Source organism: Pseudomonas sp. YH-1 (genome assembly GCF_051990045.1).
Taxonomy (GTDB): domain Bacteria; phylum Pseudomonadota; class Gammaproteobacteria; order Pseudomonadales; family Pseudomonadaceae; genus Pseudomonas; species Pseudomonas nicosulfuronedens.
On the sequence record NZ_CP178184.1, the window covers coordinates 3,408,571 to 3,464,260 of the forward strand.

Here is a 55,690-nt window from a genome sequence, read left to right on the forward strand (position 1 = left end):
GCTGGAGCGAGCCTTCATTCCCAACGACGCGCACAGCTGGGGCAAGGAGTACCTGAGCGTCGCCCGCGATGGCTACAGCATCGCCGACTACACGCCGATCAGCGCGCCCACCAACGGCAAGTACGTGCTCTTCGCCAATACCTCGATCGGCACCGGCACACTGGGTGCGTACAACAGTACTGCGGTGCCGAGGCTGAGGATCATTACCAGCACCCAGCAGACCCTGGGGACCTACCGAATCTGGGGCTGGGTGTCGCGCGAGTCGGCCCAGGGCACCAACACCCTCACCAGCACCACCAACAGCGACACCACCATCGTCCCGGCCTATGACCTCAACGTGCGTGTGCGGGTCTGTGTGGCGGGTCTGCTGGAAAGCAACTGCACGCAGTACGGCAGCGTCTACAAACCGACCGGCGTGCTGCACGACTACGGCTCGGCGGACAAGATGTACTTCGGCCTGGTAACCGGGACTTACACCAACAACCTGCGTGGTGGCGTGGTACGCAAGGCGGCTTCGTCGTTCAGCAACGAATACAGCAGTACCAACGGACGCTTCCTCACCGACGCCACCACGGGTACCGGTTGCCTGAATGGCCGTTGCTACGTCAACAACAGCGGCATCGTCGCCAACCTCGACCGGCTGGTGTTCTCTACCGGCTGCACCGACTCCAGCGGCTACAACCTCAACCCGCTGACCAACGGCAAGTGTGTCGACTGGGGCAATCCGCTGGGCGAGATGAGCTACGAAACCCTGCGCTACTACGCGGGCAAGGCACCCAACAGCGCCTATGCAGCCGGCACCGCCGACACCAACCTGGGCCTTTCCAGCCTGACCACCTGGAGCAATCCGTACAGTACCTATCCGTCCTGCACCCGGCCGTTCATGACGCTGATGAGCGACGTCAACCCGAGCTACGATTCCGACGTGCCCGGCAGCACCCTGGGCACCGACAGCCGGCCGACCACCGACATCGGCTTCGACTTCGCCAGTATCGGTGCGACCCTGTGGAGCCGCGAAGTCGGTGGCAGTGTTTCGGTGAACGTCGGCCAGTCCGGCGGCACCAACGACTCGGCGCCCACCGCCAAGACCGCGAGCAGCTTCGCCACGATCCGCGGGCTTGCCGAGGAGCCCACGCGCCAGGGCAGCTACGCGACCTCGGCCGTGTCCTACTTTGGCAGCCAGAACGTCCTCACCACTGCCGGTTCGAACAAGGTGCAGAGCTTTTCCATCGCGCTGTCCTCGACCCTGCCGAATATCCGCATCAAGACCAGCAAGGGCACCCTGCGCCTGGTGCCCTTCAGCATGAACGTCAGCCAGGGCGTGGTCAGCCAGATCACCGGGTTCTACATCGATACCTTGAGCCGCGACAGCGCCGGCAACCTCACCTCCATCACCTTCCGCGTGGTCTACGACGACTCCGCCCAGGGCCGTGACTACGACATGGATGCCATCGTGCTCTATACCGTGACGGCGAAGGGCGACGGCACCGTGGACGTGACCAGCCAGACCGAATATTCGGTGGCCGGGGACGAGTCGCACATGGGCTACACCATGGCCGGTACCACCAAGGATGGCGTGTACCTGGAAGTGACCGGCGGCGGCAGCGGCAGTACTCGCTACAAGCTCGACACCCCGGACGGTCGGTCACCCGGCGATTGCTCATCCATCACCTGCGCCCTGCTGCCCGGCCTGAGCGGCAGCAGCGGGGCGCTCAGCGGAAATCGCCCGGCCTATCACACGCGCAACTTCACACCCTCGGCGACCACCGCCGTGACTACCCTGCAGGACCCGCTGTGGTACGCCGCCAAGTACGGCAAGACCGACCTCAACAGCTGGGACCGCGATGGCGACGGTGTGCCGGATAACTACTTCCTGGTCAGCGACCCGAGCCAGCTGGCGGCCCAGCTGAAATCGGCGTTCGACGACATTCTCCAGCTCAACACGTCGGTGGCTGCCGTGGCGGTGGACTCGCAGTCGCTGGACAGCGGCAGCTATACCTACGGCACCAGCTTCGTCACCGGCGACTGGACGGGAGACCTGCTGAAAAAGCAGCGAACCATGACCACCGGCAGCTCCGGCGCGGTCACCACGACCACCACCACGCTGTGGCGGGCGTCGGCGCAACTGGGCACGCCCAGTGCGCGCAACATCCTGTTCGCCAAGGGCGGAGCACTCACCGCCTTCAACTGGAGCAACCTGACCGCTGCCCAACAGACCCAGCTCAACCGCACCGTCACGGGCGTGGTGGACACCCAGGGGCAAGCGCGGGTCGGTTTCCTGCGGGGTGAGAACAACACCTTCCGTACCCGCACGACGCTGCTCGGCGACATGATCAATTCGGCGCCCGTGCTGGTCAGCGGCTCCGATTACCTGGCCTCGCGGGCCGACACCCTGGAGGGCAGCACGACGTATGCGGCGTTCGCCACGGCCCTGGCGGCGAAACCCTCGGTGGTCTACGTCGGTGCCAACGACGGCATGCTGCATGCCTTCAACGCGGCCACCGGCGCCGAGATGTTCGCCTTCATCCCCAGTGCGGTGATCCCCAACCTCAACGCCCTCACCGCACCGGACTATGGCAAGCAGCAGGGCACCGAGCACCGCTATTTCGTCGACGGCACCCCGGTGGTGTCCGACGTCTACTACGGCTCGGCCTGGCACAAGGTCCTGCTGGGCAGCCTCGGCGCTGGCGGCCGCGAGGTGTTCGCCCTCGATGTCACCGATCCCACCGCGCCCACGCTGCTCTGGGAGTTCACCAGCGACAACGACAGCAGCCTCGGCTACACCGCGGCGCGGCCCTCCATCGCGCGCCTGCACAACGGCAAGTGGGTGGCGCTGGTGCCCAACGGCTACGACATCGGCAGCAGCAGCGCCTCGCTGCTGATCATCGATATCCAGACCGGCGCGCTGCTGAAGAAGATCACCGCCAACCCGAGCCTGACCGCCGCCGAGACCGCCTCGCTGGATGCCCTCAACAACGGGCTGTCGCGGCTGTTCGTGGCCGACGCCAACAGTGACGGTATCGCCGACTATGCCTACGGCGGCGACCTGCTGGGCAACCTCTGGCGATTCGATCTGATCGACACCAGCGTGGGCGACCCCCTCAACAGCACGGCCTCGGAGGCGCGCTACGCCGTGTCCTTTGGCGGCAACCCGCTGTACGTTGCGCGCAACGCCAGCGGTACGCGCCAGCCGATCACCGTCGCGCCGTCTCTGGTCGACCACCCCAGCGGGGCCGGCTACATCGTGGCCTTCGGGACGGGGCGCTACCTGCTCACTGCCGACAAGACCTCCACCGCGCAACAGAGCATCTATGGCGTCTGGGACCGCAAGATCGCCGGCGAGGCCACCAGTTCCTCGCTGACGGCGGCGCGCACGCGCAGCAACCTGCAGGCGCAGACGCTCAGTACAGGCACCTTCAACAGCACCCCGATCTACACCCTGAGCAACAACGAAGTGGCCTGGTACGACACCTCCGGCAACACCGCCGATGCCAACGTCAACAAATGGGGCTGGTACTTCGACTTGCCGGTGACCGGCGAGCGGCAGATCTACGACATGACGCTCTATGGCTCCGCTCTCATCTTCAGCAGCTCCACGCCGCAGACCGGCACCTGCGCGGCCGGGCTATCCGGCACCCGCTACGCCATCGATCCCGAGCGCGGCGGACAGACCCCGTACAACGTCTTCGACCTGAACAACGACGGTACCTTCGATGCGCTCTCGGCCTTCATCACCGGGGGCGGCGACATCAGCGTCTCCGGTGGATACACCTACAGCGGCTCCGACAGCGGCACCACCGGCCTGTCGGATGCCATTCGCACCAACTCCGGCACGGTGAGCGGCCGGCGTACCTGGCAGATCCAGCCAGCCAACTGATAGGGAGCAAGCATGAACCAGCGTCGGCGGGAGAGGGGGTTCACCCTGATCGAATTGATGATCGCGGTCGTGGTCGTGGCGATCCTCGCCGCCATTGCGTTCCCCAGTTACCAGCGTTATGTGCTGCGCAGTCATCGGGTCGAAGCCCAGGCCGTGCTCAGCGAAGCGGCGGCCCGGCAGGAGCGCTATTACTCGCAGAACAACGCCTACGCCAGTACCGCTGCGGCGCTGAACATGACCAGCAATGTCAACGCGCTGCAGTACTACAGCTTGGCCATTTCCAACGTCACCGCCACCGCCTACACGCTCACTGCCACTGCCAAGGGTTCCCAGGCCAAGGATGGTCAGTGCCTGACGCTGAGCCTCGACCAGGCCGGCACCCGCAGCAACACCGGTACGGGGACTGGCACCACCTGCTGGCAATGAGTAGGCGCCGAAAGCGTGCGATTGGCGAACACTGCGCCGCAAGTCGAATTGCGCCGGCCGTTACCGGCCCCTAGGGTGAAGCGGATTCGCGGGCCTGCCTGGCATCTGGATTGCCCGCACGACCGTCCATCCCGGCCGATGTCCGTATTCCGGACCACGGCATAGACTGGGCGCACGAGCCGTGACGAAGAGCGCGGCCAAACACAAGAGTGAGTGCCTGTATGCAAAGCCTGCTGAGCGAGCGCAGCCGCGTGTTCGAGCGCGCCGACCCCTATGCGGTGTCCGGCTACGTCAACCAGCATGTGGGCACCCACGACCTGCGCCTGCCGGCCCACGGCCATCCCCAGGCCAGCCTGAACCACCGCCGCTTCGCCAGTCTCGACCTGTGCCGCATCAGCTACGGCGGCGCGGTACGCGTCACCTCTCCTGCGCTGGAGAACATCTTCCACCTGCAAATCCTGCTCAGCGGCCACTGCCTGTGGCGCGGCCAGCGCCAGGAACACTACCTGGCACCCGGCGAGTTGCTGCTGATCAACCCGGACGATCCGGTCGACCTGACCTACTCGGACGATTGCGAGAAATTCATCCTGAAGATTCCGGTGGCCCTGCTCGAAGCCATCTGCGCCGAGCAGCGCTGGAACTCTCCGCGCACCGGTGTGCGCTTCACCGAAAACCGCTACCAGCTGGGCGAGCTGGAAGGCTTCGTCAATCTCCTGTCGATGGTCTGCCAGGAGTCCGAAGCCGGCGAGCGCCTGGCTCGGGTCGACGAGCACTACCAGCAGATAGTCGCCAGCAAGCTGCTGACCCTGCTGAAGACCAACGTCAGCCGCGAGCCCATCGCGGGTGCCAGTGCTTCCTTCGAACGCATCGAGGCCTACATCGAAGACCACCTGCGCGAAGACATCGACGTCGAGGCCCTGGCGCGCCAGGCGTCCATGAGCCTGCGTTCGTTGTACGCGCTGTTCGAGCGCCACGCGGGCACCACGCCGCGCCAGTACATTCGTCGCCTGAAGCTGGAGCGCATCCGCGCCTGCCTGGCGGACCCGGCGTGCAATGTCCGCAGCGTGACCGAGCTGGCGCTGGACTATGGCTTCCTGCACCTGGGGCGGTTTGCCGAAGGGTATCGGCAGCAGTTTGGCGAGTTGCCGTCGGAGACGTTCAGGCGGCGCGGCTGAATCCAGCTCTGTCGTTGGTCCAGAGTGACACCGCCCTGATCGCTCACGCCGATCAGCCCCCTCTCCCTTCAGGGAGAGGGCTGGGGAGAGGGTGCCGGCTGCGCTGATGATGTATTGGTGCGGGCTTTGAACGCCCCCTCCCTAACCCTCCCCCTGAAGGGAGAGGGGACTGTCCTCTGCGCGCGAAAAAATCGGCGATCATCCTGCCGCTATCCATAAGTCGATCGCCCTGCACAAAACGGATAGCACTCTGCACTCAGCGGATATTGCCCCCTCCAACCCAGCCCTAACCTGAGCCTGCCTGAACAATAACAACGGAGGCCCCGGCCATGTCCCTGGGTATCGACTACTTGCGTTCACTGCTTGAGGAAGACCCCGAGAAGGGCGTCTACCGCTGCCGGCGGGAGATGTTCACCGACCCGCGCCTGTTCGACCTGGAGATGAAACACATCTTCGAAGGCAACTGGGTCTACCTCGCCCATGAAAGCCAGATTCCCGAGAAGAATGACTTCCTGACCACGACGATCGGCCGCCAGTCGATCTTCATCGCGCGCAACAAGGATGGCGTGCTCAACGCCTTCCTCAACGCCTGCAGCCACAAGGGCGCCATGCTCTGCCGGCACAAGTCCGGTAACCGTTCCAGCTACACCTGCCCGTTCCACGGCTGGACCTTCAACAACTCCGGCAAGCTGCTCAAGGTCAAGGACCCGGCCGAGGCGGGCTACCCGGAAGGCTTCAACTGCGAAGGCTCCCACGACCTGACCAAAGTGGCGCGCTTCGAGTCGTACCGTGGCTTCCTCTTCGGCAGCCTGAAGGCCGACGTCAAACCGCTGGTGGAGCACCTGGGCGAGTCGGCGAAGATCATCGACATGATCGTCGACCAGTCCCCCGAGGGCCTGGAAGTCCTGCGCGGTTCCTCCAGCTACCTCTACGAAGGCAACTGGAAGCTCACCGCCGAGAACGGCGCCGACGGCTATCACGTCAGCTCCGTGCACTGGAACTACGCCGCGACCCAGAACCAGCGCCAGGCGCGCGAGGCTGGCAGCGAGGTGAAGACCATGAGTGCCGGCGGCTGGGCCAAGCAAGGCGGTGGCTTCTACTCCTTCGACCACGGCCACCTGCTGCTCTGGACCCGCTGGGCCAACCCCGAGGCGCGCCCGGCCTTCGAGCGCCGCGACGAACTGGCCCGCGACCATGGCCAGGCCCGCGCCGACTGGATGATCGAGAACTCGCGCAACCTCTGCCTGTACCCCAACGTCTACCTGATGGACCAGTTCAGCTCGCAGATCCGCGTCGCCCGGCCCATCGACGTCAACCGCACCGAAATCACCATCTACTGCATTGCGCCCAAGGGCGAGAGTGCCGAGGCGCGCGCCCAGCGCATCCGCCAGTACGAGGATTTCTTCAACGTCAGCGGCATGGCCACGCCGGACGACCTGGAGGAATTCCGCTCCTGCCAGCAGGCCTACCAGGGCAGTGCCGGCGGCTGGAATGACATGTCGCGCGGGGCGAAGCACTGGATCGAAGGGGGCGACGACGCAGCGCGGGAAATCGACCTGGCGCCGGCGCTGTCCGGCGTGCGCACCGAGGACGAGGGGCTGTTCGTGCTGCAACACCAGTACTGGCAGCAGACCATGATCGATGTGCTGGCCGCCGAGCAGGCCAACCGCATTGCACTGAAAGAGGAGGGCGTGTGATGAGCCGTTACGAACTCGTCCGCGACTTCCTCTACCGCGAAGCTCGCTACCTCGACGACAAGGACTGGGACGCCTGGCTGGAGTTGTACGCCGCCGACGCCACTTTCTGGATGCCTTCCTGGGACGACCGCGACCAGCTCACCGAAGACCCGCAGCGGGAAATCTCGCTGATCTGGTACGGCAACCGTGGCGGCCTGGAAGACCGAGTCTTCCGCATCAAGACCGAGCGCTCCAGCGCGACCCTGCCGGACACCCGCACCTCGCACAACCTCAGCAACATCGAGGTGCTGGGCGAGGCCGACGGGCAATGCCAGGTGCGCTTCAACTGGCACACCCTGAGCTTCCGCTACAAGACCGTCGACAGCTACTTCGGCACCAGCTTCTACACGCTCGATGTGCGTGGCGAGCAGCCGCTGGTGAAGGCGAAGAAGGTCGTGCTGAAGAACGACTACGTCAGGCAAGTCATCGACATCTACCACATCTGATTCCGCCGTCAGGGCCGTGCGTCGCGCGCGTGGATTCGCCGCGCGCGACGCTGCCTGCGCGGTGCCGAGGTGCACGCCATGAACCACAAGATCGCCCTCAACTTCGAAGACGGCGTTACCCGCTTCATCGACGCCAGCTCCAGCGAAACCGTGGCCGACGCGGCCTATCGCCAGGGCATCAATATTCCGCTGGACTGCCGCGATGGCGCCTGCGGCACCTGCAAGTGCTTCGCCGAAGCCGGCCGCTACGACCTCGGCCAGGAATACATCGAGGACGCGCTGACCGAGGACGAAGCCGAGCAGGGCTACGTGCTCACTTGCCAGATGCGTGCGCAGAGCGATTGCGTGGTGCGCGTACCGGCCTCTTCGCAAGTCTGCAAGACTGCCCAGGCCAGTTTCCAGGCCAGCATCAGCGCGGTGCGCCAGCTCTCCGAAAGCACCATCGCGCTGTCGATCAAGGGCGAGTCGCTGAGCCAGCTGGCTTTCCTGCCGGGGCAGTACGTCAACCTGCAGGTGCCGGGCAGCGAGCAGAGCCGCGCCTACTCCTTCAGCTCGCTGCAGAAGGGCGGTGAGGTCAGCTTCCTGATTCGCAACGTACCGGGCGGCCTGATGAGCAGCTTCCTCACGGGCCTGGCGAAAGACGGTGATGCCATGACCCTGGCCGGCCCGCTGGGCAGCTTCTACCTGCGCGAGATCAGGCGGCCGCTGTTGCTGCTGGCCGGCGGCACCGGGCTGGCGCCCTTCACCGCGATGCTCGAACAGATCGCCGAGCGTGGCAGCGAGCATCCGCTGCACCTGATCTACGGTGTTACCCACGACTTCGACCTGGTGGAAATGGACCGCCTGGAAGCCTTCGCCGCGCGCATTCCCAACTTCACCTTCAGCGCTTGTGTGGCGAGTCCGGAGAGCAGCTACCCGCACAAGGGCTACGTCACCCAGCACATCGAGCCGGCACACCTGAACGACGGCGAGGTGGACCTCTACCTCTGTGGCCCGCCGCCGATGGTCGAGGCGGTGAGCCAGTTCATTCGCGAGCAGGGGATTACGCCAGCGAATTTCTACTACGAGAAGTTTGCCGCGAGCGCGGCCTGAACTCCGATACCTGAATGGTGGGCAGTGCTGCTCTTCGTAGGAGCGAGCTTGCTCGCGAACAGCCTCGCAGCGGGGCCTTGGTTCGCGAGCAAGCTCGCTCCTACAAGGGGTGTCCGCCCGAGGCTATGAGGTCACCATGAAAAGATTCCAAGACAAGACCGCCCTCGTCACCGGCGCCGCCCAGGGCATCGGACGGCGCGTCGCCGAGCGGCTGGTGGAAGAGGGCGCCCGGATCATCGCCGTGGACCGCTCAGAGATCGTCCACGAATTGCAGGACGCCCTTGGCCAGCAGGGCGACGTGCTCACCCTGACCGCTGACCTGGAGCGCTTCGCCGATTGCCAGGGCGTGGTCGACCAGGCGCTCGCGCGTTTCGGTCGCCTCGACATCCTGGTCAACAACGTCGGCGGCACCATCTGGGCGAAACCCTTCGAGCATTACGCCGAAGAGGAGATCGAAGCCGAGGTACGCCGCTCGCTGTTCCCGACCTTGTGGTGCTGCCGCGCGGCACTGGTACCGATGCTGGAACAGGGCGCGGGAGCCATCGTCAATGTCTCGTCCATTGCCACCCGTGGAGTGAACCGCGTGCCCTACGGCGCGGCGAAAGGCGGGGTGAATGCGCTGACCGCGTGCCTGGCGTTCGAGACCGCCGAGCGTGGCGTACGGGTGAATGCCACCGCGCCCGGCGGCACCGAGGCACCGCCCCGGCGCATCCCGCGCAACGCGGCGCAGCAAAGCGGGCAGGAGAAGCTCTGGTACCAGCAGATCGTCGACCAGACCGTCGAGAGCAGCCTGATGAAGCGCTACGGCAGCATCGACGAACAGGTGGGCGCGATCCTCTTTCTCGCTTCCGACGAAGCCAGCTACATCACCGGCGTGACCCTGCCGGTGGGTGGCGGCGACCTGGGCTGAGGCGCCGCGATGATGCGCTTACGGCCGGTTCGCGCCGATCAGTTGCAGGCAGCGTTGCAGGGGTGCACTGACGTCGCCGCGGCGCTGGCTGAGGATGATCGGCGAGACCGCCTCGGCGTCGGTCAGTGTGGCGTAGCCAATGTCGGCGCGGTGCTGCTGTTGCACCGACGCCGGCACCAGCGCCACGCCCAGGCCGGCGGCGACCAAGCCGATGGCGGTCTGCAGTTCGTTGGTCCACTGGGCAACGCGCACGCTCAGGCCGTGGTTGGCGAACAGCGCCAGCACATGGTCGGCATAGCTGGGGCGCGGGTTGGCGGGGTAGAGCACGAAGTCCTCGCCGGCCAGCTTCTCCAGGCTCAGCGGCGCGCCGAGCAGGCGATGCCCGGTGGGCAGCACGGCGACCATCGGTTCCTCGCGCAATACCTGCTGGGTAATCACCGGGTCGTCGATGCGGATGCGCCCGAAGCCGATGTCGATGCGCCCGCTTTTCAGCGCTTCGACCTGTTGCACCGTGGTCATTTCCTGCAGCCCCAGTTCCAGCCCGGCGTCGCCGCGCAGTTCGCGGATCAGCTCGGGCAGTCCGTCATACAGCGTCGACGGTGCGAAGCCGATGCCGAACCACTGGCGCTCGCCGTGGCCAATGCGCCGGGTGCTCTCGCAGATGCTTTCCAGCTGCGAAAGCAGGGTGCCGGTCTGCTCGTGGAAGTAGCGCCCGGCGTCGGTCAGGCGCAGCGGCCGGCCGCGCTCCAGCAAGGGCACGCCGAGCAGTTCCTCGAGCTGCTGGATCTGCCGGCTCAGCGGTGGCTGGGCGATGTGCAGGCGCTCGGCGGCGCGGGTGAAGTTGAGGGTGCCGGCCACTTCGCGGAAGTAGCGCAGGTGTCGCAGCTCCATGATACCTCCAGGGTATGCAACAAGATGGCAACGATATTGGACTGCCTGCAGGCCCCGGCGCAATCCTTCGTCAATTGTGAAAAGACCTTCCGGGTATCGCCGATGTGCGGCCCGGCCTATCCAGAAATCCCAGACCGGAACGCCGTCCATGAGTAGCCCTGTCATCGAACGCATCGAGTCGATCATCGTCGACCTGCCGACCATCCGCCCGCACAAGCTGGCCATGCACACCATGCAGCAGCAGACACTGGTGATCATCCGCCTGCGCTGCTCCGACGGCGTCGAGGGTATCGGCGAAGCCACCACCATTGGCGGGCTGGCCTACGGCAACGAGAGCCCGGAAAGCATCAAGGCCAACATCGATGCGCACTTCGCGCCGCTGCTCAAGGGCCAGGACGCCAGCAACATCAATGCCTGCATGCAGCGCCTGGACAAGTCGATCAAGGGCAACACCTTCGCCCGCTCCGGCATCGAGAGCGCGTTGCTCGACGCCCAGGGCAAGCGCCTGGGCCTGCCGGTCAGCGAACTGCTCGGCGGCCGTGTGCGTGACAGCCTGGAAGTGGCCTGGACCCTGGCCTCCGGCGACACCGCCCGCGATATCGCCGAAGCCGAGCAGATGCTGGACATTCGCCGCCATCGCATCTTCAAGCTGAAGATCGGCGCCAACCCGCTGGAGCATGACCTCAAGCACGTGGTGGCGATCAAGCAGGCCCTGGGCGAGCGCGCCAGCGTGCGTGTGGACGTCAACCAGGGCTGGGACGAATCCCAGGCCATCCGTGGCTGCCAGGTGCTCGGCGAGAACGGCATCGATCTGATCGAGCAGCCCATCTCGCGCATCAACCGCAGCGGCCAGATACGCCTGAACCAGCGCAGCCCGGCACCGATCATGGCCGACGAATCCATCGAGAGCGTGGCCGACGCTTTCAGCCTCGCCGCTGACGGCGCCGCCAGCATCTTCGCCCTGAAGATCGCCAAGAACGGTGGCCCGCGCGCCGTGCTGCGTACCGCGCAGATCGCCGAGGCGGCCGGTATCGCGCTGTACGGCGGGACCATGCTCGAAGGCGCCGTCGGCACCCTGGCCTCGGCCCACGCCTTCCTCACCCTGGAGAAGCTGACCTGGGCCACCGAGCTGTTCGGCCCGCTGCTGCTCACCGAGGAAATCGTCACCGAGGCGCCGGTTTACCGTGACTTCCAGCTGCACGTACCGCGCACGCCCGGCCTGGGCCTGACGCTCGACGAGGAGCGCCTGGCGCGCTTCCGCCGTACCTGACCTGCCACCTTTCCCGACTGCCCGATAGAGGAGAAGACCCGATGCTGTTCCACGTGAAGATGACCGTGAAATTGCCCGTCGACATGGACCCGGCCAAGGCCGCCCAGCTCAAGGCCGACGAGAAGGAATTGGCCCAGCGCCTGCAGCGCGAGGGCAAGTGGCGCCACCTGTGGCGCATCGCCGGGCACTACGCCAACTACAGCGTGTTCGACCTCGCCAGCGTCGAGGAACTGCACGACACCCTGATGCAGCTGCCGCTGTTCCCCTACATGGACATCGAGGTCGACGGGCTCTGCCGCCATCCGTCCTCGATCCATTCCGACGACCGCTGATTTTCGTTCCGTACGACTCGACAAGAACAAGACTTGAGGATCGCACCATGACCGTGAAGATTTCCCAGACTGCCGACATCCAGAAGTTCTTCGAAGAAGCCAGCGGCGCCCTGAACGACCAGGGCAATCCGCGGGTGAAGAACCTCATCTTGCGCATCCTGCAGGACACCGCCAGGCTCATCGAAGACATGAACGTCACCCCTGATGAGTTCTGGAAGGCGGTGGACTACCTCAATCGTCTCGGCGCGCGCCAGGAAGCCGGCCTGGTCGTCGCCGGCCTGGGCATCGAGCACTACCTCGACCTGCTGCTGGACGCCCAGGACGCGGCGGTCGGCATCGAAGGTGGCACTCCGCGCACCATCGAAGGTCCGCTGTATGTGGCCGGCGCACCGCTGTCCGAAGGCGAAACCCGCATGGACGACGGGAAGGACGCCGGCACCGTGATGTTCCTCTCCGGCCGCGTGTTCGACCTCGACGGCAAGCCCCTGGCCGGCGCCGTGGTCGATCTCTGGCACGCCAACACCAACGGCACCTACTCGTACTTCGACAGCAGCCAGTCCGAGTACAACCTGCGCCGGCGCATCGTCACCGACGGCGAAGGCCGCTACAAGGCGCGCAGCATCGTGCCCAGTGGTTATGGCTGCCCGCCGGATGGCCCGACCCAGGAGCTGCTCAACCAGCTCGGCCGCCACGGCCAGCGCCCGGCGCACATCCACTTCTTCATTTCCGCGCCGGGCCATCGCCACCTGACCACGCAGATCAACCTGGCCGGTGACCAGTACCTGTGGGACGACTTCGCCTATGCCACCCGCGACGGCCTGATCGGCGAGGTGCGTTTCGTCGAGGATGCAGCCGCTGCCAAGGCGCACGGTGTCGAAGGGCGCTTCGCCGAGATCGAGTTCGACTTCCAGCTGCAGCAGGCCGTTTCCGCCGACGCCGAAGACCGCAGCAACCGCCCCCGCGCCTTGCAGCAAGCCTGATTTTCCGCCGGCTCCGACCCTGCCGGTAACCCCGCCGTAGGATGGCGTGGAGCGAAGCGATACCCATCGATCCATGTACCGCCAGCATGGGTATCGCTGCGCTCCACCCATCCTACCCAGCGTTCCCTGTTGCTTTGGCGTTCGCGTCCACTCGGATGGCAATCTCCAGCCAGAAGCACAGCCGTTAGCCCCCTAAGAGAAGTGTTCGATATTCGCACCAATAGTCGATTATCGCATTGTTCGCCCATCCCCCCGGCGGTACCTTTTTCCCACCTGCACCACGCCTACAACGAGACCGACCATGGCTGAACTCCTGACTCTCCGCGAAGCGGTCGAGCGCTTCGTCAACGACGGCGACACCGTCGCGCTCGAAGGCTTCACCCACCTGATCCCGACCGCTGCCTCCCACGAGCTGATCCGCCAGGGCAAGAAAGACCTGCACCTGGTGCGCATGACGCCCGACCTGGTCTACGACCTGCTGATCGGCGCCGGCTGCGTGCGCAAGCTGACCTTCTCCTGGGGCGGCAACCCCGGCGTCGGTTCGCTGCATCGCCTGCGTGACGCGGTGGAGAAGGGCTGGCCGCGTGACCTGGAGATCGACGAGCACAGCCACGCCGACCTCGCCAACTCCTACGTCGCCGGCGCCTCGGGCTTACCGTTCGCGGTGCTGCGTGCCTACGCCGGCTCCGACCTGCCGAAGGTCAACCCGAACATCAAGTTCATCAACTGCCCGTTCACCGGCGAGCAACTGGCCGCCGTCCCCTCGGTGCGCCCGGACATCACCGTGATCCACGCGCAGAAGGCCGACCGCAAGGGCAACGTGCTGCTGTGGGGCATCCTCGGTGTGCAGAAGGAAGCCGCCCTGGCCGCCAAGCGCTGCATCGTCACCGTCGAGGAAATCGTCGACGACCTTAACGCACCGATGAACTCCTGCGTACTGCCGACCTGGGCGCTGTCCGCCGTCTGTCTGGTGCCGGGCGGTTCGCACCCGTCCTACGCCCACGGCTACTCCGAGCGCGACAACCGCTTCTACCAGGCCTGGGACCCGATCGCGCGCGACCGTGACACCTTCAACGCCTGGATCGATACCTACATCCGTGGCACGAAAGATTTCAGCGAGTTTCGTAGCAAGCTCGCGGAGGCCAAGTAATGAGCGCCTACAGCACCAATGAAATGATGACCGTGGCCGCCGCCCGCCGCCTGAAGAACGGCGCCGTCTGCTTCGTCGGTATCGGCCTGCCGTCCAAGGCCGCCAACCTGGCGCGCCTGACCGCATCGCCGGACGTGGTCCTGATCTACGAATCCGGCCCCATCGGCGCCAAGCCCAGCGTGCTGCCGCTGTCCATCGGTGACGGCGAACTGGCCGAAACCGCAGACACCGTGGTGCCCACCGGCGAGATCTTCCGCTACTGGCTGCAGGGCGGACGTATCGACGTCGGCTTCCTCGGCGCCGCCCAGGTCGACCGCTTCGGCAACATCAACACCACCGTCATCGGCGACTACAACAAGCCCAAGGTGCGCCTGCCCGGCGCCGGCGGCGCGCCGGAGATCGCCGGTTCCGCCAAGGAAGTGCTGATCATCCTCAAGCAGTCCCACCGTACCTTCGTCGACAAGCTGGCCTTCATCACCTCGGTCGGCTTCGGCGAGGGCGGCGACCACCGCCAGCAACTCGGCCTCCCAGGTAAAGGCCCGGTGGCGATCATCACCGACCTCTGCATCATGGAGCCGGAAGCCGGCAGCAACGAATTCATCGTCACTTCTCTGCATCCGGGCGTGACCCGCGAGCAGGTTGTGGAGGCTACTGGCTGGGCGATCCGCTTCGCCGAGCAGGTAACTGAAACCGTCGCGCCGACCGACGTGGAACTGGAAGCCCTGCGTGCCCTTGAAGCCCGCACCGCCGCCGCCCACGGCCAGCTGGGAGGTGAGGAATGAGCCGCGAGGTCTTCATCTGCGATGCCGTGCGCACACCCATCGGTCGCTTCGGCGGCTCGCTGTCCGGCGTGCGCGCCGACGACCTCGCCGCGGTGCCGGTGAAGGCGCTGGTGGAACGTAACCCGCAAGTCGACTGGGCCGCGCTGGACGAGGTCTACCTCGGCTGCGCCAACCAGGCCGGCGAAGATAACCGCAACGTGGCGCGCATGGCGCTGCTGCTGGCCGGCCTGCCGGAAAGCGTGCCGGGCGTCACCCTCAATCGCCTCTGCGCCTCGGGCCTGGACGCGGTGGGCACTGCCTTCCGCGCCATTGCCAGCGGCGAGGCCGAGCTGGTCATCGCCGGCGGCGTGGAGTCCATGTCCCGCGCACCCTATGTGATGGGCAAGGCCGACAGCGCCTTCGGTCGTGGACAGAAGATCGAGGACACCACCATCGGCTGGCGCTTCATCAACCCGCTGATGAAGGCGCAGTACGGCGTGGATGCCATGCCGCAGACCGCCGACAACGTGGCTGACGACTACCAGGTCAACCGCGCCGACCAGGACGCCTTCTCCCTGCGCAGCCAGCAGCGCGCTGGTGTTGCACAGGCCAACGGCTACTTCGCCGAGGAAATCGTCCCGGTGGTGATCAAGGGCCGCAAGGGCGAGACCGTCGTCGACACCGACGAACACCCGCGCCCGGACACCACCGCCGAAGCGCTGGCCAAGCTCAAGCCGGTCAACGGTGAAGGCAAGACCGTCACCGCCGGCAACGCCTCGGGCGTCAACGACGGCGCTGTGGCGCTGATCCTCGCCAGTGCCGAAGCGGTTAAGAAACACGGTCTCACCCCGCGCGCGAAAGTGCTCGGCATGGCCAGCGCCGGCGTCGCCCCGCGAGTGATGGGCATCGGCCCGGTGCCGGCGGTGCGCAAGCTGCTGGAGCGGCTGAACCTGTCGATGGGGCAGTTCGATGTCATCGAGCTGAATGAAGCCTTCGCCGCGCAGGGGCTGGCCGTGACCCGCGAACTCGGCGTCGCCGATGACGATGCGCGGGTGAACCCCAACGGCGGCGCCATCGCCCTCGGCCATCCGCTGGGTGCCAGTGGTGCGCGTCTGGTGCTGACCGCTGTGCACCAGTTGCAGAAGATGGGCGGCAAGCTGGGACTGTGCACCATGTGCGTGGGCGTAGGGCAGGGCGTGGCGCTGGTGGTCGAGCGCGTATAGCTCTTGTAGGAGCGAGCAAGCTCGCTCCTACAAGGTTCGTCTCTGCGATCATACTGTCCCGACCACGCCCGCCGATCTCCGGAGCCAACCCGTGAGCACCAACCTGCTGTTCGACGCCTACTTCACCCAGCCCGCCATGCGCGCGATCTTCAGCGACCAGGGCCGGGTGCAGGGCATGCTCGACTTCGAGGCCGCACTGGCCCGTGCCGAAGCGCGCGTGGGTGTGATCCCGGCGAGCGCCGTGGCGCCCATCGCCGCCGGCTGCCGTGCCGAACTCTACGATTTCGATGCACTGGCCCAGGCCATCTGCAGCGCTGGCAATTCCGCAATCCCGCTGGTGAAGGCGCTGGGCAAACGCATCGCTGCCGAGGACGCCGAGGCCGAGCGCTACGTGCATCTTGGAGCCACCAGCCAGGACGCCATGGACTCCGGTCTGGTGCTGCAGCTGCGCGCCGCCATCGAGTTGCTGGAGAGCGATCTCGCCCAGCTCGCCGACGCGCTCGCCGTTCAAGCCCAAGCCCACGCTGGCACACCCATGGTCGGCCGAACCTGGCTGCAGCACGCCACGCCCGTCACCCTCGGCATGAAGGTCGCCGGCTGGCTGGGTGCAATGACTCGCCATCGCCAGCGCATGAACGAGCTCAAGCCGCGCCTGCTGTGCCTGCAGTTCGGCGGCGCTTCCGGTAGCCTCGCCGCCCTGGGCGAGCAGGGTTTTGCCGTGGCCGAGGCGCTGGCGGAAGAGTTGGACCTGCAACTGCCCGAGCAACCCTGGCACACCCAGCGCGACCGCCTGGTGGAGTTCGCCAGCCTGCTCGGCCTGATCGCTGGCAGCCTCGGCAAACTGGGCCGCGATCTCAGCCTGCTGATGCAGACCGAGGCCGGTGAAGTCTTCGAACCTTCCGCGCCGGGCAAGGGTGGTTCTTCCACCATGCCGCACAAGCGCAACCCGGTGGGTGCTGCGGTGCTGATCGGCGCGGCGACTCGTGCGCCGGGACTGGTCTCGACGCTGTTTTCCGCCATGCCCCAGGAGCACGAGCGCAGCCTCGGTCTGTGGCACGCCGAATGGGAAAGCCTGCCGGAGCTGTGCTGTCTCGTCTCCGGTTCCTTGCAACAGGCGCTGTCCCTCGTGCCGGGCCTGGAAGTGGATGCCGAGCGCATGCTCGCCAACCTCGACCTGACCCGCGGCCTGGTACTGGCCGAAGCAGTGAGTATCGCCCTGGCCCAGCGTATCGGCCGCGATGCTGCGCATCACCTGGTGGAGCAGTGCTGCAAGCAGGCGGTGAAGGATGGCGCGCACCTTCGTGCGGTGCTTGGTGCCAATGCCGAAGTCGCCGCTCAACTGAATGCCGGGGAGCTGGATCGCCTGCTCGATCCTGCCCATTACCTGGGCCAGGCGCGCCGCTGGGTCGAGCGCGCGCTGGCCGAACATCAAGAACTTTCTTTGCAATAAGAAGCGCGCTAGGAGCCCTTGCATGCCTGCCGTACGTCTCGCCGATGGCGACCTGAACTACCAACTGGAAGGCCCGGCCGGTGCGCCGGTGCTGGTGCTGTCCAACTCCCTGGGCACCGACCTGCACATGTGGGACGCGCAGGTCGCGGCCTTCACCGAACATTTCCGCGTGCTGCGTTATGACACCCGTGGCCATGGCGTTTCGCTGGTCACTCCCGGTCCCTACAGTATCGAGCAGAATGGCCGTGACGTGCTGGCCCTGCTGGACGCACTGGACATCCCTCGCGCGCACTTCTGCGGCCTGTCCATGGGCGGCCTGATCGGCCAGTGGCTGGGCATTCACGCGCCGGAGCGCATCGAGCGTCTGGTGCTGTGCAACACCGCTGCCAAGATCGGCACGCCTGAGGTGTGGAACCCGCGCATCGAAACTGTGCTCAGTGGCGGCGCCGAGGCCATGCGCAACCTGCGCGATGCGTCGATTTCGCGCTGGTTCACGGCAGACTTCGCGGAAGGCCAGCCGGGCAAGGTCGAGCCTATCGTCGACATGCTCGCGCAGACGTCGCCGGAAGGTTATGCGGCCAACTGCGCGGCCGTGCGCGATGCTGACTTCCGCGGCGAAATCGGCGCGATCACGGCGCCGACCCTGGTGGTCTGCGGCGCTGCCGACCCGGTGACCACCACCGAGGACGGCCGCTTCCTGCAGGCGCGTATTCCCGGTGCGGAGCTCGCGGAATTCCGCGCTGCGCACCTGTCCAACGTGCAGGCCGGCGATGCCTTCAGCCAGCGTGTGCTGGACTTCCTGCGCGCTTAACCGCTCTTCGTAGGATGGCGTAGAGCGCAGCGAAACCCATCGGTTCTGTGCGATGACAGCATGGGTATCGCTGCGCTCCACCCATCCTACGGGGATTTGACGGAGTTTGAGATGGACGAGAAAGAACGCTACGAAGCCGGCATGCAGGTCCGCCGCGCGGTGCTCGGCGATGCCCACGTCGACCGCAGCCTGGAGAAGCGCAGCGCCTTCAACGAAGAGTTCCAGGAAATGATCACCCGCCACGCCTGGGGTGATATCTGGACCCGCCCCGGCCTGCCGCGCCACACTCGTAGCCTGATCACCATCGCCATGCTGATCGGCATGAACCGCGAAGGCGAACTCAAGCTGCACCTGCGAGCCGCACGCAACAATGGGGTGACCCGCGAGGAGATCAAGGAAGTGCTGCTGCAGAGCGCAATCTACTGCGGCATTCCGGCGGCCAACGCCACCTTCCACCTCGCCGAGGCGGTGTGGGACGAGTTGGGCACCGAGTCGCTGGACGAGTAGCCCGTTACGGGATTGATGGGTATCGCTTCGCTCCACCCATCCTACACAGCGACCTCCGGACCACGCATCCGGAGGTCTGCCTGCTTATGTATGAGCGTCTCATGTGGCGATCGCAGGCGCATGCCGTGGGTTGGGTTCTCGTAGGATGGGTGGAGCGAAGCGATACCCATGCTGTGCCTCTACCCAACCACCCGTTCAGCTCTCCAACTCCTTGCGATCCCTGAACAACTCCAGCGCCTGCGGGTTGGCCAATGCGTCGGTGTTCTTTACCGGCCGCCCGTGCACCACGTTGCGCACCGCCAGTTCGACGATCTTGCCGCTGGTGGTCCGCGGGATGTCGGTGACCGCGAGGATTTTCGCTGGCACATGGCGCGGGGTAGTGTTGCTGCGGATGGTCTGGCGGATGCGTTCCTGCAGCGTTTCGTCGAGGTCCACGCCGTCGCGCAGGCGCACGAACAGCACCACGCGCACGTCGCCCTGCCAGTCCTGGCCGATGGCGATGGATTCCAGCACCTGCTCGACCTTTTCCACCTGACGGTAGATTTCCGCCGTGCCGATGCGCACGCCGCCGGGGTTGAGTACGGCATCCGAACGGCCGTGGATCACCAGGCCGCCGTGTTCGGTTTCCTCGGCATAGTCGCCGTGGGCCCAGACGCCGGGGAAGGTGGCGAAGTAGGCATCAAGGAACTTCTCGTTGTTCTCGTCGTTCCAGAAGCCCACCGGGATCGACGGGAAATGCCGCACGCAGACCAGCTCGCCTTTTTCGCCGAACACCGCTTTGCCGGCCTCGTCCCAGACCTCCACCGCCATGCCCAGCGCCTTGCACTGAATTTCCCCACGCCACACCGGCGCGGTCGGATTGCCGATGGCGAAGCAGGAAACGATGTCAGTACCGCCGGAGATCGACGACAGGCAGAGGTCGGGTTTCACGTCGCGGTAGACATAGTCGAAGCTCTCGTGGGCCAGCGGCGAGCCGGTGGAGAGGAGCGTCTTCAGTCGCTCCAGGGAGTGGGTCAGGCGCGGGCGCACATTGGCTTTCTCCAGCGCGGCGATGTACTTGGCGCTGGTGCCGAACACACTGATGTGCTCCGCGTCGATCAGGTCCATCAGGCGCTCGGGGCCGGGGTGGAAGGGTGAGCCGTCGTAGAGCACCAGCGTGGCGCCGACGGCGAGGCCCGAGACCAGCCAGTTCCACATCATCCAGCCGCAGGTGGTGTAGTAGAACAGCGTGTCGTCCTGGCCCAGGTCGACGTGCAGGCCGTGTTCCTTCAGGTGCTGCAGCAGCACGCCGCCGGTACCGTGGACGATGCACTTGGGCACGCCCGTGGTGCCGGAGGAGTAGAGGATGTACAGCGGGTGGTCGAAGGGCACCGGCGTGAACACCGGTTCGCCGCCGCTGTGGAAGAAGTCCTGCCAGAGACTGACCCGCGCCGACGTCTGGAAGTCGCTGCGGCGAGCGTGGCCGTTGGCGTAGGGGACGATCACCAGCTGTTCCAGGCTGGGCAGCTGGGCGAGGATTTCGTTGAGCTTGGCGGTGAGGTCCAGCACCTTGCCGGCGTAGCGGTAGCCGGCGCAGGCGATCAGCACCTTGGGCTCGATCTGGCCGAAACGGTCGATCACGCCATGGGTGCCGAAGTCCGGCGAGCAGCTCGACCATGTGGCGCCCAGGCTGGTGGTGGCGAGCATGCCGACCACGGTCTGCCAGGTGTTGGGCATGAAGGCCGCGACGCGGTCGCCGACGCCTACGCCGGCTTCGCGCAGGGCACGTTGCAGCCCGGCAACCTGGGCGGCCAGTTCGGCATGGCTGATGACCTCGCGGCGTTCATCCTCGCTGATGGCGATCAGCGCCGGCTGGTGGTCGCGGCGGCGCAGCAGGTGCTCGGCGAAGTTCAGGGTGGCGCCGGGGAACCAGCGTGCATCGGGCATTTCCGGGCCTTCCTCGAGGACCGCCGTGGGCGCCTCGTGGAACTGCACGCCGAAGGTGTCGACGATGGCCAGCCAGAAGGCCTCGCGTTCGGCGATGCTCCAGGCGTGCAGCGCAGCGTAGTCGGGCAGGTCGACTCCGTGCTGCTGCGCCACCTTGCGACGGAAGGCGTCCATCCGGGTGACGGCGATGCGTTCGGGGGAGGGTGTCCAGAGCAGTGGGTTCATTGACGACGACTCCAGCGAAGGATCGGTGGGCACCGCCGACAGGCGGTACCCATCATCTTGACATGAAGCGTCGCCGGAAGTGCTTCGGTGGGGCTCAGGAATCACTGCGCGACCCAGCCGCCATCCATGTTCCAGGCGGCGCCGCGAACCTGCGCGGCGGCTTCAGAACACAAGAATAGCGCCAGCTCGCCGAGCTGGTCGGCGGTGACGAAATCCAGCGACGGCTGTTTCTCCGCCAGCAGGTCGTGGCGCGCCTGTTCGGGGCTGGCGCCGGCGGCGATGCGCGCGTCGATCTGCTGCTGTACCAGCGGCGTCAGCACCCAGCCGGGGCAGATGGCGTTGCAGGTGATGGCCGTGGTGGCGGTTTCCAGTGCAGTGGTCTTGGTCAGGCCGATCACGCCGTGCTTGGCGGCGACGTAGGCGCTCTTGCCGGCGGAGGCAACCAGGCCGTGGGTCGAGGCGATGTTGAGGATGCGCCCCCAGCCGCGCTGGCGCATGCCCGGCAGTGCCAGGCGGGTGGTGTGGAACACCGAGGAGAGATTGATGGCGATGATCGCGTTCCAGCGCTCCACAGGGAAGTCTTCCAGCGCCGCGACGTGCTGGATGCCGGCGTTGTTGACCAGGATGTCGAGGCTGCCGAACTCGCGCTCGACGTAGGCGATCATCTCGGCGATCTGCTCGGGTTGCGCCATGTCCGCGCCGTGGTGGCCGATGCGCGTGCCATGCACCGACAGCTCGCGCACGGCCGCGTCGATATCGCCAAAGCCATTGACCACCACGTTGGCGCCCGCCTGCGCGAGGCGCGCGGCGATGCCCAGGCCGATGCCGCTGGTGGAGCCGGTGACCAGTGCGGTCTTGCCCTTGAGTGTCATGCAAATCTCCTCTGGAACGGGGCGGTCGCCGCGCGGCGACCGCTTGAAAACAACCGGCTTAAACGATTCCGGTGGCGTAGAAGGTGCCGATCACCACGAACACCGCGAGGGTCTTGATCAGGGTGATGGCGAAGATGTCCTTGTAGGCCTCGCGGTGGGTCAGGCCGGTGACCGCGAGCAGGGTGATGACCGCGCCGTTGTGCGGCAGGGTGTCCATGCCGCCGGAGGCCATGGCCGCTACCCGGTGCAGTACTTCCAGCGGGATGTTGGCGGCATGGGCGGCGGCGATGAACTGTTCGGACATGGCCGCCAGGGCGATGCTCATGCCGCCGGACGCCGAGCCGGTGATGCCGGCCAGGGTGGTGACGGTGATGGCCTCGTTGACCAGCGGATCGGGAATCTTCTTCAGTGCGTCGGCCAGTACCAGGAAGCCCGGCAGCGAGGCGATCACCGCGCCGAAGCCGTATTCCGAAGCCGTGTTCATGGCCGCCAGCAGTGCGCCGGACACGGCGGTCTTGCTGCCCTCGGCGATCTTGCTGCGGATCACTGCGAAGCTCGTCACCAGCACCAGCAGGATGCCCAGCAGCAGCGCCGCCTGCACCGCCCAGATGCCGGTCAACTTGGCTACGTCGCTGGCCACCGGCGCGGCCATGCCGGCCAGTTGCAGGCTGTGGGTCTTGCCGTAGACCTGGGGAATCCAGTGGGTGAACAGCAGGTTGGCAACGCCCACCAGCACCAGCGGCGAGAGCGCCAGCAGCGGGTTGGGCAGTTTCATGTCGTCGGCGGTTTCCGGCTCGTTGCGCAACTCGGTGCCGTAGCCTTCACCGGCGGCGCGCGCCTTGCCGGCCTGGCGACGGAGGAACAGCATACCGACGCTGAACACGAACAGGCTGCCGATCACGCCCAGCCAGGGCGCAGCCCAGCCGGTGGTGTTGAAGAAGGCGGTGGGGATGATGTTCTGGATCTGCGGGGTGCCGGGCAGGGCGTCCATGGTGAAGCTGAAGGCGCCCAGGGCGATGGTCGCCGGGATCAGTCGCTTGGGGATATTGCTCTGGCGGAACATCTCGGCGGCGAACGGATAGACCGCGAACACCACCACGAACAGTGACACGCCGCCGTAGGTGAGCAGGGCGCAGACCAGCACGATCACCAGCATCGCCTGGCTGGTGCCGAGCAGGCGGATGGCCGCGGCGACGATGGAGCGCGAGAAGCCCGACAGCTCGATCAACTTGCCGAACACCGCGCCGAGCAGGAACACCGGGAAGTAGAGTTTGACGAAGCCGACCATCTTCTCCATGAACACCCCGGTGAAGGCCGGGGCGACGGCGGAAGGGTCGGTCAGCAGCACTGCCAGCAGCGCGGCGATGGGGGCGAAGAGGATCACGCTGTAGCCGCGGTAGGCGGCGAGCATCAGCAGGGCGAGGGCCGCGAGGGCGATGACCACGCTCATCGAAGTATCTCCAGTTGTCGCGCGGCCTCGGGCCGCGCGTCGTTCTTGTTGTAGTGGGGGCGAGTGACGATCAGGCGATTACCAGAGCGGCAGCACGTAGCTGAGGATCAGACGGTTTTCGTCGAGGTCGTTGCCGAAGTGGCTGGAGCGAACTGTCGCATTGCGCCACTTCACGCCGACGTTCTTCAGTGGTCCGTTCTGCACCACGTAGCCGATATCGGTATCGCGCTCCCATTCCTTGCCTTCGGGCTTGCCCGCGCCCAGTTCGATGTTGTCGCCGGACAGGTAGCGCGTCATGAAGGTCAGGCCGGGCACGCCGAGGGTGGCAAAGTCGTAGTCGTAGCGCGCCTGCCAGGACTTCTCGTCACGGTTGGCGAAGTCGCCGATCTGCACGAAGTTGACCAGGAAGGCGTCGGTGCCGCCGATGTAGGCGAAGCCGGTGTCGCCGCTCATCTTCTGGTAGCCGGCGCCGAAGCCATGGCCGCCGAGGGTGTAGGTGAGCATCGCGCCGAAGGCGCGGTTGTCGACGTTGCTGTGGCCGTCGTCGTCGGAGCGGGCGTAGCGCAGGTCGGTCTTCAGTGACTGGCCGGCGGCGATGGGCAGCACGTGCACCAGGTTGACGATGTGCTGGTCGTAGAGGCCGTCGAGCTTGGCGTAGCTGTAGCCGGTGGCGAGCTGTGGCGTCCACTTGTAGTTCAGGCCGGCAAAGTCGAACTGGTCGCTGGTGTCGGTGGCGACGATGCCGCGCGCGCTGCCGCTGGTGACGGTCATGTCCTCGCGGTTGGACGAGTCGCGCTGGCTCACCTGGCGCAGGCGGCCGCCGTCGAAGGTGAGGCCGGCGAACTCGGCGGAATTCAGGTGCGCGCCTTCGAAGGTCTGCGGCAGCAGGCGCGAATCATTGGCCAGCACGGTGGGCAGCTTGGGCAGCAGGGTGCCGATCTTCAGGGTGCTTTTCGAGGCGCGCAGCTTGGCGGTCAGGCCCAGCTCGCTGTAGTCGTCCGGTGCGCCGTTGACCTTGTCCTTGTCGCGCGGCAGCAGGCCGGAGCCGGCGCGGTCGGGGCTGGAGTCAAGCTTGACGCCGAGCAGACCGAGGGCATCGACGCCCACGCCGATGGTGCCTTCGGTGTAGCCGGATTCATAGCGCAGCAGGAAGCCCTGCGCCCACTCTTCCTGCTTGGATTGCGCGGCGTTGTCCTGGCGGAAGTCGCGGTTGAAGTAGAAGTTGCGCAGTTCGACGCTGGCCTTGCTGTCGGCAAGGAATTCGGCGAAGGCCTGGGGCGAAAGGGCGAGGGTGGAACCGAGGGCGGTGATGACGGCGGCATGATTGAGCGTGGAGCGGCTCATCGGGTGATCTCCTGGCGCGGCGCCGTGTGCGAAGCGGGACTAGCCGTGGTGTCCGCTGGGGTCTGTTCGCGTTCGGGCAGCGTTGATTGTTGTTATGTCGGCTGTGCGGCGCGAAGGCCGCGAGAGGCGACATAGCCAGGACCGTGCCAGGATTGTAACTATTTGATTTGTAAGTCTTATTTTGAGATTTTCGCGAATAGGGAGAAGCGGTTTGTCTCTAATTGGAGACAAGGCGACGGATTGGATCGCCTGGGGGCCTTAAATCAAGGGTTTTGAGTGATTGTCTCTTTTTTGAGACTTATCTCTTTTTCAGGATTGAAAGCCCAATGCTGCCATCTTCTTGTACAGCGTCGAGCGCCCCAGACCCAGGCGGTGCGCGGTTGCATCGACGTTGCCGGCGTGCTCGGCCAGGGTGTTGGCAATCAGCTCGCGCTCGAAGGCGTCCCGCGCTGCGTAGAAGTCCTGCCCCTCGGCCAGACGGGTTCCCGGTGTCGTCGAGGCGGCGGGCAGTGGCTGCAACTCGCCCAGTGCCGAGCGCAGCGCGGCGGCGTCGATCTGCGGGCGGTCGCCCAGCAGCACAGTGCGCTCCAGCAGGTTGCGCAGTTCGCGCACGTTGCCCGGCCAGGCATGCCGGGCGAGCAGGGCGAGGCCATCGGCGTTCAGTTCGTAAAGCGTCTGGCGGTCGTCGCGCAGGCCGTCGAGGATGGCTTCGCACAGTGCCGGCAAATCCTCCAGGCGCTCGCGCAGCGGCGGGATTTCGATGGGCAGCACGTTGATGCGGTAGAACAGGTCGGCGCGGAAGCGGCCCTCGCGCACGGCGGCGTCGAGGTCGATGGAGGTGGCGGCGATCAGGCGGATGTCGCTGCGCAGGACTTCGTTGGAGCCGACTGGTTCGAACTCCTTCTCCTGTAGCACCCGTAGCAGTTTGCTCTGCAAGGTCAGCGGCATGTCGCCAATCTCGTCGAGGAACAGCGTGCCGCCCTGGGCGATCTGCAGTTTGCCGGCGCGGCCCTTGCGGTCGGCGCCGGTGAAGGCGCCCGGCGCGGTGCCGAAGAATTCGGCCTCCAGCAGGGTTTCGGGAATAGCGGCGGCGTTGAGGCTGACGAAGGGTTTGTCGGCGCGTGGAGAAGCGGCATGAATGGCGTGGGCGAGCAACTCCTTGCCGGTGCCGGTCTCGCCCAGCAGCAGGATCGGCGCTTCGCTGGCGGCACCCCGACGCGCGCGGCGCTTCACTTCCAGGCTGGCGGCGCTGGTGCCGATGAAATGCCCGAAGCTGTATTTCGCCTGGCGCGCCTGCAGCAGCGAGCGGGTCGAGGCCAGCTCGGCCTGCATGCGCTGGTAGCGGGTGAGCAGCGGCGACAGCGCGCGCAGTTCGTCGAACAGGGCGAAGCCGATGCCACCGATGACCTCGCCCGCGTCGTCGCGGATCGGCACGCGCATGACCACCAGCGGGTCCTTGGTCATGTCGAGGATGTCCAGCAGCATCGGCCGGCCGCTGCTGACCACTTCGCGCATCAGGCTGCCGGGGATTACCTGTTCCACCGGGCGGCCGACGGCCTGCTCGGCGCTGTCCAGGCCGAAACGCTGGGCGTAGCGCTGGTTGATCCAGACAATGCGCGCCTCGCGGTCGACGATCACCGTGCCTTCGCTGAACTGCTCGAAGATCTCGAACAGCGAGCGGATCGCCAGTTGGCGGACGCTGGGGTAGTCCTTGAGGCTGTGGGAGTCGGTCATCGGTGGGCCGTGCGCGGAGAGGGCAGAGGGCGCACTGTACCGGGATGTGGCGGCAGGGTCAGCAGGAGGGGCTCTTCGTAGGAGCGAGCTTGCTCGCGAACCGGGCCGGCAGCGGGTTTTGTTCGCGAGCAAGCTCGCTCCTACGAAAAGCGCAGTGTCTCAACGCTTGGACAGTTGCGCCTTGGCCACGCGTGAGCCATTTGGCTTGTCGAGCACCGCGCCGATGCGCTGGCCGGCGTCGATCAGCAGGTCCAGGTCGATGCCGGTGTGAATGCCCAGGCCGTTGAGCAGGTAGAGCACGTCCTCGGTGGCGACGTTGCCGGTGGCGCCCTTGGCGTAGGGGCAGCCGCCGAGACCGGCGACCGAGCTGTCGAACACCGCGATGCCTTCCAGCAGGCTGGCGTAGATGTTCGCCGTGGCCTGGCCGTAGGTGTCGTGGAAGTGCCCGGCCAGTTGCGCGCGCGGCACACGTTGGCCGACGACCTCGAACAGGTGGCGGGTTGCGCCGGCGGTGCCGACGCCGATGGTGTCGCCGAGAGAAACTTCGTAGCAGCCCATGGCGTGCAGTTCCGCGGCGACGGCGGCGACCTGCGCTGCGTCCACTTCACCCTGATAGGGGCAACCGAGCACGCACGAGACGTAGCCGCGCACGCGCACGCCATGCTGGCGTGCCGCTTCCATCACCGGGACGAAGCGCTCCAGGCTCTCCTTGATCGAGCAGTTGATGTTCTTCTGCGAGAAGGCCTCGGAGGCGGCGGCGAACACCGCGACTTCCTTCACCTGGGATTCCAGCGCGGCTTCGAAGCCCCTCAGGTTCGGCGCCAGGGCGGCGTAGGTGACGCCGGCTTTCTGCTGGATGCCGGCGAAGACTTCGGCCGAGCCAGCCATCTGCGGCACCCACTTGGGCGAGACGAAGCTGCCGACCTCGATGTAACCCAGGCCGGCGGCGGTCAGGTCGTCCACCAGGCGTACCTTGTCGGCCACGGCGATGGGTTGCTTCTCGTTCTGCAGGCCGTCGCGCGGGCCGACTTCGACCAGGCGGACGGATTGGGGCAGGGTCATGAAATGTCCTCGTTGGATGGGTGCGAAGGGCGCTATTGCTCTTCGTAGGAGCGAGGGGGACGCCTAGTTCTTGCTCGCGAACGCATTGCACCCGAGGTGATCGGAGTGAAGCGGGTTCGCGAGCAAGCTCGCTCCTACAAAAGCTCGTGTCAGGCGGGCGCTTCTTCCAGTTCGACCAGCGCCGTCCCTTCGGACACCAGCTCGCCTTCGCTGCAATACAGCGATTTCACCACGCCAGCGTGCGGCGCGCGAATGCTGTGTTCCATCTTCATGGCTTCGAGCACCACCAGCGCGGTGCCGGCTTCGACGCTCTGGCCGGGTTCGACCAGGATGCGCACGATGCTGCCATTCATGGGCGCGCCCAGGCCGCCCTGGTGCGAATGCGCGGCTTCGGCCTCGGCGATGGGGTCGAAACGCTGCACGCCGACCAGTTCGCCGTTCCATTCCAGATAGAGACTGTCGCCACGGCGGATCACCTGGTGGCGGCGGCGAATCTCGCCGTCCTTCACGTCCAGGTACTGTCCATCGAGCTGGGCGATGCGCTGGCCGTCGGCATGGCGCAGACGCACCACTTGCGACTCGCCCTTGGCCAGCAGGTGCAGGTCGGTTTCCCCTGGCAGGCCGCTGCGCCAGCCGCTCTGGGCGGACCAGGGCGAGTGGGCGTCGTCACCGCGCACACGGGCGGCTTCGCTCTGCACCCAGGCCTCCGCAGCCAGCTGCCAGAAGCGTTCAGGCAACGCGGTAGGGGCGGGCAGCAAGGCGTCCTGGTAACGGCCGATGAAGCCGGTGTCCAGTTCGCCCTCGGCGAAGGCCGGGTGGGCCAGCACACGACGCAGGAACGCGAGGTTGGTCTTGAAGCCGCCGACGGCGGTTTCGCTGAGCATCGACAGCAGGCGCTGGCGCGCTTCCTCGCGGTTCTCACCCCAGGCGATCAGCTTGGCGAGCATCGGGTCGTAGAACGGCGAGATGTCGTCGCCCTCGCGGATGCCGCTGTCGGTGCGGCGGCCGGGGCCGGCGGCAGGTTCGCGGTACAGCGCGAGGTGGCCGCTGGCGGGCAGGAAGCCGCCCTCGGGGTCTTCGGCATACAGGCGCACTTCGATGGCGTGGCCATTCAGCGGCACCTGTTCCTGGGTGATCGGCAGCGGCTCGCCGCGGGCGACGCGGATCTGCCAGGCCACCAGGTCGAGGCCGGTGATGGCTTCGGTGACCGGGTGCTCCACCTGCAGGCGGGTGTTCATCTCCATGAAGAAGAACTGGCCGCTGCCTTCGTCGTAGAGGAACTCCACGGTGCCGGCGCCGACATAGCCGATGGCCTGGGCAGCGCGCACGGCGGACTCGCCCATGGCGGCGCGCAGCTCGGCGGAGAGACCGGGTGCCGGCGCTTCTTCCACCACCTTCTGGTGGCGGCGCTGGATCGAGCAGTCGCGTTCGTTGAGGTACAGGCAGTGACCGTGCTGGTCGGCGAACACCTGGATTTCCACGTGGCGCGGCTTGGTCAGGTATTTCTCCACCAGCATGCGCGAGTCGCCGAATCCGGACTGCGCTTCGCGCTGGGCGGACTCCAGCGCCTCGGCCAGTTCGCTTTCGCGCTCGACCACCTTCATGCCCTTGCCACCGCCACCGGCGGCGGCCTTGAGCAGCACCGGGTAGCCGATACGCTCGGCTTCGAGCTGGAAGGTGGCGTAGTCCTGGGCCTCGCCGTGGTAGCCGGGTACCAGCGGCACGCCGGCGGTTTCCATCAGGGCCTTGGCCGCGGACTTGCTGCCCATGGCGTCGATGGCGCTGGCCGGCGGGCCGAGGAAGACCAGCCCGGCCTCTTCGCAGGCGCGGGCGAAGCCGGCGTTCTCCGAGAGGAAGCCGTAGCCGGGGTGGATGGCCTGGGCGCCGGCGGCTTTCGCGGCGGCCAGTACGGCGTCCGCGCGCAGGTAGCTTTCAGCCGGCTTGGCGCCGCCCAGGTCGATGGCGATGTCCGCCTCTTCGACGTGGCGAGCGTGGCGGTCGGTGGCGCTGTGCACGGCCACGGTGGTCAGGCCCAGGGCCTTGGCGGTGCGCATCACGCGGCAGGCGATCTCGCCGCGGTTGGCCACCAGCAGGGTATCGATCTTCTTCATCAGACTTGCTCCTGCCAGGCCGGCTTGCGCTTCTCCAGGAAGGCGCGCAGGCCTTCCTGCCCCTCGGGGCTGATGCGGATGCGGGCGATGGCGGCTTCGGTGTAGCGGCGGCGTTCGGGGGTCAGTTCACCGGCGCCGATTTCATGGAACAGCGCCTTGCAGGCCACCAGGGCCGCCGGACTGTTGTTCAGCAGGTTGGCGATCCAGGCCTCGGCCTCGTCGTCCAGTTCGGCCGCCGGGTAGGTTTCGTCCACCAGGCCCAACTCGCGGGCGCGGATGCCACTGAAACGCTCGGCGGTCATGGCGTAGCGGGTGGCGGCGCGCTGGCCGATGGCCTTGCTGACGAACGGGCCGATGGTGGCTGGGATCAGGCCGATGCGCACTTCGGACAGGCAGAACTGCGCGTCCTCGGCGGCCAGCGCCATGTCGCAGCAGGAGACCAGACCCACGCCGCCGCCGAAGGCCGCGCCCTGGACGATGGCCAGGGTCGGCTTTTGCAGTTGGTGCAGGTTGTAGAGCAGTTCGGCGAGCTGCTGGGCATCGTTCAGGTTGCCCTGGTAGTCCAGCTGCACGGATTCCTGCATCCACGACAGGTCGGCGCCGCCGCAGAAGTGGCGGCCACGGCCGCGCAGCACGACGAGGCGCACGCGGTCGTCGCTGGCCACGGAGGCCAGCGCCTGGATCAGCTCGGCGATGGTCTGGGCGTTGAAGGCGTTGTTCTTCTCCGGGCGGTTCAGCCACAGGTTGGCGACGCCGCGCGGGTCGATATCGAGCTCAATATTCTGAAAGGCGATGTTCTGAGAGTCGGTCATGGCAGCGGCCTTACATGCGGAAGACGCCGAAGCGGGTCGCTTCGACAGGCGCGTTGAGCGAGGCGGAGAGGGCGAGGCCGAGTACGTCGCGGGTCTGCGCCGGGTCGATCACGCCGTCGTCCCACAGTCGTGCGCTGGAATAGTAGGGATGCCCCTGGCGCTCGTACTGTTCGAGGATCGGTGCCTTGATCTTCGCCTCTTCCTCGGCGGACAGCGCGTTGCCGGCGCGTTCGGCCTGCTCGCGCTTGACCTGGGCGAGCACGCCGGCGGCCTGCTCGCCGCCCATCACGCCGATCCGCGCGTTGGGCCACATCCACAGGAAGCGTGGGTCGTAGGCGCGGCCGCACATGCCGTAGTTACCGGCGCCGAAGCTGCCGCCGATGATCACGGTGAACTTCGGTACCTGGGCGCAGGCCACGGCGGTGACCAGCTTGGCGCCGTGCTTGGCGATGCCGCCGGCCTCGTACTTCTGGCCGACCATGAAGCCGGTGATGTTCTGCAGGAACACCAGCGGGATGCCGCGCTGGCAGGCCAGTTCGATGAAGTGCGCGCCTTTCTGCGCGGCCTCGGCGAAGAGGATGCCGTTGTTGGCGAGGATCGCCACTGGGTAGCCGTGCAAGTGGGCGAAGCCGCACACCAGGGTGGTGCCGAACAGCGCCTTGAACTCGTCGAATTCGCTACCGTCGACCAGGCGCGCGATGATCTCGCGCACGTCGAAAGGCTGCTTGCTGTCCACCGGGATCACCCCGTACAGCTCGTCGCTGGCGTACAGCGGGACGCGCGGGGCGCGGGTGTTGAGCTGGCCCTGCTTGGTCCAGTTGAGATTGGCGATGCAGCGGCGGGCGATGGCCAGCGCGTGCTCGTCGTCCTCGGCGTAGTGGTCGGCCACGCCGGAGGTCTTGCAGTGCACATCGGCGCCGCCCAGGTCCTCGGCGCTCACCACCTCACCGGTCGCGGCCTTCACCAGCGGCGGGCCGGCAAGGAAGATGGTGGCCTGGTTGCGCACCATGATGGTCTCGTCGCTCATCGCCGGCACGTAGGCGCCGCCGGCGGTGCAGGAGCCCATCACCACGGCGATCTGCGGAATGCCCTGGGCGCTCATGTTGGCCTGGTTGAAGAAGATCCGGCCAAAGTGTTCGCGGTCGGGGAAGACTTCGTCCTGGCGCGGCAGGTTGGCGCCGCCGGAGTCCACCAGGTAGATGCACGGCAGGCGGTTCTGCTGGGCGATGGTCTGGGCGCGCAGGTGCTTCTTCACGGTCAGCGGGTAGTAGCTGCCGCCTTTCACCGTGGCGTCGTTGCCGACGATCATGCACTCCACGCCTTCCACCCGGCCGATGCCGGCGACCACGCCGGCGGCGGCGACGTCTTCGCCGTACACGTCATGGGCGGCGAGGGCGGAGACTTCGAGGAAAGGGGAGCCGGCGTCGAGCAGGCGATTGATGCGTTCGCGCACCAAGAGCTTGCCGCGCGCGGTGTGCTTGGCCTGGGCGGCGGCGCCGCCGCCTTCATGGACGCGGCCGAGGACGGCGCGTAGGTCCTGGACGTTCTCCAGCATGGTCGCGGCGTTGGCGGCGTATTCCGGGGAACGGGTGTTGAGTTGGGTGCCGAGGATGGTCATGGCGTCTCCACGTGCGAAGGGCAGGTAGGATGGGTGGAGCCTGCGATACCCATCGCAGGTCGAGCCGATGGGTATCGCTTCGCTCCACCCATCCTACGAATCGGCGAGTCGGGATTAGCGAGTCTCGTTGAAAAGCTCGCGGCCGATCAGCATGCGGCGGATTTCGCTGGTGCCGGCACCGATCTCGTAGAGCTTGGCGTCGCGCAGCAGGCGGCCGGTGGGGAACTCGTTGATGTAGCCGTTGCCGCCGAGGATCTGGATGGCGTCCAGGGCCATTTGCGTGGCGCGCTCGGCGGTGTAGAGGATCACCCCGGCGGCGTCCTTGCGGGTGGTCTCGCCACGGTCGCAGGCCAGGGCCACAGCGTACAGATACGCGCGGCTGGCGTTGAGCTGGGTGTACATGTCGGCGACCTTGCCCTGGATCAGCTGGAACTCGCCGATGCTCTGGCCGAACTGCTTGCGGTCGTGGATGTAGGGGACGATCACGTCCATGCAGGCCTGCATGATGCCGATCGGGCCGCCGGCCAGTACCACGCGCTCGTAGTCCAGGCCGCTCATCAGCACCTTCACGCCGCCGTTGACGGCGCCCAGCACGTTCTCTTCCGGCACTTCCACGTCATCGAAGAACAGCTCGCAGGTGTTCGAGCCGCGCATGCCCAGCTTGTCGAACTTGCTGCCACGGCTGAAGCCTTTCCAGTCGCGCTCGACGATGAATGCGGTGATGCCGTGGGCGCCTTTCTCCGGCTCGGTCTTGGCGTAGATCACGTAGGTGTTGGCGTCCGGGCCGTTGGTGATCCAGGTCTTGCTGCCATTGAGGACGAAGCGGTCGCCGCGCTTTTCGGCGCGCAGCTTCATCGACACCACATCAGAGCCGGCGTTGGGCTCGCTCATGGCCAGCGCGCCGATGTGCTCTCCGCTGATCAGCTTGGGCAGGTACTTGGCTTTCTGCTCGGCGTTGCCGTTGCGCTTGATCTGGTTGACGCACAGGTTGGAGTGCGCGCCGTAGGACAGGCCGACCGACGCCGAGCCACGGCTGATCTCCTCGATGGCGATGACGTGGGCCAGGTAGCCCATGTTGGCGCCACCGTATTCCTCCGCGACGGTGATGCCGAGCAGGCCCATGTCGCCGAACTTCTTCCACATGTCCATGGGGAACAGGTTGTCGGCGTCGATCTGCGCGGCGCGCGGGGCGAGTTCGCTGGCGACGAAGCCCTGCACTTGCTCGCGCAGCATGTCGATGGTTTCGCCGAGGCCGAAGTTGAGGGAGGGGTAGCTCATGGGATCACCTGTACTTGTATTTATATGCGGATGAGGGAGCGGCAGGGCGGCGAGGTCAGCTCGTGGCGCGCTGCTTGCGGGGTTTGTCAGTCTCGGCCATGGCCGCCAGGCAGCGCTCCTCGGCCGTGTCCAGTTCCAGTTTCATCTGCTCGATGTCGAGCAACTGTTGCTCAAGCTGCGCGCGGCGCGCGGTGATCTTGTCGAGGAAGGTCTGCAACTGCCGGGTGTTGCCACTGCTGGGGTCGTAGAGGTCGATCAGCTCCTTGCACTCGGCCAGCGAGAAGCCGATACGCTTGCCGCGCAGGATCAGCTTCAGGGCCACCAGGTCCTTCGCGCTGTAGACACGCTCCTGCCCGCGGCGCTCGGGGCTGAGCATTTCCTGCTCTTCATAGAAGCGGATGGCGCGGGTGGTGACGTCCAGTTCGCGGGCAAGCTCGGAGATGGTGTAGGTCGTGGCCATGGGAATGCTCTTGCTAGGTCGTTTACCTTTACGTTAACGTAAACCTGCCTTGAGTCACTGTCAACACAACTCGATGGCGGCGCAGCAAGCGAGTGAGAAGGGGGAGTGGCGCGGGAATTGCCTGCTGCTCCCTACTAGACTTTCCTACCGGGGGCTTCCCCTTTACTGACGCCGTCTGCGGGTGTACACAGCCCTGACCAGCCTGCGAGTTCCGCGCCCGACCTCCCTGAAATGGGGCGCGGAACCTACCGGAGCGATGCATGACTACAAGAACAATAAGCAGCGACCTGCTGCGTGAAGCCCACCTGGCCCGTGAACGCCTGCAACAGGAAGGTGAAGTCCCCAGCGGCGTGCTCCGCGAGGAAATCGACGCCTCCTGGCGGCGCAGCGTCGGCCATGGCCTGGACTGTGCCAGCGGCACCGAGCACGGCCTCGACACGCGCGTCAAACCCGACGTGCTGCTGGCCGGCAACCGCCTGCTGCTCGACGCCGCCACCCCCGAGCTCGACTACCTGCAACAGCGCCAGGGCCACGACGGCGTGATCATCCTGGCCAACGCCGACGCCACCATCCTCTCCGTCGAGGGCGCCCGCGAGCGCATGCAGAGCAAGGGACTGGCCGACATCGTCCAGGGCGCCTGCTGGAGCGAGGCGTCCCGCGGCACCAACGCCCTGGGCACCGCGCTGGTGGAAAAACGCGCCACGCAGATCGACTGCGGCGAACACTTCCTCGACCGCCTGAGCCGCTTCTCCTGCACCTCGGTACCCATCGAAGGGCCACAAGGCACGTTGCTCGGCGTGCTCGACATGACCCGCGAAGGACCGCTTTCCGGCCCGCGCGAAAGCCTCTCGCTGCTCAGCCTCGCGGTGTTCCAGATCGAGGCGCGGCTGTTCGCCGTCAGCCATCCGGGGCAGGTGGTGATCGCCTTCCATTACCGCCGCCAGTACCTGGATTCCGCCTGGCAGGGTCTGCTGGCGCTGGGCCTCGACGGCAAGGTGCTGGCCGTCAGCGGCCAGGCCTGCCAACTGCTCGGTGCCCACCGCGAAAGCCTGGTGGGCCGGCGCAGCGAAGACCTTCTCGGCCTGCGCGGCGACCAGCTGCTCGGCCGTCTCTACCAGGGCGGTGTCGGCAGCCTGCAGACGCCCAAGGGTGAGCTTTTCTACAAGACGCTCCAGGCACCGCTGCGCAGCCACGCGGTGCCGGTCAGCGCCCGCGCGCCACGCCCGGCCGCCGGTCCCGAACTCGAAGCCCTGGCCGGCAGTCACCCGCGTTACGCCCGTGCCCTGCGCATGGCGCGCCAGGGGCTTGTGAACGAACTCCCCGTGCTGCTGCTGGGTGAAACCGGCAGCGGCAAGGAAGTGGTGGCCCGCGCCCTGCACCAGGCCAGCGCGCGCAGCGACAAGCCCTTTGTCGCGGTGAACTGCGCGGCGATTCCCGAAGGCCTGATCGAGTCCGAGCTGTTCGGCTACCGCGACGGCGCCTTCACCGGCTCGCGGCGTGGTGGCATGGTCGGCCGGTTGCAGCAGGCCCACGGCGGCACGCTGTTCCTCGACGAGATCGGCGATATGCCGCTGGCCCTGCAAGCGCGCCTGCTGCGCGTGCTGCAGGAGCGCAAGGTGGCGCCCTTGGGGGCCGGCGAGGAACAGGACATCGACGTCGCGCTGATCTGCGCCACCCACCGCGACCTCAAGCGCCTGGTGGAAGAAAAGCACTTCCGCGAAGACCTCTACTACCGCGTCAACGGCATCAGCGTGAAGCTGCCGGCGCTGCGCGAGCGCGACGACCTCGCCGAACTGGCTAGCGGCCTGCTTGCGCGCCTCGGTGCGCCCAAGGTGAAACTTTCCGCCGAACTGCTCGGCCTGCTGCGCGAGTACCACTGGCCGGGCAACATCCGCCAGCTGGAGATGGTCCTGCGCACGGCGCTGGCCATGCGCGAGGAAGGCGAGGAGGAACTGAACCTCGACCACCTGCCGGACAGCACTCTGGACGAACTCGCCGCCGGCGAGCGTCCGCAGAGCGGCAGCATCCGCGAGAACGAACTGGAGCTGATCCGCCAGGCGCTGGAGCGCCACCAGGGCAACGTCTCCGCGGCTGCCGACGCGCTGGGTATCAGTCGCGCCACGCTGTACCGCAAGCTCAAGCAACTCAAGGTGGGCTGATGTTCTTCACCCGCCTTATCGAGAGCGACGACCCTCAGGCGCTCAAGGCCTCGCTGCGCTGGTTGTACGGCTTCGTGCGTCCGCACAAGGCCGCTATCGCCGGCCTGCTGGGGTTGTCGTTCTGCGCCTCGCTGCTGGTGCTGGCGCAGCCGTGGCTGACCAAGACGCTGATCGATGACGGCCTGCTGGCGAAGGACTTCCCGGTGCTGGTGATGGTGGCTGGGGCGATGATCGTCGTCGGACTGGTCGGCACGGCGTTGTCCGGCCTGAACCGCTACCTGCACACTCGCCTGTCCGGGCGCATCCTGTTCTCCCTGCGCGACGCGCTGTACCGCCACCTGCAGACCCTGTCGCCGAGCTTCTTCGGCCGCCGCCGCATCGGCGACCTGATGTCCCGGCTCGATGGTGACGTCGCCGAGATCCAGCGCTTCGCCGTGGACTCGCTGTTCTCCGCCGTCTCCAGCGTGATCGGCCTGGTTGGCGCGCTGGTGCTGTTGCTCACCCTGTCGTGGAAACTCTCGCTGCTGGTGGCGCTGCTGATCCCGCTGGACGTGCTCTGGCTACGCTGGATGCGGCGCAAGGTGGAGCGCGAGGCGCGCGGCCTGCGCGAGCGTTCGGCGGACCTTTCGTCGTTCTTCGTCGAGACGTTGCCGGCAATGAAGTTCATCCAGTCTGCCGGCCAGCAGAACCGCGAAGCCGGGCGCCTGGAAGGGCTGGGCCAGGGCTACCTGGGCCAGCTGCTGCGCCTGCAGCTCACCGAATTCTTCACCCAGGCGGTGCCCGGCACGCTGATGTCGCTGTCCCGCGCTTGTGCCTTCCTGGTCGGCGGTTACTGGGTGGTGCAGGGGACCTGGCAGCTGGGTTCGCTGATTGCCTTTTCCACCTACCTGGGCATGGCCATCGGGCCGGTGCAGAGCCTGCTCGGCCTGTACGTCGCGCTGCAGCGCATGACGGTCAGCCTCGGCCGGGTGATGGAGCTGCGCGGCGAGGAAGCGACCATCGTTTCGCCCACCGCGCCACGACCGATGCCGTCGGTGGGTGAGCTGCGCCTGGAAAACCTGCATTACGCCTGGCCGGGCCGCGCGCAGCCGGTCCTGCAAGCTGTACAGGCGGTGATTCCCGCCGGCCTCAAGGTCGCGCTGAGTGGCCCCTCGGGCGTTGGCAAGAGCACGCTGATCGACCTGCTGCAACGTTTCTACGACCCCGACCAGGGACGCATCCTGCTGGACGGCGTGGACCTGCGCGAACTTGACCTGCAAGCCCTGCGTCGGCGCGTGGCGGTGGTCAGCCAGGACATCGTGCTGTTCCGTGGCAGCCTGGCCGACAACCTGGCCTACAGCGCGCCCGAGTCGAGCCGCGAGGCCATCGAGAAGGCCGCCCGCGCGGCGCAGCTCGGCAGCCTGATCGCCAGCCTGCCCGAAGGCCTCGACAGCCCGCTGGGCGAGCGCGGCCAGCAGCTTTCCGGTGGGCAGAAGCAACGCATCGCCATCGCCCGCGCGCTGTTGCAGGACCCACTGATCCTGGTGCTCGACGAGGCTACGTCGCAGGTGGACGAGAGCACCGAGCGCGAGGTGATCGCGGCCATCGACCAGTTGTTCGCCGGGCGCACGCGCCTGCTGATCAGCCACCGTACTTCGACCCTGGCCGCTGCAGACCTGCACCTGGAATTGCAGGATGGGCAGATGCGTGTGCGCGAGGCTCAGCCGGTGCAGCGTCATGAGGCCTGAGCTGCGCGTTGGGGTGGTCGATAGTGGTTTCGCTGAGTCCCAGTCCGCGAGCGTCAGCGGTGCGCGACGCTTCTTCCTCACCGACGACGGCCATGCCGAGGGTGATTCGTTGGCGGATGCACTGGGCCACGGCAGCGTCGTCTGCGAAGCGATTCTTTCCCATGTGCCCGGTGCCCGTCTTTGCGTCGCCCAGGTCTTCGATGAGCGTGGCGTGACCAGCCCGCTGCAAATAGCTGCCGCGCTGCATTGGCTGGGCGAGCAGGGCGTACGGGTGATCAACCTGAGCCTGGGCGTGCGACAGGATCGCCCCATCCTGCGTGAGGCCGTGGCGGAGCTGATCGAAGCCGGCGTGCTGGTTTGCGCGTCCAGCCCGGCGCGGGGTGAGCCTGTGTTTCCGGCGAGCTATCCGGGGGTGATCCGGGTGACGGGCGATGCGCGTTGCGGCGAAGGAGAGTGGTCCTGGCTGGACAGCCCGCAGGCGGATTTCGGCGCGGCGGTGACCGTTGCTGGGCGCTCCGGTGCAAGCCTGGGCTGCGCGGCCTTCAGTAGCCATCTGGCGGCGCTGCTGGTCGAGCGGCCGAAACTTTCGAATGTGCAGCTCGTCGAGGTGATGCGCGAGAAGGCGGCTTTCCGGGGGATCGAGCGGAAGGTGAGTTTGTGAGTGGAGGTCGAGCACAGTTCCCTCTCCCCAGCCCTCTCCCTGAAGGGAGAGGGAGCTGTTCGGCGCTGCTGGAGGTACGCAGTTTTCCTGTTGCTCAGCAATGCTCAGCCGAACGCCAATCTTCCCAACCGCTCCGGACAGTCCCCTCTCCCTTCAGGGAGAGGGTTAGGGAGAGGGTATTCGGAGCATGAATAAACTCCCGATCCTGATCCTCGGCTCCGGCCCCGCCGGAGCCGCCGTCGCGCTCGGTCTGCGTCGCCTGGGGCATCCGGTCATCGTGATCAGCGAATGGCGCCGCTTCGCCGCCGTCGAAGGTGTTTCCCAACGCGTGCTCGAAGGCCTTCGCAATGCCGGTCTGAGCCGTGCGCTGGAGTGTGCCGCGCCGCCCTCGCAACGTCGGGTGCACTGGAACGGTGTGGAAAGCGCGCAGAATATCGAATGCGTCCTCGACCGCCCACGCTTCGATGCAGGACTGCGCGAGGACCTGCGGCAAGCCGGCGTCGAACTGATCGAAGCCCAGGTGCTGGGCGTGGCGGAAGATGGCTCCGGCTGGCGCGTGAAACTCGAAAACGGCCGGGAAGTGCAGGGCGTCTTTCTGGTCGAGGCCCGTGGCCGGCAGGCGCCGCTGAACCAGAAGGGCATGAAGGCCAGGCGCGGCCCGGAAACCCTCAGCCTGCTGAACCGCTGGCAGGGCGAACCCGGCCCCTTGGCAACGGCAGTGGAGAGCCTGGCCGATGGCTGGGCGTGGATGGCGCGGCTGGAGGATGGGCGCTGCTACTGGCAGCTCACCCTGGATGTCGCCAGCAGCCAACTGCCGCCCCGCGAGCAACTGCCGGACTACTGCCGCGAGCGCCGCAGCACGTCGAAGCTGGTCCGGCAATTCTTCGGTGATGCCAGGGAGTGCGAACTGGACCTGCACGCCCGCAGCAGTACGGCGATCGTCTGCCTGGAAGCCTGTGGCAACAACTGGATTCGCGTGGGTGATGCGGCGATGGCGGTGGACCCGTTGTCGGGCAATGGCATCTTCCAGTCGCTGTCCTCGGCCTTGCAGGCGCCGCTGGTGGTCAACACGTTGCTGCGCGCGCCGGAGCGGGCGGAACTGGCCCGACGCTTCCACCAGCAGCGGGTCGAGCAGCTGTTCCTGCGTTTCGCCCGCGTCGGCCGCGACTTCTATGCCAGCGAAACACACTGGGCCGACCAGCCGTTCTGGCAGGCGCGCCGCGCCTGGCCGGATGAGCAGCCGAGCCACATGCCGGCGGACTTCGCCAGCCTGCGCATCGAGCGCGCGCCCGTGCTTAACGGCGAGTTCGTCGACGAAGCGGAAGTAGTAGTCAGCGCCGACCAGCCGCTGGGCATCTGGCATCTGAATGGCCTGGAGCTGGCGCCCTGGCTGCGGCGGCTGCGCGTGGAGCCGGAGGCGCAGGTGCTGGCGGACTTGCCGCCGGAGCGCCGCCGGGTCTTCCAGGGCTGGCTGCTGTCCCAGGGCTATCGCCCGCAGCTTTAACCACTTCACGGATTTTCGAGGCTGCGTCGGGCGATGATGTGCGGCTGCCCGATGGAGAATCCCATGGCCTTCCTGCGATCCGCCTTTGCCCTGTCGCTGATCCTGCTGACGCTCTTCGATACCTCGCTCGCGGCTTCGACGTCGGTGGCCGACACCGCCAGCGCGGAGCGCTTCGTGCGCCAGCTGTATGCCAGCTACTCGCCGGACGGTCCGGGCGTGCCGAACCCGTCGCTGAAGGAAGAGGACGTCTACGATGCCTCGCTGATCGCGCTGATGAAGGCTGACCAGGATGCCGCCGACGGTGAACTGGGCTACCTGGGTGGCGATCCGCTGTGCGATTGCCAGGACTGGGGCGATATCAAGGTGAAGTCGCTGGAGTTTGCTCCGGTGGACGACGAGCGAATCAAGGCACGGGTGGTGCTCAAGGATGCCCTGACGGGGGAGGACCGTGACCTTGGCCTGTTGCTGCATCGCACGGCCGGGGGCTGGCTGGTCGAAGACTGCTTCAATGAGCAGGGCAGCCTGGCCGAGAACCTGCGGCATAGCACCCGGGAGCTGTTGCAGTTGAAGAAGAACGCGGCCAAACCCTGATTCAACCTGCAGGCGCGTCTCAAGTTCTTGTAGGGCGCATAACACGCAAGCGTTATCCGCCGCAGGATGCACCGGCGCATAACCTGTTCCAGGTTATGCGCCCTACGGCCTGAGTCCGGGCTCGATTCTGTTCGCGAGCAGGCACGGCGCATTGCCGATGAAAAAGGCCCCGCTACCGCTTGGCGATAGAGGGGCCTTCTGCTTTCAGAACGACTTACTTGCGGTCGATCCACACGGTCTGCGGGTTGGTGAACTCGCGCAGGCCGAAGTGCGACAGCTCGCGACCGAAGCCGCTCTTCTTCACGCCGCCGATCGGTACGCGGGGATCGGAGGCGGAGAAGCCGTTGATGAACACGCCACCGCTGACCAGGCGACGGGCCATGTGCTGGGCCTTGGCCTTGTCGGCGCTCCAGATCGCGCCGGAGAGGCCGAACTCGCTGTCGTTGGCCAGCTCCAGGGCATGCTCGGCGTCACGGGCGACGATCAGCGAAGCGACAGGGCCGAAGATTTCCTTCTTGAACGCGGTGTTGCCCGGCTTCACGTTGGCCAGCACGGTCGGAGCATAGTAGTTGCCTTCGCCTTCGAGCTTGTGGCCGCCCAGCAGCAGGGTCGCGCCATCGGCGATGGCCTGCTGTACCTGGCCGTCCAGTTCGTCACGCAGGTCGAAGCGGGCCATGGGGCCGACGAAGGTGTCGTCCGCCAGCGGGTCGCCGATCTTCAGTGCCTTGACGGCGGCCAGCAGTTTCTCGGTGAAGGCCGGGGCGATGGATGCTTCGAGGATCATGCGCTTGGCGGCGATGCACACCTGGCCACAGTTGCCGAAGCGGCTGGCGACGGCGGCTTTCACGGCGGCATCGAGGTCGGCGTCGGCGAGCACGATGAAGGCGTCGGAACCGCCCAGTTCGAGGACGCACTTCTTCAGCGCGGCACCGGCCTGGGAGGCGATGGCGGCGCCGGCGCCGACACTGCCGGTCACGGCGATGGAAGCGATGCGGTCATCGGCGATGGCCTTGGAGACCAGCGGCGGCTCGACGTTCAGCACCTCGAACACGCCTTCCGGTAGGCCGGCCTGCAGCCAGGCGTCGCGCAGCTGATAGGCGCAGCCCATGACGTTGGGCGCGTGCTTGAGCACGTAGGTGTTGCCGCCCAGGATAATGCTCACCGCGCCACGCATGACCTGCCAGGTGGGGAAGTTCCAAGGCATCACGGCCAGGACCGGGCCCAGCGGCAGGTAGGAGATGTACGCGCCTTCGATGCTGGTCTTCTCGTCTTCGAGCATGGCCGGGCCGTTGTCGGCGTACCACTCGCAGAGGTTGGCGCACTTGTTGATTTCGCCACGGGCCTGGGTGACCGGCATGCCCATTTCCTGGGCTTCCATGCGGGCCATCGGCTCGACGTTGGCGCGCAGCACTTCGGCCATCTTGCGCAGCACGGCGACACGCTCGGCGATGCTGGTGTCGCGCCATTGGCGGAACGCGGCATCGGTACGGGCCAGCGAGGTTTCCAGCTGGGCGGCGTCTTCGAAGCTGTAGCGGGCCAGTTCCTGGCCGGTGGCGGGGCTGCGGGAGATGGCAGCGGGGATGGCGGCAATCTGGTTCATGGTGAGTCCTGCTTGTTCTGTGTAAGGGCGCAAGGCCGGTCGTTCGTCCGGGCGGGTGGCTCCGGGATGGCGCAGAAATTAAGATGTGCATTCATTCATGTAAAATGAATAATCAAGAAAGACTCTTTCTCTCGGAGAGAATGATGGACCTGACCCAGCTGGAAATCGTCCGCGCTGTCGCCCACGAGGGCAGCATCACCGCCGCCGCGGCCCGTCTGCATCGCGTGCCTTCGAACCTGACCACGCGGATCAAGCAGCTGGAAGCGGAGCTGGGTACCGAGCTGTTCCTCCGCGAAAAGCTGCGCCTCCGTCTGTCGCCTACGGGCCGCAGCTTCCTCGATTACGCCGAGCGCATCCTCGATCTGGTGGAGGAAGCCCGGCAGGTGGCGGTGGGGGCCGAGCCCCATGGCGGCTTCTCCCTGGGCTCGATGGAGAGTACGGCGGCAGTGCGTATCCCGGAGATGCTCGCGCGTTACCACCAGCAGTGCCCGAAGGTGCAGCTGGACCTTTCCACCGGCCCTTCGGGCGAGATGATCGACGGGGTGCTCTCCGGCCGTTTCATCGCCGCCTTCGCCGACGGCCCGGCCAACCACCCGCAACTGGACGGCCAGCCGGTGTACCGCGAGGAGCTGGTGCTGATGAGCGCCAGGCACCATGCGCCGGTGCATGACGCGCGGGACGTGGCCGGGGAGACGGTGTTCGCCTTCCGCGATACCTGTTCCTACCGCAAGCGCCTGGAAGGCTGGTTCGCCGAGCACCGCGTGGTGCCGGGCAAGATCGTCGAGATGGAGTCCTACCACGGCATGCTCGCCTGCATCGCGGCGGGTGGCGGTGTGGCGATCATCCCGCGGGCGATGTTCGACAGCCTGGCCGGCGGTCGCAACGTGGCGATCCACCGCCTGGCACCGCAGCATGCCGACGCGACGACCTGGCTGTTCTGGCGGCGTGGCACCGATACGCCGGCGTTGCGGGCATTTATCGGACTACTGGACGGGTCCCTGCCTGAGGCTGAAGTGGCCTGAACACGGGGCTTTGCGGGCGCTGTTTCGGCGGCATTACGTAACGCCATCGAGACAGCGGTTAAAAAATCACCAGGGCCTCTTGCAGCGGCTTTGCGCTGCGCTAACGTGAATTTCTCTGTCCGTCGTGCGAAGGCGGAAAACGCCCTTCGCGGCAGGGCGTTTTCCCCGCTGGCCTTCTGCCCGGAGCGCATGATGGAGACACGCAGCAAGAGACGACGCGCCAATGCGTTGCAGATCACCCTGATGGGCGCCGGGCTGATGCTCTTCGCCCTGGTCCTGGCGGTCGCCCTGGTCAGCCTGTGGCCGCAGTCCTATCCAAAATTCCCACCCGCTGGCGCGGTCGGCGACCCTGGCGTGCAATGCCTGATCGGTTGGTGCCCGGGGCCGGATGCGCGGTTGCTGGTGATGGTCATGGTTGCCGGCGCGCTGGGCAGTTTCGTCCATGTCGCGAAGTCGTTCGGCGACTTCGTTGGCAACGACCGCTTCATGGCCAGCTGGATCTGGTGATACCTGCTCAAGCCGTGCATCGGCATGGCATTGGCGCTGCTGCTCTATCTGATCGTGCGTGCGGTGTTCCTGGCAGTGAATGCCGCGAGCGACCCGGCCAGCGTCAACCTCTACGGGCTGATGGCCATGGCCGGGTTGGTGGGGATGGCGTCCAAGCAGGGCACCGACAAGTTCGCCGTCCTCCTCGATGCGCTGTTCCGCACTCGCCATCCTGCTGGTGACGCGCGGCGCAAGGATCCACTGGAAAACCCCCTGGCGGTCATTACCGAAGCGCAGCCGCCGGTTCTCGACGCCCAGTCGCTCTACGTCACCCTGCGCGGCAAGGGGTTCAGTCGAGGAGCGCGGGTGCAGGTGAATGGGCGGGAGCGCGAGACGTCGCTGGCCGACAGCTCGCGCCTGGCCTTCCAGCTGTTGCCCGAGGATGTGGCCGTTGGCGGCGTCCTGACCGTGGTGGTGGTCAATCCGCCACCGGGAGGCGGGCCTTCCGCGTCACTGATGCTGGAGGTGAGCGCACCGCCCGAGGCCGAAGCGGAATCAGTGCCGCCCCATGCTGATCCGGTGGCCATGGTGGTGGCCTCGGCCGAAGAAGACTCGGCGGTGGCGCTGCACTGAACCGGCCTTTGGGCGGCGCAAACGAAAAAGGCCCCGCAAGGGGCCTTTTCATGAGCATCGGACAGATCGTCAGGCGCTGCTGTTCACCGTCTCGCGCTTCACCGTTTTGGCGGCGGGCGCGTGGTGCTCATCGTGGTCGTGATCGTCGCCGACCACCTGGACCTCGTTGCCTTCGGCGTCGTACAGCTTGCCGTTCTGGAAGTAGTCGCCTTCGTTCAGCGCGGCAATGTCGCGGTAGCGCAGAGTGCGTTCCTCGGCGGCGACGAACACCGACTGCTGGTTGGAGTTGCCGGTCTTGAGGTGGTTGAACAGCAGGTTGAGACCGATGGCCATGATCGCCGCCGAGCTGATGCCCGAGTGGAAGATGGTGGCGAACCAGCTGGGGAAGTGCTCGTAGAAGCTGGGAGCGGCGATCGGGATCATGCCGAAGCCGATGGAGGTGGCGACGATGATCAGGTTCATGTTGTTGCGGTAGTCCACCTTGGACAGGGTGCGGATACCGCTGGCCGCCACGGTGCCGAACAGCACCACGCCGGCACCACCGAGCACGGAGGAGGGTACTGCGGCGATCACCCGGCCCATCACCGGCAGCAGGCCGAGGGTCACCAGGATCAGGCCGCCGGTGGCGACCACATAGCGGCTCTTCACGCCGGTCACGGCCACCAGGCCGACGTTCTGGGCGAAGGCGCTTTGGGTGAAGGAGCCGAAGATCGGTGCCAGGATGCTCGACGCCATGTCTGCGCGCAGACCGTTGCCCAGGCGCTTGGAGTCGACCTTGGTGCCGATGATCTCACCGACGGCGAGGATGTCCGCCGAGGTTTCCACCAGGGTCACCATGATCACGATCAGCATCGAGAGGATCGCGGCGACGTGGAAGGTCGGCATGCCGAAATGGAAGATCGCCGGGAAGGCCACCATCGGGCCTTCGGCCACGCGGGAGAAGTCGGTCATCCCCAGGGCGGCGGCGATCAGGGTGCCGATCACCATGGCCAGCAGGATCGACAGGCGCGAGATGGATGCGCTGCCCAGCTTGCTCAGCAGCAGGACGATCACCAGGGTGAGGGCGGCGAGACCGATGTTGGCCATGCTGCCGAATTCCGCTGCCTTGGGATTGCCACCCATGGCCCAGCGCGCTGCCACCGGCATCAGTGTGAGGCCGATGGTGGTGATGACGATGCCGGTAACCAGTGGCGGGAAGAACTTGGTGATGCGCGAGAAGATCGGCGTGATCAGGAAACCGATGAACGAGGCTGCCATTACCGCACCGAGCACGGCGTTCAGGCCGCCGCCTTCATAGCCGCCGCCGAGGATGGCGATCATGGTGGCGACACCGGCGAAGGATACGCCCTGCACCAGCGGCATCTGCGAGCCGAAGAAGGGGATGCCGAGGGTCTGCAGCAGGGTGGCGAGGCCACCGGCGAAGAGCGAGGCGGCGATCAGCAGGCCGATCTCGCTGGGGGAGAGCCCGGCCGCCTGGCCGAGGATCAGGGGCACGGCGACGATACCGCCGTACATGGTCAGAACGTGTTGCAGGCCGTACGCCAGGTTGGCGCCGATTCCGAGGTTCTCGTCTTCCGGGCGTGCTCCGGCGGACGCTACAGCTGAACGATCATTCATGGCTGAGGACTCGCTTGTTTTTGTTGTGCGGCCACTGTAGACAAAGTTCGTGGGAAATATCCACTGTTTTGTATACATGTTTATGGCCGATGGTCCGGAATCTGACCGGTCGGTTATGTGTTTTCTCAGGTTCGATAGCTCTGCAATCGGCGTTCTGCATGAAATCCTGACTCGGTGTGCCTTGCACGAAATGTGTGCATGTTTGAATCCAAAAGCACCAGTTGGCTGCATGCAAAGCTCCGAAAGGTTCTTGCCGGCCCGCTGTACACAGGTCATCGCAAATTGCGGGCCAGCGCTGTGAGGTGATGGCGGTGCTCCCCTGCCGAGGCCGGGCCTGCTATAACCGTCCGCCTCGCTCTTCGCCGGATTTCGCATAGAGATGGCCCTTCCGCCGCTGCACAGTTTCAGGGTGTTCGAAAGCGTGGCCCGCCTGGGCAGCCTGGCGGCGGCCGCCGTCGAGCTGCACGTCACCACGGGCGCGGTCAGCCAGCAGGTGAAGGCGCTGCAGGCCAGCCTGGGGGTGGAACTGTTCGAGAAACGCGGTCGCCAGCTGGTGCTGACCGCCGGTGGACGGGAGCTGCAGCAGCGCGTGGCCCGTGCCATGGGTGAGATCACCGAGGCCGTCCAGGCCTTGCAGACGGGCCTCAGGCTGGAAGAGGAACGGGTGGAAATCTGTCTGTCGATCCCGCCGGCCGAAGGCGTGGAGTGGCTGACCCGGCCGCTGCTGCGCTTCATGGAGGAGTCGCGTTCGGTGCGGGTGAGCGTGATCACCGCGCCGGGCATGCCGCAGGTGGACTGGCGCCGCGCCGACGTGGCGGTGATCTACGGCACGCCGCCGTGGCCGGGTGTCTGGTGGCGCCTGCTGCACGGTATCCGTATGACGCCGGTGTGCAGCCCGCAGTACCTGCGCGGGCCGCTGGCCATCGGCGAGGCCGCTGACCTGGCGCGGCACCGGTTGCTGCATGAGGACGATGGTAGCCAGTGGCAGCAATGGTTGGCCGAGGCTGGCCACTATCGAGGGGGCGCCGAGGACATCCATTTCGAGGATTTCGGCATGGTCCTGCAGGCGGCGCGCGATGGTTTCGGCGTGGCGCTCAGCGATGAGACGGTGTCACAGCGCGATCTCGACGAAGGGCGGCTGGTGCGCCCGTTGCCGATCTCGGTAGCGGCGGTGCACAACTACTACGTGGTCTGCCCAGAGGCGAAACGCGAACGCCCGGAGGTCCGGGCGTTCATCGAGTGGTTGCTGTCGGTGGGTGAGTAGTTCGCAGCCCGGGAGCGCTGCGGGTTGGGTGAGCCTGCAAAAAGGCGGACTGAGCGCGGGTTTCAGTACCCGTACCCGCGCCCATCGGTGAACTGGATGTCGGTCAGGATGCTGATGTCCTTCTCCACCTTGTACAGCTCCGAGCTCTTGATCAGCTCCGGATCGCTGAAGGCTTCGCCCTTCGCGCGACCGGCCTGGATCTGCTGCATCTTGTCGCGAACCGCGACGACGTCGGCATAGGTCATCGCGGGCACCTTGCTCGGGTCCTCGTCGGCGTGGGCGCCGTAGAGCGTGGTCTGCGGGTTGATCACCTTCAGGGTACTGTCCAGCGAAGCGACATAGTCCTTGAGGTTCCCTGCCAGCAGCCAGGACGGATAGAGGTGGTCGCCGGAGAGCAGGATGTTGTGCGCCTCGTCGTACAGCGCGACTTCGTCCGGCGTGTGGCCGGGCATGCTCAGCAGGCGCAGCTTCAGGCCGCCCAGGTCGATCACCTCGTCGGGCTTCACCAGTCGCGAAACCTTGAAGGGTGCGAGGGTCATGTGGTCGATGTTGCCCAGATAGACCGGTTCGGGCACCTGGTAGAGACCGTCGGCGCGACGGAATCTGGCGGTGAAGGGCGTATCCACCAGGTAGATGCTCTGGAAGTTGTGCAGCCCGCCCAGGTGGTCGAAGTGCAGGTGCGAGGGCAGTACCGAAAGCGGTTTATCGGTGATCTGGCGGGCGACCTGGGTGATGTCTTCCTTCTGGTTGGCGCCGGAATCGAACATGAGCGCCTGCTGCGAACCCACCAGCAGGTACGAATAGTTCTTCTGGTAGTAGTTCGGCTCGCCGATGGCGTAGAGGAAGTCCGTCAGCTTGTGTACGACGAAGGCCGGGCTTGCAGCTTTGGGCACTTGCGCAGCGGTCGCGGCGAAGGGCGCGCCGAGGAGGGTGGTGGAAGCCAGGGCCAGGACTTTGATCAGCGTGCGCATGGGGCGCGAACCTCTTTCTCGTTGTGGTCGGTGGGCGTTGGCGGCGGGTTGTCCGCCTGGTCATCTCACCGCTGACAAGGGCGCACTTCAATGCACGTTTTTTGCGGCCCGACAGTTCAGTTCAACTAAAGCCTGGCGGGATTAGCGAAGCTGATTTGTGCGGTTCTGCATAAGCAGGGCTAATTATTCATTCGGGGATTTCATGGCAGCGATGACGCCATGTCGGTAGAACTGTGCGGGTCGGGCGCGCTGTTCGTGCCCCATTCCCACTGTTTCCGGAGCTATTCCAATGAAGTCCAGATGGACCACCTTGCTTTGCCTGCTCAATACCCTTTCCGTCGCCTGGGGCGACTACAACAAGCGCAATTTCGTCCGCCGTTGAGGCGGGCAACCCGAGAGTCCGCATCACCCTGTTTCGCCGTACACCAAGGAAATCGCCATGCAACCCGTCACACCTCACATCGATCCTGCCATTGCTTCCATCGCCCCCGGCTTTCGTGCCCTGAGCATCACCCTGGAAGCGGCGCCGATCCTTCATCCGGAAGTGGCGGAGCAGGCCCTGCAGCGGGCCTGCGCGGCACTCCAGGCGAGCGAGCCGGCCTGGGCCGATGCGCACCTGGCGGCCTGGGCCGAGGTGTTCCGCCGCTTCGGCGCCAAGCCCCAGCGCACGCCCTGTTCGGCGGAGGCGCTGCGCAAGCGCGCGCTGCGTGACGGCAGCCTGCCGAGCATCGATCCGGTGGTGGACCTGTACAACGCCATCAGCGTGCAGTTCGCGATTCCTGTCGGTGGGGAAAACCTCGCCGCCTACGTCGGCACGCCCAGCCTGACGATTGCCGGGGGCAGCGAAGCCTTCGACACGATGAAGGACGGCGCACCGGCCCATGAGTCTCCCGATGCCGGCGAGGTCATCTGGCGCGACGAGATTGGCGTTACCTGCCGGCGCTGGAACTGGCGGCAGGGTGTGCGCACCCGCCTGGACGCAGAGGCTCAGCGTATGTGGTTCATCCTCGAAAGCCTGCCGGAGATGCCGCTGAAGGCCCTGCACGAGGCGGGCGACCAATTGGTTGCCGGGTTGCAGGCGATGATGCCGGGGGCGAGGGCCGAGGTGCTGCTGGTGGAGTGCAGGGCCTGAGCCGTCACTTCGCGAGGCTTTCCAGGTAAGCGCAGAACATATCCGCCATGGCTCCGCTGAAGGCCTCGATCTCTTCCGAGCTGCGCGGGCTTTCCGAGAACTGCTTGCCCACCGAGCCGAGTGTCGTGGTGATCAGTTCGCGGGCGAGTGTGCGTTGCGATTCGCTGGTGAGTGGCAGGACCTGGGCAATGAACGCGTGGAAAATCCCCGCGCCGGCGGCCTTGGCCTCTCGGGCCTCGGGCGCGTCGCGGTAGAGCGGAGCCGCATCGCTCAGGGCGATGCGCATGCGCGCCTCCTCGCACTCGGAGCGGATGAAGGCGTGCACGAGGTTACGCAGGCGCTGCAGCGGCGGCTGGCTTTCATCGACTAGCAGGCCGCGCAGCATCTCGGTGGTCTGTCGCCACTCATCGCTCTGCAGACGGAACAGGATCGCGGCCTTGTTCGGGAAGTACTGGTACAGCGAGCCCACACTGACCCCGGCACGCTCGGCGACCCGCGCGGTGGTGAAACGCTGGGCGCCTTCCTTCTCCAGAACCTGAACAGCGGCGTCGAGAATGGCCGTCACCAGGTCGTTGGAACGGGCCTGTTTCGGTTCCTTGCGTGTGGAAATACGCGGGCTGCGGCGTTCGCTCATGGCTGGCTCCGGCAATGCGAATAGTAAAACCTGACGAAAAGATCGCATTCTAGTCGGGCGCTGTTTCGCACTCAAATTCCACACGGGAAACCCACCATGACGACCCTCACTTCCGCCCCCGTGGCGCCCCTGTTGCAACACCTGTTCGAGGAGGCCGACGCGGCTTCTCCGCAGTCCAGCCCGGCCTTCGCCAACCTCGACCAGGCCGCGCTGACACGCCTGATGCAGAGCAAGACGCAGTACCGCGAACTCTATGGCCAGCTCAAGGACCAGCCGCTGCCTGTCTCGCGGGAGACTGGTGCGCTGCTGTACATGCTGGCGCGTGGCATCGGCGCGAAGCACATTGTCGAGTTCGGCACTTCGTTCGGCATCTCCACCCTGCATCTGGCGGCAGCACTGCGCGACAACGGCGGCGGCCGGTTGATCACCAGCGAGTTCGAACCTTCGAAAGTGGCGCGGGCGCACGCCAACCTGGTGGCCGGCGGTGTCGCCGACCTGGTAGAGATCCGCCAGGGCGACGCGCTGCAGACCCTGGCCCACGATCTGCCCGAACGCATCGACCTGCTGCTGCTCGATGGCGCCAAGTCCCTCTACCCGGACATTCTTGCCCTGGTGGAAAGTCGCCTGCGCCCCGGTGCGATGATCATCGCGGACAACGCCGATTACTGCCCGGAGTACCTTGCCGAAGTGAGACTGCCGGGCGGGCGCTACCTGTCGATTCCCTTCGCCGACGATGTGGAGTTGTCCATGCGCCTGGGTTGAAGCTGCGGTGGCTACAGCGTCGGCTGGGCCACCGGCGCATGCCGCGCCATCAGCTCGACGACCCAGTCGATGAACACCCGCAGCTTGGCACTGACGTGGCGATTGGGTGGGAAGGCCAGGTACAGCGGCATGCTCGGCATGCTCCAGTCGCCGAACAGCTCCACCAGTTCGCCGCGCGCCAGGGCGTCCAATGCCATGTAGCGCGGCAACCAGAGTACGCCCATGCCGGCAATTCCTGCGGCCAGGTAGGCGTTGCCGTCGTCCACCGTCAGCACCGGACGACCGTGGACCTGGACATTCTCGCCGTCCTTCTCCAGGGCGTAGGAAAGCGGTTTGCCGGTGCGCGCCCAGAGGTAGCCGACGATGCGTTGCTGGCCGTCTTCCAGGTCGCGCGGATGTCGGGGCACGCCGACGCGCCGCAGGTAGGCGGGCGCCGCGAAGACGCCCAGGGCCAGGTCGCCAACCTTGCGAGCCATCAGTGACAGGTCAGTGAGTTCGCCGCCGCGCACCACGCAGTCGACGTTCTCGTCGATCAGGTCGATCATTCGATCACTGACGCCCAGGTCGATCTGGATGTCCGGATAGCGCTCATGGAAGTCGGGCAGGGCAGGGATCAGCAGCAGACGTGCCAACGGGCTGGGTACGTCCACCCGCAGGCGTCCGCGCGGCACCGCGGCAGCGCTGGAGAGGCTGGTCTCGGCGTCATCCATGTCCGCCAGCAGACGCACCACGCGCTCGTAGTACGCAGCGCCATCAGCGGTAAGGTTGAGCTTGCGCGTGGTGCGGTTGAGCAGGCGCACGCGCAGCCGCGCTTCCAGTTGCTGGATCAGCTGGGTGACGCTGGTGCGGCTCATGTGCAGGGTGTCGGCGGCCTTGGTGAAGCTGCCGGTTTGCACCACGCGGGCGAAGGCTTGCATCGCATCGAAACGGTCCATGGCGGCTCCGGCTGGACCCTTGAAAGGGCGCTGAGAAAGGGCTGATTGTTTGGATTCTACAAACAATGTTGGCCAGTGTTGCCCGATTATCGCCGTCACTACGCACCGTAACCTGCCTCCATCGTTGAACCCCTCGATGGAGCAAGCAGATGACGACTCGTGACGTGGTATTCCCCGCCGGCCGCCAGGCCCTTTATGAACGCAACCGCTATTCCCCGGCCATCCGCAGCAACGGCCTGCTGTTCGTCTCCGGTCAGGTGGGCAGTCGCGAGGACGGCTCGCCCGAGCTGGGGCTCGACGCCCAGGTGCGACGCGCCTTCACTAACCTCAATGCGATCCTGGCCGCCGCCGGCTGCACCTTCGAGGACGTGATGGACGTGACGATCTTCATGGTCGACCCCCAGGCGAATTTCGAGCGTGCCTGGCAGGTCGCCGCCGACTATTGGGGCGCCGCCCCCTATCCGACGGTGACGGCGGTGGGCGTAACCTGGCTGTACGGCTTCGATTTCGAAATCAAGGTGATCGCGCGCCTGCCGCCGCACTGAAACGTAGCGCTGAGCCGCAGGGCAGGGCGGCGAGACGGGGCGGCCGGGTTTCTTTACCATGCCGTCCTGTTTCGTTCTGCCAGGAATTCTCCATGACTGCCCCGACCTTCCGCACCGCCATCCCCGCCGACACCGACCGCTGCTTCGAGATCGAAACCACCGCTTATGAAGGCGACGAGGCAGCCACCCGCGAGAAGATCGCCACGCGCATCGCGCACTATCCCGAAGGCTTCCTGATCATGGAGCTGGACGGCGAGATCATCGGCTTCATCAACAGCGGCTGTGCGTTCGAGGTGGTGATGTCCGACGAGGCGTTCAAGGAACTCGTCGGTCATGACGCGGCAGCGCCCAACGTGGTGATCATGTCGGTGGTGATCGACCCGGCGCAGCAGGGCAAGGGCTACGCCTCGCTGATGATGCGCACTTTCATCGAACGCATGAGCGGCCTGGGCAAGCGCACCATCCACCTGATGTGCAAGGATCGCCACGTGCCGTTGTACGAGCGCATGGGCTATCGCTATGTGAAGCCGTCGGCGTCGGACCACGGCGGCATGGCGTGGCACGAGATGGTGATGGAGCTGGCTGGCGCCTGATCGCTCAGCGTTCCGGCCGGTCGTTCACCCGGTCGCGGGTGGCGCGCTCGGCCAGCAGGTCGAAGGAGTCCGGCAGCAGGGCGGTTTCGCCCTGTTCGTCGAGCAACTGACGGAACACCAGGTGGTCCGGGAAGCTGCGGCTGATCAGGGTGAGCAGCTCAGTGCCGCGGTCGGTCAGTTCGAAGTTGTTGCCGGTGCCGCCATGCTCGCGCGGACGCTGGCGGATATAGCCGTTCCTGAGCAGATCACCCTCCAGGTCACCGGCAACCCTTTTCAGATGGTCCACGCTGCTGTTCAGCGGCTCGCCCTGCAGACGGTGCTGTTCGGCGACTTCCTCGCCGCACTCGCGGGCCTTGTAGGGTTGGTCGGCGCATTCCTGGGCGCGCAGCAGCAGACGTTCGATCAGGTCCCAGTCATAGCTCATGGCATGTCCTCCGGGGTTGGAAAGACGGGGGCTTCCTGATTTGCGACCCGGCCGGGCGGGGAGGGTTCGAACTTCCTGCGAAGCGGCGTGCAACCATCAATACCGTCGAGTCTCACTATCGATGCAATCGAGTGGTGCGCAGGCCGTGCGCGGCGGACTATCTGTCCCAAGAGAAGGTTGAACCGACGCAGGGACAGAAACGATGAACACAGCGCGCCCCACACTCAATCGAATGGCCGCCCGGATCGCCCTTGGCCCGCTGGTACTGGCCGTGGCCAGCCTGACCGGCTGTGCAGCGACCTGCGAAACCCAACTGAGCTGGGACAGCCTCGGCGGCACTACTACCCAGGACAGCAGCGCTTACCTGAACTGTATCGACGGCAGGCTTACCCCCGGCACCGCTACCTTCGTCAGCGACAGCGGTACTACTCGGCAGTTGCTCACTGGCAGCGCCGATCCGCTGCTGGCCAGCGGCATCGTGCAGGTGACCCCGATCACTGGCGGCAACCACTTCAGCGCCTACCAGCGCAGCGCCTGGCAGGACAAAGGCGAGCTGCTGGATGCCGCCTACCAGTGTTCGCAGCACAGCTAATGATCTGATTCATCTTCGGGCCGGCCGCTTCCCCCAGCGACCCGCCCAGCGCCGGCAGGCGGCGAATGGCCTGCGTCAGTGTCTGCCATCGGGCTTTCGCTGAATCACTCTCCAGGGGCGCTCCCCCCAGCGCCCACATATCGCCCATCGAGCCCCCACTCGATGGGCGTTTTTTTTAATTTACGACTGTTGTGTATTCTGATCGGGCATGCCAGTGTGTGCGCCCTGGCGGCTGTATTCGCCTTTCCGTGCCCAGGATGCGCATCCGGTTTGTCCGCCGGGCGCTGAACGCCGCCGCCGGCCGACGGTAAACTCACTCCCGTCGCGTAACAGAAGTACAAGAGAATCGAGATGAACACGCATTTTCCGACTTGCGCTGTCTGGGTCCGTCGCGACGCAGACCTGCCCTTTCCCACCAACCTTCAGCCGACGGTGAAAGCATGATCGAGGTAACCGAAGTTTCCATTGCGCAGCTGCGTGAAGCCCTGGAGTCGGGCCGCACCACCGCGGTTGAACTGGTCAAGGCCTACCTCGCGCGCATCGACGCCTACGATGGTCCGACCCAGCTCAACGCCGTGGTCGTGCGCAACACCGAGGCCCTGAAGGAAGCCGAAGCCTCCGACGCCCGCCGCGCCCGTGGCGAGACCCTCGGCCCGCTGGACGGCATCCCCTACACCGCCAAGGACAGCTACCTGGTCAAGGGCCTGACCGCCGCCTCCGGCAGCCCGGCCTTCAAGGACTTGGTTGCGTACCGCGACGCCTTCACCGTCGAGCGCCTGCGCGCCGGCGGCGCCATCTGCCTGGGCAAGACCAACATGCCGCCCATGGCCAACGGTGGCATGCAGCGCGGCGTCTACGGCCGCGCAGAAAGCCCGTACAACCGCAAGTTCCTCACCGCGCCCTTCGCCTCCGGCTCCTCCAACGGTGCCGGCACCGCGACCGCCGCGAGCTTCTCGGCCTTCGGCCTGGCGGAAGAAACCTGGTCCAGCGGTCGCGGCCCGGCCTCGAACAATGGCCTGTGCGCCTACACCCCATCCCGTGGCGTGATCTCGGTACGCGGCAACTGGCCGCTGACCCCGACCATGGACGTGGTGGTGCCGTACGCCCGCACCATGGCTGATCTGCTGGAAGTGCTCGACGTGGTCGTCGCCGAAGACAGCGACAAGCGTGGCGACCTCTGGCGCCTGCAGCCGTGGGTGCCGATCCCGGCCGTGAGCGACGTGCGCCCGTCGTCCTACCTGGACCTCGCCGCCGGCCCCGAAGCGCTCAAGGGCAAGCGCCTGGGCGTGCCGCGCATGTTCATCAACAAGGACGAACTGGCCGGCACCAGCGAGAAGCCCGGCATCGGCGGTCCGACTGGCCAGCGCATCAACACCCGCGCCTCGGTCATCGACCTCTGGGAACAGGCCCGCAAGGCCCTGGAAGCCGCTGGCGCCGAAGTCGTCGAAGTGGACTTCCCGCTGGTCTCCAACTGCGAGGGTGACCGCCCTGGCGCACCGACCGTATTCAACCGTGGCTTCGTCACCGAGCAGTTCATGCATGACGAATTGTGGGAACTGTCCGGCTGGGGCTTCGACGATTTCCTCCGCGCCAACGGCGACCCCAAGCTGAACAAGCTGGCCGACGTCGATGGTCCGCAGATCTTCCCGCACGATCCGGGCACCCTGCCCAACCGCGAGGACGACCTGGTCGCCGGCATGGACGAGTACGTCAACATGGCCAAGCGCGGCCTGAAGAGCTGGGACCAGATCGAGAGCCTGCCCGACGGCCTGCGTGGCCTGGAAAAGACCCGCAAGCTCGACCTGGAAGACTGGATGGACGAGCTGAAGCTGGACGCCGTGCTGTTCCCCACCGTGGCCGACGTCGGTCCGGCGGATGCCGACGTGAACCCTGAGTCGGCCGACATCGC

General features: G+C 66.2%; 49 protein-coding genes (2 of these 49 running past the window's edge). 31 read left to right on the top strand and 18 right to left on the bottom strand.

Annotated elements, in window-relative coordinates:
• From ACKI1H_RS15940 to ACKI1H_RS15970, 7 genes are all read left to right on the top strand, one after another.
• Positions 1-3,877 carry the 3' portion of a pilus assembly protein gene (locus tag ACKI1H_RS15940; protein ID WP_440465550.1) on the top strand. Its footprint begins 443 nt before the window's first position, so only the last 3,877 of its 4,320 coding nucleotides appear in the window; the start codon falls outside the window, past its left edge; its stop codon occupies positions 3,875-3,877.
• 12 nt (positions 3,878-3,889) lie between these two features.
• Entirely contained in the window at positions 3,890-4,303 is a 414-nt protein-coding gene (locus ACKI1H_RS15945) for a type IV pilin protein (RefSeq protein ID WP_138526618.1), read from the top strand.
• 221 nt (positions 4,304-4,524) lie between these two features.
• Complete coding sequence (locus ACKI1H_RS15950) at positions 4,525-5,478, top strand: AraC family transcriptional regulator (protein WP_440465551.1); 954 nt, start codon at positions 4,525-4,527, stop codon at positions 5,476-5,478.
• A gap of 329 nt (positions 5,479-5,807) precedes the next feature.
• Positions 5,808-7,175: a benzoate 1,2-dioxygenase large subunit gene (gene benA / locus ACKI1H_RS15955; protein ID WP_440465552.1), complete on the top strand. Its 1,368-nt coding sequence runs from the start codon at positions 5,808-5,810 to the stop codon at positions 7,173-7,175.
• The gene (benB, locus tag ACKI1H_RS15960; protein WP_037016985.1) at positions 7,175-7,660 is read left to right on the top strand and encodes a benzoate 1,2-dioxygenase small subunit; all 486 of its coding nucleotides are present in this window, start codon (positions 7,175-7,177) and stop codon (positions 7,658-7,660) included. The genes benA and benB overlap by 1 nt, the downstream gene beginning before the upstream one ends.
• A gap of 78 nt (positions 7,661-7,738) precedes the next feature.
• Positions 7,739-8,752: a benzoate 1,2-dioxygenase electron transfer component BenC gene (gene benC, locus ACKI1H_RS15965; RefSeq protein WP_440465553.1), complete on the top strand. Its 1,014-nt coding sequence runs from the start codon at positions 7,739-7,741 to the stop codon at positions 8,750-8,752.
• Between the two features lie 136 nt (positions 8,753-8,888).
• Positions 8,889-9,662 carry a 1,6-dihydroxycyclohexa-2,4-diene-1-carboxylate dehydrogenase gene (locus ACKI1H_RS15970; RefSeq protein WP_440465554.1) on the top strand — a complete coding sequence of 258 codons (774 nt, stop codon included), beginning with the start codon at positions 8,889-8,891 and terminating at the stop codon, positions 9,660-9,662.
• A gap of 18 nt (positions 9,663-9,680) precedes the next feature.
• Here ACKI1H_RS15970 and ACKI1H_RS15975 read toward each other — a convergent pair whose 3' ends face one another.
• Positions 9,681-10,553 carry a LysR family transcriptional regulator gene (locus ACKI1H_RS15975; protein ID WP_440465555.1) on the bottom strand — a complete coding sequence of 291 codons (873 nt, stop codon included), beginning with the start codon at positions 10,551-10,553 and terminating at the stop codon, positions 9,681-9,683.
• A gap of 148 nt (positions 10,554-10,701) precedes the next feature.
• Between ACKI1H_RS15975 and ACKI1H_RS15980 the strand changes: the two genes are divergently transcribed.
• The 9 genes from ACKI1H_RS15980 (at position 10,702) to pcaC (ending at position 19,037) form a co-directional block, all read left to right on the top strand.
• The gene (locus ACKI1H_RS15980) at positions 10,702-11,823 is read left to right on the top strand and encodes a muconate cycloisomerase family protein (protein WP_440465556.1); all 1,122 of its coding nucleotides are present in this window, start codon (positions 10,702-10,704) and stop codon (positions 11,821-11,823) included.
• A gap of 41 nt (positions 11,824-11,864) precedes the next feature.
• Complete coding sequence (gene catC, locus ACKI1H_RS15985) at positions 11,865-12,155, top strand: muconolactone Delta-isomerase (protein WP_017519458.1); 291 nt, start codon at positions 11,865-11,867, stop codon at positions 12,153-12,155.
• Between the two features lie 47 nt (positions 12,156-12,202).
• Positions 12,203-13,135, top strand: a complete 933-nt coding sequence (gene catA / locus ACKI1H_RS15990) for a catechol 1,2-dioxygenase (protein WP_440465557.1) — start codon at positions 12,203-12,205, stop codon at positions 13,133-13,135.
• Positions 13,136-13,436: 301 nt separating this feature from the next.
• On the top strand, positions 13,437-14,285 hold the full coding sequence (locus ACKI1H_RS15995; protein ID WP_440465558.1) for a CoA transferase subunit A: 849 nt from the start codon (positions 13,437-13,439) through the stop codon (positions 14,283-14,285).
• Positions 14,285-15,067, top strand: a complete 783-nt coding sequence (locus ACKI1H_RS16000; RefSeq protein ID WP_138526214.1) for a CoA-transferase subunit beta — start codon at positions 14,285-14,287, stop codon at positions 15,065-15,067. Before ACKI1H_RS15995 ends, ACKI1H_RS16000 begins: the two co-directional genes overlap by 1 nt.
• A complete protein-coding gene (gene pcaF, locus ACKI1H_RS16005) occupies positions 15,064-16,269 on the top strand; it encodes a 3-oxoadipyl-CoA thiolase (protein WP_440465559.1) in 1,206 nt (401 codons plus the stop codon). The genes ACKI1H_RS16000 and pcaF overlap by 4 nt, the downstream gene beginning before the upstream one ends.
• Positions 16,270-16,360: 91 nt before the next feature.
• Positions 16,361-17,719 (top strand): 3-carboxy-cis,cis-muconate cycloisomerase, encoded by a 1,359-nt coding sequence (locus ACKI1H_RS16010; RefSeq protein ID WP_440465560.1) that lies wholly within the window; start codon positions 16,361-16,363, stop codon positions 17,717-17,719.
• Positions 17,720-17,741: 22 nt separating this feature from the next.
• Entirely contained in the window at positions 17,742-18,530 is a 789-nt protein-coding gene (gene pcaD / locus ACKI1H_RS16015; RefSeq protein WP_440465561.1) for a 3-oxoadipate enol-lactonase, read from the top strand.
• Between the two features lie 111 nt (positions 18,531-18,641).
• Positions 18,642-19,037, top strand: a complete 396-nt coding sequence (pcaC, locus tag ACKI1H_RS16020; protein ID WP_138526210.1) for a 4-carboxymuconolactone decarboxylase — start codon at positions 18,642-18,644, stop codon at positions 19,035-19,037.
• A 195-nt stretch (positions 19,038-19,232) separates the two neighbouring features.
• On the opposite strand, the gene ACKI1H_RS16025 is transcribed toward pcaC, so the two are convergent.
• The 11 genes from ACKI1H_RS16025 to ACKI1H_RS16075 all read right to left on the bottom strand — a co-directional run bounded on the left by ACKI1H_RS16025 (position 19,233) and on the right by ACKI1H_RS16075 (position 33,929).
• Positions 19,233-21,188, bottom strand: coding sequence for an acetoacetate--CoA ligase (locus ACKI1H_RS16025; protein ID WP_440465562.1), 1,956 nt, complete (start codon positions 21,186-21,188; stop codon positions 19,233-19,235).
• 101 nt (positions 21,189-21,289) lie between these two features.
• Positions 21,290-22,060: a 3-hydroxybutyrate dehydrogenase gene (locus ACKI1H_RS16030; RefSeq protein WP_138526208.1), complete on the bottom strand. Its 771-nt coding sequence runs from the start codon at positions 22,058-22,060 to the stop codon at positions 21,290-21,292.
• A 58-nt stretch (positions 22,061-22,118) separates the two neighbouring features.
• Positions 22,119-23,510 carry a GntP family permease gene (locus ACKI1H_RS16035; RefSeq protein WP_440465563.1) on the bottom strand — a complete coding sequence of 464 codons (1,392 nt, stop codon included), beginning with the start codon at positions 23,508-23,510 and terminating at the stop codon, positions 22,119-22,121.
• Positions 23,511-23,588: 78 nt separating this feature from the next.
• On the bottom strand, positions 23,589-24,854 hold the full coding sequence (locus ACKI1H_RS16040; protein ID WP_440465564.1) for an OprD family porin: 1,266 nt from the start codon (positions 24,852-24,854) through the stop codon (positions 23,589-23,591).
• A gap of 309 nt (positions 24,855-25,163) precedes the next feature.
• Positions 25,164-26,588 (bottom strand): sigma-54 interaction domain-containing protein, encoded by a 1,425-nt coding sequence (locus ACKI1H_RS16045; protein ID WP_440465565.1) that lies wholly within the window; start codon positions 26,586-26,588, stop codon positions 25,164-25,166.
• A gap of 159 nt (positions 26,589-26,747) precedes the next feature.
• Entirely contained in the window at positions 26,748-27,650 is a 903-nt protein-coding gene (locus ACKI1H_RS16050; protein ID WP_440465566.1) for a hydroxymethylglutaryl-CoA lyase, read from the bottom strand.
• 149 nt (positions 27,651-27,799) lie between these two features.
• A complete protein-coding gene (locus tag ACKI1H_RS16055) occupies positions 27,800-29,761 on the bottom strand; it encodes an acetyl/propionyl/methylcrotonyl-CoA carboxylase subunit alpha (protein WP_440465567.1) in 1,962 nt (653 codons plus the stop codon).
• Positions 29,761-30,573 carry a gamma-carboxygeranoyl-CoA hydratase gene (locus ACKI1H_RS16060; RefSeq protein ID WP_440465568.1) on the bottom strand — a complete coding sequence of 271 codons (813 nt, stop codon included), beginning with the start codon at positions 30,571-30,573 and terminating at the stop codon, positions 29,761-29,763. The genes ACKI1H_RS16055 and ACKI1H_RS16060 overlap by 1 nt, the downstream gene beginning before the upstream one ends.
• A gap of 10 nt (positions 30,574-30,583) precedes the next feature.
• A complete protein-coding gene (locus ACKI1H_RS16065; RefSeq protein WP_440465569.1) occupies positions 30,584-32,191 on the bottom strand; it encodes a carboxyl transferase domain-containing protein in 1,608 nt (535 codons plus the stop codon).
• Positions 32,192-32,305: 114 nt separating this feature from the next.
• Complete coding sequence (locus ACKI1H_RS16070) at positions 32,306-33,469, bottom strand: isovaleryl-CoA dehydrogenase (protein ID WP_440465570.1); 1,164 nt, start codon at positions 33,467-33,469, stop codon at positions 32,306-32,308.
• Positions 33,470-33,524: 55 nt separating this feature from the next.
• Positions 33,525-33,929, bottom strand: a complete 405-nt coding sequence (locus ACKI1H_RS16075) for a MerR family transcriptional regulator (RefSeq protein ID WP_138526200.1) — start codon at positions 33,927-33,929, stop codon at positions 33,525-33,527.
• A gap of 260 nt (positions 33,930-34,189) precedes the next feature.
• Between ACKI1H_RS16075 and ACKI1H_RS16080 the strand changes: the two genes are divergently transcribed.
• The 5 genes from ACKI1H_RS16080 (at position 34,190) to ACKI1H_RS16100 (ending at position 40,571) form a co-directional block, all read left to right on the top strand.
• A complete protein-coding gene (locus tag ACKI1H_RS16080; RefSeq protein ID WP_138526199.1) occupies positions 34,190-36,088 on the top strand; it encodes a sigma-54-dependent Fis family transcriptional regulator in 1,899 nt (632 codons plus the stop codon).
• Positions 36,088-37,815 (top strand): ABC transporter ATP-binding protein, encoded by a 1,728-nt coding sequence (locus ACKI1H_RS16085; protein WP_440465571.1) that lies wholly within the window; start codon positions 36,088-36,090, stop codon positions 37,813-37,815. Before ACKI1H_RS16080 ends, ACKI1H_RS16085 begins: the two co-directional genes overlap by 1 nt.
• Positions 37,805-38,476, top strand: a complete 672-nt coding sequence (qhpE, locus tag ACKI1H_RS16090) for a subtilisin-like serine protease QhpE (RefSeq protein WP_440465572.1) — start codon at positions 37,805-37,807, stop codon at positions 38,474-38,476. The genes ACKI1H_RS16085 and qhpE overlap by 11 nt, the downstream gene beginning before the upstream one ends.
• Before the next feature lie 187 nt (positions 38,477-38,663).
• Positions 38,664-39,980 carry a flavin-dependent monooxygenase QhpG gene (gene qhpG, locus ACKI1H_RS16095; protein WP_440465573.1) on the top strand — a complete coding sequence of 439 codons (1,317 nt, stop codon included), beginning with the start codon at positions 38,664-38,666 and terminating at the stop codon, positions 39,978-39,980.
• Positions 39,981-40,043: 63 nt separating this feature from the next.
• Positions 40,044-40,571, top strand: coding sequence for a DUF3828 domain-containing protein (locus ACKI1H_RS16100; RefSeq protein ID WP_440465574.1), 528 nt, complete (start codon positions 40,044-40,046; stop codon positions 40,569-40,571).
• Positions 40,572-40,785: 214 nt separating this feature from the next.
• Here the strand turns inward: ACKI1H_RS16100 and ACKI1H_RS16105 are convergent, their stop codons facing one another.
• Complete coding sequence (locus ACKI1H_RS16105) at positions 40,786-42,171, bottom strand: NAD-dependent succinate-semialdehyde dehydrogenase (protein ID WP_440465575.1); 1,386 nt, start codon at positions 42,169-42,171, stop codon at positions 40,786-40,788.
• A 143-nt stretch (positions 42,172-42,314) separates the two neighbouring features.
• On the opposite strand from ACKI1H_RS16105, the gene ptrR reads away from it, so the two are divergent.
• The 3 genes from ptrR (at position 42,315) to ACKI1H_RS16120 (ending at position 44,312) form a co-directional block, all read left to right on the top strand.
• Complete coding sequence (gene ptrR, locus ACKI1H_RS16110; protein WP_440465576.1) at positions 42,315-43,193, top strand: putrescine utilization regulator PtrR; 879 nt, start codon at positions 42,315-42,317, stop codon at positions 43,191-43,193.
• A gap of 192 nt (positions 43,194-43,385) precedes the next feature.
• A complete protein-coding gene (locus ACKI1H_RS16115; protein WP_440465577.1) occupies positions 43,386-43,700 on the top strand; it encodes a hypothetical protein in 315 nt (104 codons plus the stop codon).
• A gap of 24 nt (positions 43,701-43,724) precedes the next feature.
• Positions 43,725-44,312 (top strand): hypothetical protein, encoded by a 588-nt coding sequence (locus ACKI1H_RS16120; RefSeq protein WP_440465578.1) that lies wholly within the window; start codon positions 43,725-43,727, stop codon positions 44,310-44,312.
• 69 nt (positions 44,313-44,381) lie between these two features.
• On the opposite strand, the gene ACKI1H_RS16125 is transcribed toward ACKI1H_RS16120, so the two are convergent.
• A complete protein-coding gene (locus ACKI1H_RS16125; protein ID WP_138526191.1) occupies positions 44,382-45,929 on the bottom strand; it encodes a nucleobase:cation symporter-2 family protein in 1,548 nt (515 codons plus the stop codon).
• A 379-nt stretch (positions 45,930-46,308) separates the two neighbouring features.
• Between ACKI1H_RS16125 and ACKI1H_RS16130 the strand changes: the two genes are divergently transcribed.
• The gene (locus ACKI1H_RS16130) at positions 46,309-47,193 is read left to right on the top strand and encodes a LysR substrate-binding domain-containing protein (RefSeq protein WP_440465579.1); all 885 of its coding nucleotides are present in this window, start codon (positions 46,309-46,311) and stop codon (positions 47,191-47,193) included.
• A gap of 62 nt (positions 47,194-47,255) precedes the next feature.
• Here the strand turns inward: ACKI1H_RS16130 and ACKI1H_RS16135 are convergent, their stop codons facing one another.
• Positions 47,256-48,164: an MBL fold metallo-hydrolase gene (locus ACKI1H_RS16135; protein WP_440465580.1), complete on the bottom strand. Its 909-nt coding sequence runs from the start codon at positions 48,162-48,164 to the stop codon at positions 47,256-47,258.
• 439 nt (positions 48,165-48,603) lie between these two features.
• On the opposite strand from ACKI1H_RS16135, the gene ACKI1H_RS16140 reads away from it, so the two are divergent.
• Positions 48,604-49,296 (top strand): B3/B4 domain-containing protein, encoded by a 693-nt coding sequence (locus ACKI1H_RS16140; RefSeq protein WP_440465581.1) that lies wholly within the window; start codon positions 48,604-48,606, stop codon positions 49,294-49,296.
• A gap of 4 nt (positions 49,297-49,300) precedes the next feature.
• Here ACKI1H_RS16140 and ACKI1H_RS16145 read toward each other — a convergent pair whose 3' ends face one another.
• On the bottom strand, positions 49,301-49,930 hold the full coding sequence (locus ACKI1H_RS16145) for a TetR family transcriptional regulator (protein ID WP_138526187.1): 630 nt from the start codon (positions 49,928-49,930) through the stop codon (positions 49,301-49,303).
• A 96-nt stretch (positions 49,931-50,026) separates the two neighbouring features.
• Between ACKI1H_RS16145 and ACKI1H_RS16150 the strand changes: the two genes are divergently transcribed.
• Entirely contained in the window at positions 50,027-50,692 is a 666-nt protein-coding gene (locus ACKI1H_RS16150) for an O-methyltransferase (protein ID WP_440465582.1), read from the top strand.
• Positions 50,693-50,703: 11 nt separating this feature from the next.
• Here the strand turns inward: ACKI1H_RS16150 and ACKI1H_RS16155 are convergent, their stop codons facing one another.
• Positions 50,704-51,627 (bottom strand): LysR family transcriptional regulator, encoded by a 924-nt coding sequence (locus ACKI1H_RS16155; RefSeq protein WP_440465583.1) that lies wholly within the window; start codon positions 51,625-51,627, stop codon positions 50,704-50,706.
• A gap of 149 nt (positions 51,628-51,776) precedes the next feature.
• Here ACKI1H_RS16155 and ACKI1H_RS16160 point away from each other — a divergent pair, with 149 nt between their 5' ends.
• A complete protein-coding gene (locus ACKI1H_RS16160; RefSeq protein WP_440465584.1) occupies positions 51,777-52,172 on the top strand; it encodes a RidA family protein in 396 nt (131 codons plus the stop codon).
• Positions 52,173-52,264: 92 nt separating this feature from the next.
• Positions 52,265-52,765 (top strand): GNAT family N-acetyltransferase, encoded by a 501-nt coding sequence (locus ACKI1H_RS16165; RefSeq protein WP_440465585.1) that lies wholly within the window; start codon positions 52,265-52,267, stop codon positions 52,763-52,765.
• Positions 52,766-52,769: 4 nt separating this feature from the next.
• Here the strand turns inward: ACKI1H_RS16165 and ACKI1H_RS16170 are convergent, their stop codons facing one another.
• Complete coding sequence (locus ACKI1H_RS16170) at positions 52,770-53,189, bottom strand: transcriptional regulator (protein ID WP_138526182.1); 420 nt, start codon at positions 53,187-53,189, stop codon at positions 52,770-52,772.
• Between the two features lie 202 nt (positions 53,190-53,391).
• On the opposite strand from ACKI1H_RS16170, the gene ACKI1H_RS16175 reads away from it, so the two are divergent.
• Together ACKI1H_RS16175 and ACKI1H_RS16180 are read left to right on the top strand one after the other, a co-directional pair.
• The gene (locus ACKI1H_RS16175) at positions 53,392-53,781 is read left to right on the top strand and encodes a hypothetical protein (protein ID WP_440465586.1); all 390 of its coding nucleotides are present in this window, start codon (positions 53,392-53,394) and stop codon (positions 53,779-53,781) included.
• 440 nt (positions 53,782-54,221) lie between these two features.
• Positions 54,222-55,690: the 5' portion of an amidase gene (locus tag ACKI1H_RS16180; protein WP_440465587.1), read on the top strand. It continues 226 nt past the right edge of the window; the window shows 1,469 of its 1,695 coding nt (coding positions 1-1,469); it begins with the start codon at positions 54,222-54,224; the stop codon falls past the right edge of the window.

What these genes read in the sequence shown, in the direction of transcription:
- ACKI1H_RS15945 (WP_138526618.1), top strand. Translation starts at nt 3,890, where the DNA reads ATGAACCAGCGTCGGCGGGAGAGGGGGTTCACCCTGATCGAATTGATG.
- ACKI1H_RS15950 (WP_440465551.1), top strand. Translation starts at nt 4,525, where the DNA reads ATGCAAAGCCTGCTGAGCGAGCGCAGCCGCGTGTTCGAGCGCGCCGAC.
- benA (WP_440465552.1), top strand. Translation starts at nt 5,808, where the DNA reads ATGTCCCTGGGTATCGACTACTTGCGTTCACTGCTTGAGGAAGACCCC.
- benB (WP_037016985.1), top strand. Translation starts at nt 7,175, where the DNA reads ATGAGCCGTTACGAACTCGTCCGCGACTTCCTCTACCGCGAAGCTCGC.
- benC (WP_440465553.1), top strand. Translation starts at nt 7,739, where the DNA reads ATGAACCACAAGATCGCCCTCAACTTCGAAGACGGCGTTACCCGCTTC.
- ACKI1H_RS15970 (WP_440465554.1), top strand. Translation starts at nt 8,889, where the DNA reads ATGAAAAGATTCCAAGACAAGACCGCCCTCGTCACCGGCGCCGCCCAG.
- ACKI1H_RS15975 (WP_440465555.1), bottom strand. Translation starts at nt 10,553, where the DNA reads ATGGAGCTGCGACACCTGCGCTACTTCCGCGAAGTGGCCGGCACCCTC.
- ACKI1H_RS15980 (WP_440465556.1), top strand. Translation starts at nt 10,702, where the DNA reads ATGAGTAGCCCTGTCATCGAACGCATCGAGTCGATCATCGTCGACCTG.
- catC (WP_017519458.1), top strand. Translation starts at nt 11,865, where the DNA reads ATGCTGTTCCACGTGAAGATGACCGTGAAATTGCCCGTCGACATGGAC.
- catA (WP_440465557.1), top strand. Translation starts at nt 12,203, where the DNA reads ATGACCGTGAAGATTTCCCAGACTGCCGACATCCAGAAGTTCTTCGAA.
- ACKI1H_RS15995 (WP_440465558.1), top strand. Translation starts at nt 13,437, where the DNA reads ATGGCTGAACTCCTGACTCTCCGCGAAGCGGTCGAGCGCTTCGTCAAC.
- ACKI1H_RS16000 (WP_138526214.1), top strand. Translation starts at nt 14,285, where the DNA reads ATGAGCGCCTACAGCACCAATGAAATGATGACCGTGGCCGCCGCCCGC.
- pcaF (WP_440465559.1), top strand. Translation starts at nt 15,064, where the DNA reads ATGAGCCGCGAGGTCTTCATCTGCGATGCCGTGCGCACACCCATCGGT.
- pcaD (WP_440465561.1), top strand. Translation starts at nt 17,742, where the DNA reads ATGCCTGCCGTACGTCTCGCCGATGGCGACCTGAACTACCAACTGGAA.
- pcaC (WP_138526210.1), top strand. Translation starts at nt 18,642, where the DNA reads ATGGACGAGAAAGAACGCTACGAAGCCGGCATGCAGGTCCGCCGCGCG.
- ACKI1H_RS16025 (WP_440465562.1), bottom strand. Translation starts at nt 21,188, where the DNA reads ATGAACCCACTGCTCTGGACACCCTCCCCCGAACGCATCGCCGTCACC.
- ACKI1H_RS16030 (WP_138526208.1), bottom strand. Translation starts at nt 22,060, where the DNA reads ATGACACTCAAGGGCAAGACCGCACTGGTCACCGGCTCCACCAGCGGC.
- ACKI1H_RS16035 (WP_440465563.1), bottom strand. Translation starts at nt 23,510, where the DNA reads ATGAGCGTGGTCATCGCCCTCGCGGCCCTCGCCCTGCTGATGCTCGCC.
- ACKI1H_RS16040 (WP_440465564.1), bottom strand. Translation starts at nt 24,854, where the DNA reads ATGAGCCGCTCCACGCTCAATCATGCCGCCGTCATCACCGCCCTCGGT.
- ACKI1H_RS16045 (WP_440465565.1), bottom strand. Translation starts at nt 26,588, where the DNA reads ATGACCGACTCCCACAGCCTCAAGGACTACCCCAGCGTCCGCCAACTG.
- ACKI1H_RS16050 (WP_440465566.1), bottom strand. Translation starts at nt 27,650, where the DNA reads ATGACCCTGCCCCAATCCGTCCGCCTGGTCGAAGTCGGCCCGCGCGAC.
- ACKI1H_RS16055 (WP_440465567.1), bottom strand. Translation starts at nt 29,761, where the DNA reads ATGAAGAAGATCGATACCCTGCTGGTGGCCAACCGCGGCGAGATCGCC.
- ACKI1H_RS16060 (WP_440465568.1), bottom strand. Translation starts at nt 30,573, where the DNA reads ATGACCGACTCTCAGAACATCGCCTTTCAGAATATTGAGCTCGATATC.
- ACKI1H_RS16065 (WP_440465569.1), bottom strand. Translation starts at nt 32,191, where the DNA reads ATGACCATCCTCGGCACCCAACTCAACACCCGTTCCCCGGAATACGCC.
- ACKI1H_RS16070 (WP_440465570.1), bottom strand. Translation starts at nt 33,469, where the DNA reads ATGAGCTACCCCTCCCTCAACTTCGGCCTCGGCGAAACCATCGACATG.
- ACKI1H_RS16075 (WP_138526200.1), bottom strand. Translation starts at nt 33,929, where the DNA reads ATGGCCACGACCTACACCATCTCCGAGCTTGCCCGCGAACTGGACGTC.
- ACKI1H_RS16080 (WP_138526199.1), top strand. Translation starts at nt 34,190, where the DNA reads ATGACTACAAGAACAATAAGCAGCGACCTGCTGCGTGAAGCCCACCTG.
- ACKI1H_RS16085 (WP_440465571.1), top strand. Translation starts at nt 36,088, where the DNA reads ATGTTCTTCACCCGCCTTATCGAGAGCGACGACCCTCAGGCGCTCAAG.
- qhpE (WP_440465572.1), top strand. Translation starts at nt 37,805, where the DNA reads ATGAGGCCTGAGCTGCGCGTTGGGGTGGTCGATAGTGGTTTCGCTGAG.
- qhpG (WP_440465573.1), top strand. Translation starts at nt 38,664, where the DNA reads ATGAATAAACTCCCGATCCTGATCCTCGGCTCCGGCCCCGCCGGAGCC.
- ACKI1H_RS16100 (WP_440465574.1), top strand. Translation starts at nt 40,044, where the DNA reads ATGGCCTTCCTGCGATCCGCCTTTGCCCTGTCGCTGATCCTGCTGACG.
- ACKI1H_RS16105 (WP_440465575.1), bottom strand. Translation starts at nt 42,171, where the DNA reads ATGAACCAGATTGCCGCCATCCCCGCTGCCATCTCCCGCAGCCCCGCC.
- ptrR (WP_440465576.1), top strand. Translation starts at nt 42,315, where the DNA reads ATGGACCTGACCCAGCTGGAAATCGTCCGCGCTGTCGCCCACGAGGGC.
- ACKI1H_RS16115 (WP_440465577.1), top strand. Translation starts at nt 43,386, where the DNA reads ATGGAGACACGCAGCAAGAGACGACGCGCCAATGCGTTGCAGATCACC.
- ACKI1H_RS16120 (WP_440465578.1), top strand. Translation starts at nt 43,725, where the DNA reads ATGGCATTGGCGCTGCTGCTCTATCTGATCGTGCGTGCGGTGTTCCTG.
- ACKI1H_RS16125 (WP_138526191.1), bottom strand. Translation starts at nt 45,929, where the DNA reads ATGAATGATCGTTCAGCTGTAGCGTCCGCCGGAGCACGCCCGGAAGAC.
- ACKI1H_RS16130 (WP_440465579.1), top strand. Translation starts at nt 46,309, where the DNA reads ATGGCCCTTCCGCCGCTGCACAGTTTCAGGGTGTTCGAAAGCGTGGCC.
- ACKI1H_RS16135 (WP_440465580.1), bottom strand. Translation starts at nt 48,164, where the DNA reads ATGCGCACGCTGATCAAAGTCCTGGCCCTGGCTTCCACCACCCTCCTC.
- ACKI1H_RS16140 (WP_440465581.1), top strand. Translation starts at nt 48,604, where the DNA reads ATGCAACCCGTCACACCTCACATCGATCCTGCCATTGCTTCCATCGCC.
- ACKI1H_RS16145 (WP_138526187.1), bottom strand. Translation starts at nt 49,930, where the DNA reads ATGAGCGAACGCCGCAGCCCGCGTATTTCCACACGCAAGGAACCGAAA.
- ACKI1H_RS16150 (WP_440465582.1), top strand. Translation starts at nt 50,027, where the DNA reads ATGACGACCCTCACTTCCGCCCCCGTGGCGCCCCTGTTGCAACACCTG.
- ACKI1H_RS16155 (WP_440465583.1), bottom strand. Translation starts at nt 51,627, where the DNA reads ATGGACCGTTTCGATGCGATGCAAGCCTTCGCCCGCGTGGTGCAAACC.
- ACKI1H_RS16160 (WP_440465584.1), top strand. Translation starts at nt 51,777, where the DNA reads ATGACGACTCGTGACGTGGTATTCCCCGCCGGCCGCCAGGCCCTTTAT.
- ACKI1H_RS16165 (WP_440465585.1), top strand. Translation starts at nt 52,265, where the DNA reads ATGACTGCCCCGACCTTCCGCACCGCCATCCCCGCCGACACCGACCGC.
- ACKI1H_RS16170 (WP_138526182.1), bottom strand. Translation starts at nt 53,189, where the DNA reads ATGAGCTATGACTGGGACCTGATCGAACGTCTGCTGCTGCGCGCCCAG.
- ACKI1H_RS16175 (WP_440465586.1), top strand. Translation starts at nt 53,392, where the DNA reads ATGAACACAGCGCGCCCCACACTCAATCGAATGGCCGCCCGGATCGCC.